We start from the raw sequence: 50000 nt of genomic DNA, 5'->3' as shown, positions 1-50000 counted from the left end.
CTTCCATCGTATCCTTAATACCTACATTATGTTCTTTTGCAAGTTTACGCGCTTCTTCTACACTCATTGGATTCCAGAAATCTGCTCCTGAATGTTCCTTGATTGCATCTACCATATGAAGACGTGTCCATTCTGGTTCTAGATTAATTTCATAATCACCATATTGGATTGTTGTTGTACCTAGTACTTGCTTCGCAATATGAGCAACCATATTTTCTGTTAGTTTCATAATATCTTTATAATCAGCATACGCTTCATATAATTCAATCATTGTAAACTCTGGATTATGACGAGTTGATACACCCTCATTACGGAATACACGACCGATTTCATAAACTTTTTCTAATCCACCCACAATAAGGCGTTTTAAATGAAGTTCAATTGCGATACGCATGTATAATTCCATATCTAACGCATTATGGTGCGTAATGAAAGGACGCGCAGAAGCTCCACCTGCAATTGCATGCATCATAGGTGTTTCCACTTCAAGATAACCATTGTCATCTAAGTATCTTCTCATTTCACGAATGATTTTACTGCGAGTAACGAATGTTTCACGGCTTTCCATACTTGTGATTAAGTCTAAGTAACGTTGACGGTAGCGTTGTTCAACATCTTTTAATCCATGATATTTATCCGGTAATGGACGAAGAGATTTCGTTAATAGTGTAAAGCCCGTTGCTTTCACCGAAAGTTCTCCAACGTTCGTTTTGAACACTTTACCTTCAATACCTACTAAATCACCTAAATCTGCTGTTTTAAATAATTCGTACTCTTCATCTCCAACAGCATCTTTACGAACATAAATTTGAACTTGTCCATGTAAATCTTGAATATGTGCAAATCCAGCTTTTCCTTTACCGCGTTTTGTCATAATACGACCAGCGATAGAAACAGAGATTTCTTTCTCTTCTAATTCTTCTTTAGAGAACTCTCCATATAAGCTTAATAAGTCATTTGTTGCATTTGTACGTTCAAATCGTTTACCGAACGGATCGATTCCTTGCTCACGTAAGTTATGTAACTTTTCACGACGAACAAGCAATTGGTCGTTTAATTCTTCGTGGTTCATGTTATCCATGGTATTGATATCACTCCAGCTCTATTAATTTTTACAATATATACAGTATAGCATTTTCTACTCAACTAGAAAAACTGCCAGCAACTAGCTGGCAGTTCTTCTTTCTTTCACGTAATTATAGGAAGTGTATAGAAGAATGTCAATCTTCCCTATCTATTATTAACCAACGTGAATTGTTTGTTGTTTCGCTTCTACTTCTTCTACAAATGCACCTAATACATCCGCAAGGTCCTCACGCGTATTACAAGCATTGATACCATTACGTACAGTTGCATTACCACGAACACCCTTTAAATACCAAGCTGCATGCTTTCTCATCTCTCTTACAGCGACAATTTCGTTCTTTAAATCGATAAGACGATCTAGATGCAACATACATACGTCAATTTTCTCACGCACTGTCGGTTCCGGCATTAATTCACCTGTTTCCAAATACTTTACCGTACGATAAATCATCCACGGGTCCCCAAGGGCAGCGCGACCAATCATAACACCGTCTACACCAATTTCATCAAGCATACGCTTTGCATCTTGTGGCGTTTCGACATCACCATTTCCGATAACCGGGATATTTACAGCTTGCTTTACTTGTTTAATAATATCCCAATCCGCTTTCCCTTCATACATTTGTACTCGTGTACGTCCATGAACTGCTACTGCTTGTCCGCCAGCACGCTCAACAGCTTTTGCATTCTCAATTGCAAAAATATGATCTGCATCCCAACCAATACGCATCTTAACTGTAACCGGCTTTTCAACAGCATCTACAACTGCCGCTACCATTTCATATATTTTATTTGGGTCTAAAAGCCACTTTGCTCCCGCATCACACTTAATGATTTTTGGTACTGGGCAACCCATATTAATATCAATAATGTCTGCTGTCGTATATTTATCTACGTATTTCGCAGCATCTACAAGAGTTTCTTTCTCTCCACCAAAAATTTGTAAACTTAATGGCTTTTCTCTTTCATCAATATATAACATATCTAATGTTCTTTTGTTATTAAGTAATATCGCTTTATCACTTACCATTTCAGCACAAACTAAACCTGCACCAAATTCTTTTACTGTCAAACGGAATGCAGAGTTACACACTCCCGCCATCGGTGCTAATACAACCGGGTTTTTCATCTCAATGTTTGCAATCTTTAACACTCGACTTACTCCTTCCTTCATAGTCACTTCGGCATTAATTCCTCCACTGAAACCTTTAATGCCTTAGCAACTTCCACTACAAAATCTTGGGAAGGCGATCGATTCCCTCTCTCAACTTCACCTAAAACAGATACAGATACCCCTAACTCTTTCGCAAAACCTTCTTGTGTATAACCTTTCAGCTTTCGAAAAGCACGAATACGTCTTCCCCATTTTTCTGCTTCCATACCGTTACTCCCTCTCGCCTTTTCATTTCTTCTACTTGTGAACGTGAAATGTTTTGTTTTATATCTTGATTAATCTCTAACAACGGAACGATAACAAAAGCTCTTTCGAACATCCGCGGATGCGGAACAATAAGATTCTCTGCTTCAATATTTTCTTGATTATATAGTAAAATGTCAAGGTCGATGGTCCTCGGACCCCATCTAATTTCCCTTTTTCTTCCTAAATCATTCTCTACTCTTTGTGTAATTTTCAATAATTCTTGCGGTGATAAATTGGTAGAAATTTTTATAACTAAATTTAAAAAGCAACTTTGGTCAGTATAGCCAACTGGCTCTGTTTCATATATAGATGAAATATCGTTAACTTGGATATACGGGTTTTTGTTTAAAAACTGAATCGCTTCAGTTAAATACGTATAACGTTCTCCGATATTTGAACCTAATGCAATGTAAGCTATATTATTCATGGACGTTCTCTCGTAATTTCCACTGCTACAGCACGATAATGTCCAGGTATCGGCGGATCTGGTTTAATTACTTTAATTGTACAACGGAAAATACTCTCATATCGTTTCAATATATCTGCAGCAATATTTTCAGCGATACTCTCTACAAGCTTATACGTTCTATCTTCAACAACTTTTCTACATAACTCGAAAAGCTCTCCATAATTGACAGAATGCTCTAAGTCATCACTTTCTCCTGCCTGTTTCAAATCCAACTCCACCGTTAAGTCCACTTTAAATCTCTGACCCAATTTATTTTCCTCTGGGAATACACCATGATAACCGTAAAACTCCATATCATGAACATAAATTTTATCCAATTACTTTACCCCCTTACCAATCATCGCATCCATCATCTTAGCCATACGTGTCATTTCCTTCACATCATGAACACGAACAAACTCACAGCCCTTTTCAATGCCGAGACAAACGGTAGCTCCCGTTCCCTCAAGACGTTCCTCTACCGGTAAATCTAACACATGTCCAATAAAGGACTTTCTTGAAGTACCTAAGAGAACCGGATAACCCAGTACGTTTAACTGTTCTAAATTACGCATCGCTTCTAAATTTTGTTCAGGTGTTTTAGCAAAACCGATGCCTGGGTCTAAAATGATATTCTCATCTCGCACACCAGCATCTTTAGCAATTTTAATACTGTCATATAAATCAGCAATCATATCAGCCATTAAATTGCGGTAATTCATGTTATCGCGATTGTGCATCAAGATAATAGGTACATCGTAATGAGCTGCAACTTCAGCGATTTTTGGTTCCGCCTTCGCTCCCCAAACGTCATTAATAATATGAGCGCCAGCTTCGATTGCTTGTTTTGCAACTTCAGCTTTATACGTGTCGATAGAAATAGGCAATTTCACTTCTTTTGCAACCGCCTGAATCATCGGAACAACTCGCTTGATTTCTTCTTCCACTGATACTTTAGCAAAACCCGGGCGAGTAGATTCACCGCCGATATCAATAATATGAGCACCTTCATCTCGCATTTCTTTCGCATGGCGCACCGCAGCCTCTACCTCGTTGTAACTCCCACCATCGGAAAACGAATCTGGTGTTACATTTAAAATCCCCATAATTAAAGTTTTTTCATTTAAGTTCAATGTATATTCGCCGCAGCGCAAATCATAATCCCACTTCAAACTACACATCTCCTCTTCACAATTCATTTCTGCTCCACAATTTCTCTCTCTGCATTTCGTAAAGATTCATAAACCTTTTTGTAACCACACCTACTTTACCCGGGAAATCTCGCCCCTCTATATGATAAAGTGGAACAATTTCTTGAATCGAGTTTGTTACGAAAACTTCATCAGCGGAAAGTAATTCATCTTTTGTAAAGAAACCTTCCTTTACTTCGATGCCCAACCCTTCAGCAACCTTTATAATAAACGCACGAGTGATACCATTTAAAATCCCCGTTTTTAACGAAGGTGTATACAAAATATCACCTTTCACGAAAAAGAGATTCGAAACAATACCCTCTGCAACATAACCTGTTTCAGTAAGAAAAATACCTTCCTTATTCACAACATTTCCAATTTCACGTTTCCCTAAAATGTTATTTAAATAATGATGAGACTTTAAGCGAGACGCACCCTCTGGTGTATTTCGCACTTGCTTTAAAACAACCCCTTCTTTTTCTACTACATCTTCAGGGGCTGCTAAAGGTTTTATAAAAACAATAACAGACGGCTCTTCATACATTTTCGTTTGCAATCCAATTTCATCTATACCCGCTGATACATTAAAACGTACATATGCATGCTCTAATTCATTCTTAACGAGTAAATTCTTCAAAATAAGCAGTACTTCATCTTTCGTCATTGTCCATTTAATTTGCAATGTATCCAGCGCATCTATTAAACGGTCATAATGATCATCCAATAAGAAAGGATGACCATTATAAATACGAAACGTCTCAAAAACTCCAAGACCATATAAATAACCATGATCATAAGGAGAAATTCTCGCTTCACTTGCTTCTACATACTCACCATTTAAGTAAATTAACATGATGTCACACTTGGACTGTATTTACGAATGAAATTCTGCAACAACTCTTTTCCGTGGGAAGTCATAATTGATTCCGGATGGAACTGTACACCTTCAATCGGTAATGTTGTATGACGGAGCGCCATAATTTCCCCTTCTTCTGTCCAAGATGTTACCTCTAAGCAATCAGGTAACGTCTCTTTCTTAACGATAAGGGAATGATAACGTGTCGCAGTAAACGGATTAGGGATATCCGAAAAAATCGTCTTTCCGTCATGATGCATAAGCGACGTTTTCCCATGCATTAAGCGCTCCGCACGTATAACCTCTCCACCAAACACTTGTGCAATAGATTGATGTCCAAGACAAACCCCAAAAATCGGAATCTTTCCAGCAAAGTATTGAATAACCTCCATACTAATACCCGCTTCATTAGGACTACACGGACCTGGCGAAATCATTAAAAAGTCTGGTTTCATATTCTCAACATCTGAAATAGTCACTTCATCGTTACGTTTAACAACAAGCTCTTGTCCAAGTTCTCCAAGAAACTGCACTAAATTAAATGTAAAAGAATCATAATTATCAATCATTAATATCATTTCTCTCACCTAACCGTTTCTTCGCTACGTTCTTTTGCACGCCATAAAGCAATCGCCTTTTTTAACGACTCTTTATATTCATTTTCCGGATTCGAATCAATTACAATTCCTGCTCCTGCTTGTACATGTGCTTTTCCATCTTTAGCAAGCAGTGTTCTAATTACAATATTCAATTCTGTATCTCCAGAATAACCGATCCACCCGATTGAACCTGTATAAATCCCTCGGCGAACAGGTTCTAATTCTTCAATAATTTCCATCGTACGTATTTTCGGGGCACCAGTAATTGTTCCCCCAGGGAATACAGCCTTCACTAAATCAAAAGCATCTTTATCTTCTTCCACCTCACCACGCACATTAGAAACAATATGCATAACATGTGAGTATTTCTCAATTACCATAAATTCATCTACTTCTACAGTGCCATATTTACAAACACGCCCTAAATCATTTCGTTCTAAATCCACAAGCATGACGTGCTCTGCTCTTTCTTTTTCGTTCTCAATTAATTCTTTTGCTAATTCTTCATCCTCTTGCTCATTCGCCCCTCTAGATCTCGTTCCAGCAATCGGTCTTGTACTTACTTCGGTTCCCTCTTTCTTAATTAGCAACTCTGGCGATCCACTAACAATTTGAAAATCCCCGAGCTCCAAGTAACCCATATATGGAGATGGATTAATTTCACGAAGACTTGTATAAATTTCGAGTGGGTGTGTTTGTAACGTTCTTTCTTGCCTTGTCGACAAGTTTACTTGGAACACATCACCAGCTCCAATATATTCTTGAATACATTCAACCGCCTTCATAAAGCTTTCTTCTGTAAAAGCAACTGTTTCACTTTTCTCTTCAGGGCACGCAAAAGGTATATTCACTTCTGGCGCTTCTGTCGCCCAAAGAATCTTCCATTCATTTAATCGCTCTTTTGCCTCTTCATGCTTATCTACATAATGTGTAATAATCCATAATACTTTTTCTTTTTGATCATAAACAAACACATCATCAAATAATAAAAAGAATATATCAGGTATATTAATGTCATCTTCCGCAAGGGAAGGGAGTTTTTCAATATAACGGATGCAATCATAACTAAAGTAACCAATTGCACCACCTTGAAATGGAGGGTATTCCGGATTATAGTCCGTTTTCCATCGCTCCATATATTCCTGCATTAAATCTAATGGGTTTCCTTGTTTTATTGTTTCCTTACCACTTTCGCTTATATGTAACGTTTCACCCTTCCCTCGGATTACCGCTACTGGGTTCAACCCCACAATGTTATAACGACCGCCACGTCCACTCTCTAACAAAATATGTTGCGGTTTATCCTTAGAAAGAAATTTATACTGCTTAAAGAAATCTAACTGATATGGAATAGAAAGCGCTAAAGATTTTCTTCGTTGCATATCAACACCCCGTCTTCTTTTATCCCACCCTCTTAGATTAACCACCTCAAACTACATTCGTTATGTATATAAAGTGGTTATACTCGAAGGCTAGTGAAAATAAATTAATTATACTACCTCTTATTTTACATGAAGTTTTCTAGTCATTCACTCTTTTCCTATTTCCAATCCAAAAAGAAAAAGCATCCTTTTCAAGGATGCTTTTTCAATCACATATAATTAAGACTCAAATTGATAAAGCGGTGTACTTAAATAACGTTCACCGTTACTTGGGATAATAACAAGTACCTTTTTCCCTTTACCTAACTTTTTCGCAATTTCTGTTGCTGCATAAATAACTGCTCCAGAAGAGATACCCACTAAAATACCTTCCTCTTTAGCCACTCTTCTTGCATATTCAAATGCTTGCTCTGCTTTTACTTGAACAATTTCATCATATACCTCTACATCCAATGTCTCTGGGATGAATCCCGCCCCAATTCCTTGGATTTTATGTGGACCCGGTTTCCCACCAGATAGTACTGGTGAATCCGCAGGTTCTACTGCATAAATTTTAATATCTTTATACGCTTCCTTCAGTACTTCACCAGCACCAGTAATCGTTCCACCTGTACCAATACCTGCAATAAACGCATCTAATTGTTCACCCATTTGTTCAACAATTTCTGGCCCTGTTGTTAAACGATGAATTTCTGGATTTGATTGATTTTTGAACTGTTGTGGTATAAAGTAGCCATGCTCTTTTGCTAATTCAGTCGCTTGACGAATCGCTCCACCCATTCCTTCAGGTCCTGGAGTCAATACTAATTCTGCACCGTAAGCACGTAATAAATTACGACGCTCAATACTCATTGTTTCTGGCATTACTAAAATTGCCTTATATCCTTTAGCGGCCGCTACCATCGCTAAACCAATTCCTGTGTTACCACTTGTTGGCTCAATGATTGTATCGCCTTCTTTTAATAATCCTTTTTTTTCAGCATCTTCAATCATAGCTAATGCAATACGATCTTTAACACTGCTCCCTGGATTCATAAATTCTAATTTTAAGTATATATCTGCGCTGTTTGATTCTACGATGCGGTTCAACTTAACGATCGGCGTTTTCCCGATTAATTCTGAAACTGATTGTGCCACTCGCATTCCTGTCACTCCTAACACCGAGTATTTTTATTGGTTTTATCTATATTTCGATTTTGTCAGAAAATTCCCTGTTTGTCAATCTATTTAGAGGATGGATTCCCTCACTTCCCTTATGACAAACTCTCAATTAAATTTGTAATATCTTCTTTAGAAAACTTGTATCGCTCATTACAGAAATGACAATGAACTTCTGTCTCTTCTTCTTCTTCGCGAATTTGCTCTAACTCTGTTTTACCCAAACTAATTAACACACTCTCAATACGTTCGCGTGAGCATGTGCAATTAAATTGAACATCCATCACTTCTAATACTTTTACTTTATCTTCTCCAAGAACTGCATACAGTAACTCTTCTGGAGAAAGCCCTTGTTCGATTAACGTTGATACAGGAGGAATTTTTTGCAAACGATCTTCGATGAATGAAATTGTTTCTTCCTGTGCACCTGGCATAATTTGAAGGATAAATCCACCTGCCGCTAATACGCTGTCATCTCCATTTACAAGAACACCAACTCCTACAGAAGAAGGTGTTTGCTCAGAAACTGCAAAATAATACGTGAAGTCTTCCCCTAATTCTCCTGAAACAATTGGAGATTGACCAATAAACGGCTCACGCATACCAATATCTTTAATTACTGTTACAAATCCCTCAGTACCTACCGCTTGATATACACGTAATTTTCCTTGTTCCGTTCCTTCAAAATCAACATGTGGATTCGTTACATAACCACGTACATCCCCATTTGCATGAGCATCTACTAAGATGGGACCAATCGGACCATTACCTTCTACCTTAATCGTTAACTTTTGGTCACCTTTTAACATCGCGCCCATCATTGTACCTGCAGTTAAAGAACGACCAAGTGCCGCTGAAGCTGTTCTCCATGTATCATGACGTCTTTGCGCCTCACTTACTGTGTTTGTAGTACGTACACTATATGCACGCACTTCCCCATCAAACGCTAACGCTTTTACTAAATAATCTTTCATACTCATTTATTCACCTTTCTCATGCTGTAAATTTGCATTACGCTCGTATAACATATACAAACCCTTTAATGTTAAAAATGGATCTACAACGTCAATTACATTCGATTCTTCTGAAATTAATTTCGCTAATCCACCTGTTGCAATAACTTTCGGTTCTTGTTTAGCTTCCTCTTTCATACGCTTAACAATACCTTCCACTTGTCCAACATAACCATAAAGAATACCAGATTGCATTGCACTTACCGTATTCTTTCCAACAACACTGCTTGGTTTTGTAATTTCAATACGAGGAAGTTTTGCCGCTCTACTATATAAAGCCTCTGCTGAAATCATAATTCCCGGCGTAATAACTCCACCCATATAATGCTTTTCTTCGTTAATATAACAATATGTAGTAGCCGTACCGAAATCGACAATAATAAGCGGACTTCCATACAAGTGGATTCCTGCTACCGCATTTACAATTCGGTCCGCGCCTACTTCACGTGGATTTTCATATTTAATATTTAGCCCTGTTTTTATTCCAGGACCTACTACAAGCGGTTTAATTTTAAAATACTTTTCACACATGCGCTCTAAAGCAAACATAATTGGTGGTACGACTGAAGACACGATAATACCTTTCACATCTTCAAACGAAAGACCTTCATGCTCAAGCAACTGCTTGACAAGCATTCCATATTCATCTTCTGTCTTATGACGATCTGTTTCCATGCGCCAGTGTTGACGAAGTTCCCCCTCTTCAAACACGCCTAGTACAGCATTTGTGTTCCCTACATCCAATACAAAAATCATATTCTCACCACTTATCTTATTTAATCTATATTTGTGCAGTATGTATAAAACTTATAAAAACATCATATCACACATACTTATATAATCAGCTTTTCTATCCTCATCATTTTACAAAAAGATTACGCTCTATTTCAATTTTTAATACCCAATTTATTTAAATTCTTTTTCTACTTCATTTCGTTCCACAAATAAAAAAAGGAGTGACCATCGTCACTCCTTCATCTCTTACTTATCTTCTGATTCTTCATCGTCCTTCTTCATATTGATGTTTACTTTCACATCATCTGAAGATGTTGGACGCTCTGGCAATCTGCCGTAATCATATAAATGATTGATTTGCTCTGCATCTAACGTTTCTACTTCAAGTAACGTTTTCGCAATAATATCTAGCTTATCACGTTTTTCAGTAAGAATTTGGTGCGCGCGAGCATAACATTCTTTTATAATAGTTTGCATTTCCACATCGATTTCATGTGCAATTGCATCACTGTAGTTTTGTTCTGAATGGAAGTCTCTTCCTAAGAACACTTGACCACCTTGTGAGCTACCGAATTGCATTGGTCCAAGCTTATCACTCATACCGAATTCCGTAACCATACGTCTTGCAATACCAGTCGCACGTTGGAAGTCGTTGTGAGCACCTGTGCTTGCTTCACCAAACACAATCTCTTCAGCTACTCGACCACCAAGTAAACCAGTGATTTTATCAAGTAACTCTGGTTTTGTCATGAAGTAACGATCTTCTTTCGGAAGCATCACTGCATATCCACCAGCTTGACCACGAGGGACAATTGTTACTTTATGAACGATATCTGCTTCATCAAGGACAACACCAATTACAGTATGGCCAGCTTCATGGAATGCAACGATATTACGTTCTTTTTCAGAGATAACACGACTTTTCTTAGCAGGACCTGCAATAACACGATCCGTTGCTTCATCAATGTCACTCATATCAATTTTCTTCTTATCTTGACGCGCAGCTACTAAAGCAGCTTCGTTTAATAAGTTTTCAAGATCAGCACCAGAGAACCCTGGTGTACGAGTTGCAATTGCTCTTAAGTTGATATGATCATCAAGCGGTTTATTACGAGCATGTACTTTCAGTACAGCTTCACGGCCATTTACATCTGGACGATCTACTGTAATTTGACGGTCAAAACGACCTGGACGTAATAACGCTGGATCAAGAATATCGGGACGGTTTGTTGCAGCAATGATAATAATACCTTCGTTTGCACCGAATCCATCCATTTCAACAAGTAATTGGTTCAACGTTTGCTCACGCTCATCATGGCCACCACCAAGACCTGCGCCACGTTGACGTCCTACTGCATCAATTTCATCAATGAAAATGATACAAGGAGCATTTTTCTTTGCATTTTCGAATAAATCACGTACACGTGATGCACCGACACCAACGAACATCTCTACGAAATCAGAACCACTGATAGAGAAGAATGGAACGCCAGCCTCACCTGCAACGGCACGTGCTAGTAAAGTTTTACCTGTACCTGGAGGTCCTACTAATAGAACACCCTTCGGAATACGAGCACCAACTTCAGCGAACTTACGAGGATCTTTCAAGAATTCAACTACCTCAACAAGCTCTTGTTTCTCTTCATCCGCTCCAGCAACATCTCTGAAACGAACTTTTTTCTTTTCGTCATTATATAACTTCGCCTTACTTTTCCCGAAGTTCATAACACGGCTACCGCCGCCCTGAGCCTGGTTTAATAAGAAGAAGAATAAAATGAAGATAATGACAAACGGAATGATAGAAGTAAAGAACGTTACCCAAGCACTTGTTTCTTCTGCTGGTTGATACTTAACTTCAGCACCTTGCGCTTTGTCATTAATTTTCTTTTGTAATTCCTCAGTATTTGGTGCATAAGTAACAAATTGTTCTCCTTGGCTAGAGTTGTTAAATTGTCCTTTTACCTCAAATACACCATTTTTCGGTTGAAGTTGCACATTACGCACTTCACCTTTTTCTAGTTTAGTAATGAATTTATCGTAGCTAACTGATGTCGTTTTTTGCGTCGAACCATTAAAATAGCTCACGATTCCAATTACTACTAGGAATATCAGTAAATAAAAGATGGTATTACGGAAGATACGATTCATTCCTAACCTCCTCTCACGGCATAAACACTATTGTAAATCGTAACATAGAAAAACTTTCCTATACAATTGTAACGCCTGTATTTAATTAATTTGAGTAAACGCTTGGTTTTAATACTCCTACATAAGGAAGATTACGGTACTGCTCTTTATAATCTAATCCATATCCTACAACAAATTCATGCGGAACAGTAAATCCAACATAATCCGCTTTCAAATCTACCTTGCGGCCTGTCGGCTTATCTAATAACGTAACAATTTTTACAGACTTCGCTTTACGATATTTAAATAGGTCTACTAAGTAACTTAGCGTAAGACCGCTATCAATAATATCTTCAACGATTAAAATATCGCGACCTTCTACAGAAGTATCAAGGTCTTTTAAAATTTTCACTTCGCCTGTTGAAACGGTAGAGTGACCATAACTAGATACAGCCATAAAGTCCATTTCAAGATATGTATCTGTTCTCTTTAATAAATCTGCCATGAATGGCATCGCGCCCTTTAATACGCCAATCGCAAGAGGTACTGTGTTTTTATAATCCTCTGCAATAATTGCGCCTAATTCGAGCACCTTTTCTTGTATTTGTTCTTCAGAAATTAATACTTTTTCGATATCTTGATTCATCATTTCATTATCCTCCCGGAAGACTCCTTGCTTTTGTAGTGAATAATCATATATTTATCCTTCTTTGCCGTCTCTTTCGAGATAGCAAATGCAGATCGCTTCAACAAGGGTACCCAAATAATATTCCCACTTGCATCACAAACGACCGGCCATTCTTCTCTTTTTTCTCTTGGTACTTTCGCTTCGATAAAGATAGCTTTTATCTTTTTTGTGCCATTCATACCTTGTATTGACATGCGATCTCCATTTTCTCTAGAACGAATACGAAGTGGATATGATATATCATTATACTTAGCAACAAATACTGTTTCATTCATGTTACTTGGTATGTCTTCGCTCACCTCTGTTACAAGCTTATCCCCGTTCGATAGCATAATTGTCCCGGGCACTGATAAATCTTGTAAAAAAGGAGAAACAATTCCTTGTTTAAATCCAAAGCTGCACTCTTCGTATGCGCGAACAATTTTTAAATCACCTGGAAAATCAAGTGAACCCGAAGGTTGTGTCCGCTTAAAAAACTCAATCACTTTGTCAATATGTATAGAGGAAAGAGAAGATGGAATCTTATATTCATAAAGATAGTTTAATATTAGTTGAATCCCTCTTCTTTGTAAAGACATAGACATGGATTCAAAGGCAGGAATTGATAAGCTAATTTGTTTATCACTTTTTTTTGTAATTACTTTATTCATTTTCTCAAAAGCTAATTCCTGCAAATACGCCTCATCCTCTTGCATTTGCATGCTAAATTTTTGGAATTTCTCATGCACTTGTGAATTTTCTTCTTTCAAATGAGGAAGAACATATTTACGTAATCGATTCCTTGTATATACTTCCTTTTTATTACTTGGATCTATACGGGGAATTATTTTTAGCTTATTACAGTAATCAACAATCTCTTCCTTCGTTACTCCAAGTAACGGCCTAATTAAATATCCATTATGAAAAGGACGCTTCACTGCAATTCCTGCATATCCTTTCGGAGTACTCCCTCGTACAAGGCGCATTAAAATCGTCTCTACTTGATCATCACCATGATGTCCAAGAGCTACATATCTCGCATCATATTTCTTCATTATTCTTTCCAAAAATGCATATCTGCATTCTCTAGCAGCAACCTGTGCATTCATTCCGTGTTGCTGTTGATATTGCGACACATTAATCCTTATCGTTTCGCAAATAACTCCCAGCCCTTTACAAAGGTCCTGCACAAACTGTAGGTCCTCATGAGATTCATCACCTCTAAACATATGATCCACATGTGCCACTACAATTTCAAACTGTTTTGCTGCTCTTTTTTCTAACAAATAATATAGAAGAGCCAAAGAGTCAGGACCACCAGAAACCCCTACAACAATTGTTGAACGTTCCTTTAATACATCATGCTGCTTTACAAAGTCATCTACCTTTTCAACAAATGTATCTTTCAACTTCGTAATCACCTTTCATTAAACAAGAACAGCAACGTTAGTTACCTTGTTTATAATGGTACAACTTTTACAAACATTGTGCAAAAAAAAGATATACAAAAATCACATTTTTATCTTACATCATCCGTACATATTCACAAAAATAATAACATTATCTTTTAAAGTAAAAAAACCTAGGCATCCACCTAGGTTTTTAGAAAGAAACAGTGATAAAGAAACATCACACTTAAAATTTATTGTGCCTGCATTCCTACAATTGGAATCGTAGCCCACTTCGGCATATTTTTCTTCACTTTCGCCACAACGATAGTCATATCGTCATTTATATAACCATCACAAGAGCGAATCACCTCTTCCATAATGATATCAGCAATTTCTTGCGGATCTTCGGTTTGTAATTCTTTAATTTTTCGTTTCATCCATAGCTCGTGATTCTCTACATGTTGCGCTCCTTCGAAAATCCCATCGCTCATCATAATAAGGATATCGCCCGTTTTTAATTGTTCACCTACTACATCAACTTCAACATCCTCAATAATCCCCATCGGTAAATTACTCGCCTCAATTTTCAAAATATTATTCGCGCGTTTAACAAAACTCGGCGTCGATCCAATCTTTAAAAATTTCGCACTCGCATCCCGTAAATCCACCATAGCTAAATCTAACGTCGTAAACATCTCTTCTGTTGTTCTTAAAGAAAGAATAGAATTGATAGATTTAATCGCTATTTCCTCATCAATGCCTGATTGAAGTATTTTTTGTAATAATTTCACCGTTTCTTTACTCTCCATATGAGCTCTTTGCCCATTTCCCATACCATCACTAATTGCAAGCGCATATTTACCAACACTCAAATCCATCATCGCATAAGAGTCACCAGAAACAAACCCACCGCCTTTTGCAGCTGTGGCCAACCCAGTATCAAGAGAATACGTTTTTGCTGAACCAAATGATATTAAGCTGTGGCCGTTCGGATAAGAAGATTTTTCTTCATGTTTAACAACAATATTTTCCTTTAGAATATCAGAAAGCATCGGCGCAACTAACTTTTCACATTCTCCATGTTCATTAGATGCAACCGGAATCAACATTTCAATATCAATACTTCCTCTATCTAAACAATATATATCAACATGCTCTACTTCTACGCCAAAATCACGAAACGCTTGCATAATCTGTTCTTCCTGCACTTGATGATTTTCTCGTTCTCTTTGGATCTCCTTAGCAAAATCCTCCATAACTTTTGATACACCTAATAGTTGCTCCGCTACTATTCTACGGTTTTCTTTCATTTGTTTTCGTAATTTTTGTCCTTCATAGAAGTGATCTAATTCACCCGCTACTAAATCCGTCACTTTCTTCCCTCTCACACAATGCTTGTCCCATTCACGAACTAACTTCCGATTATGCTGCAACGTCCCCTCTTCCGTTTCACTCATTATTTGTTTCATATAATCGTACGTTTTGTCGAAATTAACTACCCAGCATTGGTCCTTTTTAAAGCATGTTTGACATGTTTTTGCAGTAATTGTACTTAAGAACAAATCCGCTTCTGTCTCTTTATCTTCCTCCTCCACATATCCATATACAGAAAAGCTATTAGATAAAGCAGCAAATACATTGGCAAATTGATTAATTTTATTCGCTGTAACATCACGCATCCTTCTTAAATACTGTTGTTGATCTTGTGAATGTTCCTGTGTGCCTGGCATGAATTTAGCAATACGATCCATAACAAGTTTCGGTGTTAATAAGAAGAACACAATCGCCACACCAGATTCAATTAAAGTTGTCACAATGTTTGTTTGCTTGTCTACATATAGCGTAATCAAGCTCGTCCCAATTAATAAACCTAAACTAACACCTAAACGCTTCCCTTCTTTTAACAAACCACCAAGCAACCCAGAAAAAGCAAGTAGACTAAGTTGAGACAAACTGGAGACATTGGCTAAACTTAATATTAATCCAGTGACCACCCCCACTGTAGATCCTGTAGCAGCCCCCGCGATAAATGCAAACACGAGCACTAAATACCTAGTAAAAATATGTTGAATAGAAGCGTCATATACAAACCAATCTGTTGTACCTGTTAAAACAGATGCTAGTAATATAATTAAACAAACAATTTCTTCTGTCTCTAGCGCTTGTTGTTTACCTTTTCGTTCTACTAAAAGCGGAACACTTTGTAAAAATATCATAGTTAATACGAAGCTAAGCCCTGCCTCAATCGTACTAACGAGTAAATCGTACATGGTGACAGTTTGTTGCGCGAAATATACGACAACTAAATGTGCGGTTAATGCGGAGATAAATACTTGGAATGGAACAAGTCCAACAGTTTTACGTGTAAACCGACTAAAGAAGATATTATAAATGAAGAAAGTAAAAATAGATGCAAAGGTAAAGAATAAATTATCTATCGAAACTGAAAGTGCGCCCCCCATAAGAGCCAAGAACGCGAGCGGCATTTTATCCCGCTTCATAACATAAACAGCAGCAAAAAACGGCAGTGCAAACGGTAAAATGTTTGTTAATATATACGCTCGTCCCAAAAGAAAACCAATAACAACAATAATAAATCCCCATCTAAAGAAAACCTGCTCAAACTTCATTCGCAACTTACTCGTCCACTTTACTGCTCCAAGCTGACTCTCATTCATTGCCAATGCACTTGTATTCATAGTATTCCTTCCTGCTTTAGGCATATTTTTAACACCACCTGCATAGTTTAATTACTGTCATTATAAAAGATGATTATTGGGATTTTTGTCAAAACAACAGTTTTCACTTTTATAATCGTTCGACTTTTTATTCGAAATAACTCTACATATATACACGGTATGTAATTTATTCTCACTATTTTAATTGAACATTCAGAAAATATAGGGTGATTTTGTAGAAGTGTTGTATGTCTTAATTTATTTAACAAAAAAAGATCATGCAAATTTGCATGATCTTTTTAGGATGACCCGTACGGGATTCGAACCCGTGTTACCGCCGTGAAAGGGCGGTGTCTTAACCACTTGACCAACGGGCCGTTAAATTAAATATAGCGGCGGAGGGGATCGAACCCCCGACCTCACGGGTATGAACCGTACGCTCTAGCCAGCTGAGCTACACCGCCATGTCGTCTTATTTAACGGACAATTAGTATCTTACCTCAGATATATTTTAAAGTCAACACATCTTGAAAACTTTTTTAAAAATATATTTTCACATATAAAAAAGCACCCCGAGCAATCGCCCTGGGTACTTCTCTATATGCTAAGAATTAAACGTTCTTATTATCCGCGACGTGCGCCACGGCCACCACGTTTAGATTCTGTGTTACGCTTTAAAGAAGTTAAACGATCTTCACTGTCCTTTAAGAAACGTGCCATCTTTTGCTCGAATGTTTCTTTTGGAGCTCGTTCGTTACCGCCACCACGGTTATCTCTGTTGAAAGAACGATTACGTTGTGGACGTCCAGAACGTTGTTGATCGCCACCGCCACCGCGTTGGTATTCACCACGTGGACGATCTCCTTCTGTTTTTTCACGCTCTTTCGCTTTTTTAATAGATAGACCGATCTTGCCATCTTTTTCAACGTTAATAACTTTTACTTCTACTTGGTCGCCCACTTTTAAGTGATCGTTAATATCTTTCACATAATTATCAGCAACTTCACTAATATGAACAAGACCCGTTAAGCCTTCTGGCAGCTCCACAAAAGCCCCAAAATTTGTAATACCTGTTACTTTACCCTGTAACTTGCTGCCTACCTCGATTGACATAAAAAAAATGCTCCTCCTTAGTGGTTAAAAAGTCAAATTTTACTTTATTATATATAATCCTAAAATATAGTGTCAATAAGACATACTCTACTTAGAAACAGGAAAAATTATCTCCCCTTTTCCAGAGAAGAAATAATCCCTTCTAGCAATCTTTAATACGTACTCTTCATCATTTAACTTTTGAACTTCGTCTTTTAGACTCTTTTCTTTATTCGTTAATGAATCCAGTTCTTTTTTCATGTCCTTAACTTTTGCTTCTTTTGCTCTAATGGAACTGTTTTGTTGATAAAACGTTACACTAATACTCGCAATAATTGTAAAAGCAAAGACAAGAAAAACCGCTAAACGGCGATAAAGTCGCTTCCTGTTCTCATCCGTTTGTATTATATGCTCTTTAACAGGATTTGGACTCTGTTTTTCGATTGTTCTTTGTCTCAGTTCCCTCATTTCCGAGGTCCCCCTAACTTCTTTTTTATACGCTCCCATAATTGGAAGATGTGTCCCTTCAATTTTGCTATATATTGCAGGAACCCTACATGTTTCATTATAAAAAGTTTAACACGATTAGGGAGAAGTTTCCATATGAGCGAAGCAATAAATCGAACAGGCCAGAAAAAAACTTTCCATATGAAAAGTAATATCCAAATCACCATTTTCCATAACACATGTCCAATTGAAAGCAGTATACGAAATAAGAATAATATAAATGCAATAAATAGCTGCGCTATAATAATAACAGGTTTTATCATGAGTAGCTTTATAATTTGAACAAAAAAATGTGTTGTTTGCATAAAAATATAGATGAGAAAATTTAACAGTTTCATGTATAGTGCTTTCAATAAGCTTTGATACGCCGCAAAACCACATAATAATGCCAAAAATACATATATACGTAGTTCAGCTTCATTTACAAGAAGCAATACATAAAAAACGAATAATGCTTGGACAATCCAAAATAGTATATCATGTATAAATACAAGCCAACGTTTACGTTCTTGCCGCTTTAAAAATCGTTGGTATGTATCTAAAGACGCTCCAATCCAAGCACCCATTCCGATCATTGAGAGCATCGTATACAACTGAATTGTTAGGCTCATTTAAACAACTTACTAAAGAATCCTTTAGTTTTCTCCCCTTGATTCTCATCAATATACAGCATCTCATGAACTTTCCCTTTAATCGATACAACACCTTTTTCTACATCTAAATTTTTCATTTGCAAATTTTGACCACGAATTGTTAAAAAACCCATTACGGTCTCAAGTAAAAACTCCTCGCTATCAAAACTCTCTACCTGCTTTACACCGGTAATATCAATTACACGCCTGCCACGCATAATAATATCATGCTCTACCGAAACATTTTGTTGATTAGAAGACATAGGTGAGTAACCATTATTCACGTAAATCCCCCCATAGATTTATACTAGCTAATAGTAATGTATGAAGGGATAATTGATTTTAGAACAAGCCTTCTTCAGCCTTTACTTTTTCTTCGCGAACTAAACTATACATATTTGCTGCATCTTCTTTTTTAGTCGTTTCTTTCAATTCGTTTATTTTTACAGTTACTATTTTTTGACCAAAACGAATTGTTAATTCATCAGCTACTTTCACATCTGAACTCGCTTTTGCCACTTGACCATTAATTGATATTCTTCCTTGATCAGCTACTTCTTTCGCTAATGTTCTTCTTTTAATTAAACGTGATACTTTTAAAAACTTATCTAGACGCATATCAAATCCCCCTATTAACGCTCTGTTTGTTTTGCCTCTTCCCATAAAACATCTAACTGCTCTAATGATAAATCTTGCATCTCTTTATTCATTTCAGCTACCTTTGCTTCCATGTATAAGAAACGACCGACGAATTTCTCATTCGTTGAACGTAACGCCTCTTCGGGATCTATTTTATAATGACGAGCTATATTCACAAACGCAAATAGTAAATCGCCAAATTCACCTAACATTTTCGCCTCATCCATATTTGTAACTTCTTGTTGGAACTCTTGCCATTCTTCTAAGGCTTTCTCTATCATCGGTTGTACATCAACCCAATCGAAACCAACTTTGTCAGCTTTTTTCTGGATTTCATAGGCGCGTAGTAACTGGGGCAAACTTTTTGGAACCCCATTTAAAACAGATTCTTTCACGAATCCTTTTTCTTGTTTTTTAATTTCTTCCCAATTGGCAATTACTTCATCGGCATTATTTACATCCATATTCCCAAATACATGCGGGTGGCGGCGAACCATTTTCTCAGATAAAGTTCGAATAATATCATCTATAGAGAACCAACCTTCATCCTCCCCGATTTGAGCATGCAACATAACTTGTAATAATATATCACCCAGTTCTTCTACTAAGTGATCATCATCCTCTTCATCAATTGCTTCCAACACTTCATAAGCTTCCTCAATTAAATACTTCTTTAAAGATTGATGTGTTTGCTTTTTATCCCACGGACAACCATTCGGTCCACGAAGGTCTGCAATAATTTCTCTAAGCACATCAAACTGTTGATACAAGGACGCACGTTCTTTAACTGGTGGTACATATACACTCGTTAAATTATTCAACTCTGTTTCATGATCTAACATGTACAACGGTACCTTTTTAACTTGTTCAAACGAAGTCCCTGCAGCTGTTACGATATACACTTCATAATCATCTGATAGCATCTCCATTAATGTTAATTTCACATCAGACGCAACGAATGCATCATATACTTGGCAAAAGATTAAATGTTGACGTAATTCTAATTGTCCTCTTTCAAATGATGTGGCGTCAATTAATTGGAATCCTTCAATCGGATCAATCTTTAGACTCGCAAACATAGGATCAAGGAAACTTTGTCCACCTTCAATGCGCACTTCAACATTCGCTACTTCGCCTTTTTCCAACAGTAGCTGAACCGTTCTTTCCGCTACAAGCGGATGCCCTGGCACGGCATAGATGATTTCTGTGCCTTCAGCTTGTTCTAGCAATGTATTCGCGATTGTTTCATATACAATTTCAAATGTATCATGCGCTTCATATACACTGTCAAAGGCTGTATATTGTATACCTTCTTTCTCCAACTCTTCTATAACGGGATGTTCCTTCGTTCTAACAAACATGTGATCTGCTTCTTTTATTTTTCGATATACACCCATCGTTAACTGATCTAACTCACCAGCACCTAACCCTAAAATAGTAATGATTCCACTCACAACCTGCCACCTCTATCCACTCTTCTTCAATAAACCTTCTTTTTTCTCTTTTTTCATAACGGTTCCTATTTCCGCTTTTGTAAATACACGTAATTTTAAAATTAAAAACACATATGTTAATCCACCGATAGCTACACCTAACAATGCCTCAAGTGTTGCAATTCCTCTATGCGTTGTATCAATTACTAATCCAGACATTTGCATCACACGTATAAATATTATTAATACAAACCCCATACCGATACCACTAATAACTACACCTAACATATTACGCTTATCGATAAGCGATTCAGATACAGCTTGCATAAGTAATGCACTATTTAGCACAGAAATTACAATTAACGCAACTAGTGTTGCAATTGCAGCTCCCTTCACACCAAAATACGGCATTAATGTATAATTTAAAGCTAACTTTAAACAACCCCCAAATATAACGAATATTGCTGGTTTTAATGTTTGTCCTAACCCTTGCAAAATAGAAGCAGTTGTAATCGACAATGAACTAAATAAAATAGATAAAGATAAAATGGATAAAACATCTGACCCATCACTATTTTCAAACAACATAATATTCGTAGGCTGAATAATACAAGTTAATCCAATGGCAGCTGCAAATCCAATAACAAATGTTATTTTCATTGCTAACTTTACCTTTTCTCGAATAAAGGAAAGATCTCCTCTTTCCTTCGCCGCTGTAATAATTGGAATAAGTGACAATGAGAAAGAAGTTGTCACGACAGTACCTAATTGCATAAGCGGGATACTTCTGTCGTAAACACCTTTTAATACCTTTGCACTTTCAGCTTGTTCTCCTGCCCCAATAAGTAAGGAATAGAAGGAAATGGAATCAGCCATTTGTATAAAAATAAGTACTAAATTACTAACACAAATCGCCAATCCCTGCCAAAACAGAATTTTAATGATCCTCTTTTTCCCCTTAATTCTCTTTACACTCTTGAAAAATATAGAACGAAAGTCATGACGCATATAAAGTACAAGTACGATAATCCCAATCAGTCCGCCTGCGATTGAACCTAACATAGCACCTGCACCGACTGTATATAAATCAAATCCGTGAGCAATTAGGAATAGAGATAAAAATACAATAATAGAAACACGAATCGTTTGTTCTATCACTTGCGAAACAGCTGTTGGCATCATATTATTGAATCCCTGAAAATATCCTCTTGCTACAGATAAAAACGGCATCAATATGAATGAAAATGAAATAACACGTAATAACTTATCTAAGTGTATATCACCCATGGCTGCTGCAATTGTTTCGGCACCAAAAAACAATGTAAAAAAGCCTACGAAACCAATTCCCAATAAAGACCAAAAAGATACACAGATAATTTCTTCTGCTTCTTGTTGTTTCCCTCGCTCTAATCGTTCCGCAACCATTTTTGAAATTATAATGGGGAACCCATAAGTAGCTAAAATTAAACAAAATCCATAAAACGGATAAATTTGTTGGTAAATATAAAAACCAATATCACCCGCTATATTTTGATATGGAATACGGTAAAAAGCGCTTAATACCTTTGTAACAAAACTTGCGATTGTTAATATAATAGCCCCACGCCAAAAGGCTTGATACTTCTTTGATTCCATACAAGAAAACTCCTTTTTCTATTCTCACCCCTCGTATTATATCATAAAGAAAAGGACAAGCTTCCTTGCCTACACGAGTAATAATACGTTCGCGCAACGATAGAAATGTTCAACGAAAAAAGGTAGCAAAGCGCTACCTTCATTCAATATACATATATCTCCAAATATTTGATTTCTCAAGAAGAAATATCATAATTAGGAAAGATTGCTACTTCTAAAATTCCATATAGCCTTACTGCTCCATTTGTTTCGCTAAAAAGCTTGCAGCTGTATTTACTGACTTATGCTCTACTTCACTTATAATAGCCTCTTTAGAGAAGATAACAACAGCTCCAATTGGATCCCCATTCGCAACAATCGGGCCAATTGTATAGGAACTCACTTTTTCTGTTACTCCATCAATAATTGAAATTTCGCTTTCATCTGTCATAATTACAGACTTACGCTCTTCCATTGTCTTCTCAATTAAATCGCCAACACTTTTATTTAAGTATTCTTTTTTAGATACGCCTGCTACTGCGATAATAGAATCACGATCGCATACAAGCACATTATGTCCTAAGCTATCGTATAAAGCTTCCGTATATTCCTTTGCAAAATTACCTAGTTCACTAATTGGAGAATATTTTTTCAAAATCACTTCTCCATCGCGATCAACAAATATTTCTAGTGGGTCTCCTTCTCGAATACGTAAAGTTCTACGAATTTCCTTCGGAATTACTACCCTACCTAAATCATCAATTCGACGTACGATTCCAGTTGCTTTCATTCTAATGCTGCCTCACTTTCTACTGATGATCAAAGTGGTGAATTTACCTGTTCATGTAAAAATCACCAACTGTTAGACATAGTATTTTACACATTAGTTCTTCTATGCACGCCGAATTGTATTTTTTTATCTTATATTAGGCATTTATGACTTCTTTTTTTACATCTGGCAGGCCTTTTAATAAATTTTCAGCAATTGTTAACCACTTCGATGTCTCTAAACCATTTGTTTTCATAACGATTTTCAATTGCGATCCTTCCATTCCTAGACCAATCATACGTCCAAAACTATTTCCAAGCATGAATAATTTTCCGCCATCAATATTTTGACTTGCTTGTTCTGAGAACAGAATTGTCACTTCAAATTTATTTTGCTTAATTAACTCAATTTGTTCTTTCATTGCCAATACTTTAATATTTGCAATTTGCAATAAGTAACCAACTTCTTGCGGATAATCACCAAATCTATCTATCATCTCTTCCTGCAACTCTTCAATATCCTCAATTGCAGAAACACCTCTAAACTGTTTATACATCATAATCTTTTGTTTACTATCTGAAATATAAGCATCTGGTAAATATGCATCTACTTCTAAATCAATTTCAACATTAACTGTATTTTCAACCCCATCTGTTCCTCTACGCTGTTCAATTGCATCTTTTAACATTTGAGAATATAGATCAAATCCGACAGAATCAATAAATCCATGCTGTTCGGCTCCTAACAAGTTACCTGCACCACGAATGGATAAGTCTCTCATTGCAATTTTGAAACCTGACCCAAGCTCTGTGAACTCTTTAATGGCTTGCAGACGCCTCTCTGCAACTTCTGATAACACTTTATCTCGTTTGTATGCAAAGTATGCATATGCAACACGATTAGAACGTCCAACACGACCACGAAGCTGATACAGCTGCGATAGTCCCATACGATCTGCATCAAATACAATTAACGTATTTACATTCGGAATATCTACACCCGTCTCAATAATTGTTGTACTTACAAGAACATCATGCTGCCCTTCTAAAAACGATAGCATAACAGACTCTAATTCACCTTCGTTCATTTTCCCATGCGCATAAGTTACACGCGCGTCTGGAACTAACATCGAAATTTCATCCGCTTTTCTTTCGATATCCTCCACACGATTATATAGGAAGTAAATTTGCCCACCTCTTGCAAGCTCTCGTTCTATCGCTTCTCGCATTAACGCTGGGTTATACTCTACTACATACGTTTGGACTGGGAAACGATTTTCTGGTGGTGTCTCAATAACAGATAAGTCACGCACACCAAGCATAGACATATGGAGTGTACGCGGAATCGGAGTTGCCGTTAATGTTAACACGTCAACATTTGCTTTTAATTGTTTAATTTTTTCTTTATGCGTTACACCAAACCTTTGTTCTTCATCAATAATAAGAAGACCTAAATCTTTATAAGTAACATCTTTAGATAAAATACGATGCGTTCCGATTACGATATCTACCGTACCATCTTTTAAGCCTTTAATTGTTTCATTTTGCTGTTTTCTCGTACGGAATCTACTTAATAATCCTATATTGATTGGATAATCTTGAAAACGCTCTCGAATTGTTTCATAGTGTTGTTGTGCAAGGATCGTTGTCGGCACTAAAATTGCAACTTGTTTTTCATCCATAATTGCCTTAAATGCCGCACGGATAGCTACTTCCGTCTTTCCATATCCTACATCACCACAAAGAAGCCTATCCATCGGACGTCCACGTTCCATATCTTTCTTAATCTCTTCAATAGAACGTAATTGATCCTCTGTCTCTTGATATGGGAAAGAAGATTCAAATTCTTGTTGTTCTGCCGTATCTGGTGTATATGCATAACCCTTTGAAGCTTCGCGCTCAGCATATAGTTTAATTAGGTCATCCGCAATGTCTTGTACAGATTTTTCAACTTTCGTTTTGACCTTTTTCCAATCATTTCCGCCCAATTTATAAACTTTTGGATCCTTACCTTCAGATCCTACATATTTCTGCACTTGGTCAATTTGTTCAATTGGAACGTATAACTTATCATTACCTTGATATTTAATATTCAAGTAATCTTTATGAACACCATTAATCTCTAATGTCTCGATACCTAAGAATTTACCTATACCATGATTTACATGAACTACATAATCTCCAACTTTTAATTCCGAATAACTTTTAATACGTTCAGCATTAGATAACTTCTGCTTACGTTGTGATTTTTTAACTTTCTTATGAAAAAGCTCTTTTTCAGTAATAACAACAAGCTTTTGCATCGGCATTTCAAATCCTGCATGTAAATCACCTACAGCAATTTGTAACCTTCCAGGCAATAATATGTCTGTGCCCTCTACGATATCTGCCTCAATATCATAATCACTTAAAATATGTTGTAGTTTTTTTACACGTTCATCATCTGTGCCGAGCACAACAGTCGTAAAATGCCCTTCGTTCCATCTATCAATTTCAGTTTTCAACAACTGCATCTGCCCATGGAAATCTTGCATTGTTTTACATGTCACATTCACAATGTTTTGCGGATGTGTATGTGCTATATGACGTAAGAATAACGTTAAATATACAAAACTTCTTTTTTTATGATGAAGAAATTCCTCAAACGAGTGTGAGAAAGATAAATCTTGAATAATTATTCCCTCACCAAGAAGTGATATATACCATTCCGCCTCTTCTGTTTCAAGATGTGATGCTGTTTCTTGAATACGGGAAATCTCATCTAAAACCACAATACCATCTTCTGGTAAATAATCTATAAGACTAGCAGGTTCTTTATAGAAAATAGATAAATATTTAAACATCTGTTCTATACTTTGCCCGTTTTTTAACATCTCAATTTCATGACTTACCGTTTCAAGCACTGTAGTCTTCAATTTATCATCGGAAAGTTTTTGCATCGTCTTAGTCAAGCCTTCCTCAAGATGCTCAATTCCCGACTTCAATTCTTCCTGTGAAAATAAAAACTCTGTTGCTGGACCAAATCTAACACTTTCTTTTTTATCTTGAGAGCGCTGTTCATCCACATCAAATAATCGAATAGAATCAACTTCTGTATCGAAAAATTCAATACGAAATGGTAACTCTTCAGTTAATGGGTAAATATCTAATATTCCCCCACGCAAACTGAATTCCCCAGGAGCTTCTACCATCGACTTACGCTCATAACCAATATGATGTAAAGTATGCAAGAATGTATCTAAATCAATCTCTTGCCCTAGATTGATTTCGATTTGCCTTTGCTTCCACAACTCTTTCATTGGTAAAAATCTGCGTAGTCCTGCAACTGGCGCTACAATAATCCCGTTCTCTCCTGCCGCTAAACGATTCAATACTTCAATACGTTGCGCCTTCAATTCTGGGCTTGCAACACCAATTTCTGATGCTATCAATTCATTTACTGGGTATAACCACACATCTTTTTCACCAAGTAACGCCACTAAATCTTCATGCACTTTTTGTGCTTGATATAAATTATGCGTCACAATAAGTTGTGATTTTTTTGTTTTTTTATATAAGGCCGCCATTAATAACGAACGAGAAGAGGTTGCCATACCTGATACAAGTTGTTCTTTTAAACCATCTTCTAGTCCATTAATAACCGATTGGATCTCTTCATTTTTATAAAATTGCTCTAATAAACCTATCATTTTCAAAACCCCTCTCAACATAAAGAGCAAGCCACTATATTTTATGCAAATATTTTGGAAAAAGAAAACAGAAAAATGCTTTGGACATGCCAAAGCGACAACATTTTATTGCAGAAATTTTTCATATTCATAATACTCAGGATAAGATGCGAGCGTTTCTTGACACGATTCACAAATCGTTTTTATATATATATTTCCATTCTCATGAAAATGAATCATCTCTACTACTTCTTGCTCTGTTAGTTGAAATAAAACGTCGCTATACACTTTTTCTGCAGTAACGGAGCCTACATTACTCCCGCAATGTCTGCAATAATAATAACCTTCCATACTAGCCTCCTAAAAATCCAATTACTACTAGTATGGGTAAAAATAAGACAAAATATTCCCAATCATACCCTTAACTATTGAAGGTATTCATGATTTGAAGAAAAGGTTTATTTAACCATTCTTCACATGCATCCGCTGCTTTTTCAATAGAATGACTCACATCAGGAATTTCTTCCGATGTAAAACGTCCTAATACGTAATCTACTACCTTCATGCCATTTTTCGGACGATCAATTCCCATGCGGATACGTTGAAACTCTTGTGTTCCTAAATGTGAAATTGTTGATTTCACACCATTATGTCCACCAGCACTACCTTTCATACGAAGGCGTAATTTACCTACAGGGATGTCTAAATCATCGTACAGAACAACGAAGTCTTCAACATCAATTTTATAGTAATCCATGAGTGGTCGAATACTTTCCCCAGATAAATTCATATATGTAAGTGGCTTTAATAAGATTACTTTTTCTCCATTAACAAATCCTGCACCAAATATTCCTTTAAATTTTTGTTCATTCAAAGAAATATTCCAACGCTTTGCAAGTTCATCAATCGCCATAAATCCAATATTATGCCTTGTTAATTCATATTCTCTACCCGGGTTCCCAAGTCCTACTATCAATTTCATTCTTGTACCACTACTTTCTTTTTTCGATACGAAAAGACGTAACCAATCTTGGTTACGTCTCATTCTATCCAATTAATTGAATAATACACTTACAGATTCTTCTTCGTATACACGAATGATTGCTTCTCCGATTAGTGGAGCAACTGAAAGTTCATGTACTTTGTCGATTTTCTTCTCTTCTGGTAATACGATAGAGTTCGTTACAACTAACTCTTTAATATTTGAATTTTGGATACGCTCAATTGCTGGACCAGATAATACTGGGTGTGTACAGCAAGCATATACTTCAGAAGCACCGTTCTCAACAAGAGCGTTTGCTGCTAATGTAATTGTACCAGCTGTATCAATGATGTCATCAATTAAAATTGCTGTTTTACCTTCAATATTACCGATAATGTTCATTACCTCTGATACGTTCGGACGAGGGCGACGCTTATCAATAATAGCGATTGGTGCTTTTAGACGATCTGCCATTTTTCTAGCACGAGTTACCCCACCGTGGTCAGGTGACACGATTACGATATCTTTAAGACCTTTTGTTTCAAAGTAATCTGAAAGGATCGGTACACCCATTAGGTGGTCGATTGGGATATCAAAGAACCCTTGAATTTGTGGAGCATGTAAATCTAGAGTGATTACACGAGTTGCACCTGCTGTTTCAAGCAAGTTTGCTACAAGTTTCGATGTAATTGGTTCACGAGAACGCGCTTTACGGTCTTGACGCGCATAACCATAGTAAGGAATAACAATATTAATTGTTTTTGCAGATGCACGCTTTAATGCATCGATCATAATAAGTAATTCCATGATATGTTCGTTTACTGGGAAGCTTGTAGATTGAATAATGAATACATCGCAACCACGGATACTTTCTTCAATGTTAATTTGAACTTCTCCATCACTAAAACGATCAACAGAACATTTTCCTAGTCCTACTCCAATGTGCTTTGCAATTTGCTCAGCAAGTTCCTTATTAGAGTTTAAAGAGAATACTTTCAAATTAGAATTTAGATATTGAGTCGACATCTAGATTAACCCTCCACATTATGATTTTTTCTTATTCAGCAATTGATCAACATAGTCTTCTTTGTTAACTTGACGTGCACGTGCTACAGATAATGCTTTTGATGGAACATTCTCTGTAATTGTAGAGCCTGCTGCCACATAAGCACCATCTTCAACTGTTACAGGAGCAACAAGGTTTGAATTACATCCAATAAATACCCCGTTACCAATCACAGTTTTGAATTTATTCTTACCGTCATAGTTCACCGTAATTGAACCACAACCAAGATTCACGTCTTCTCCAACTTGTGCATCCCCGATATAACTTAAGTGTGAAGCTTTACTTCTATTACCAAAAACAGTTTTTTTGATTTCCACGAAGTTTCCAACGCGTACTTCATCTCCAATAACTGAATCTGGGCGAATATGTGCAAATGGACCAACCGATACTTCTGTACCAAGTTTACTATCATGTACAGTAGATTGACGAATTGTTGTACGATCTCCAATTTCACTATCGCGAATTACTGTATGCGGTCCAATTTCACAATCAGAACCAATTACAGTATTCCCCTCAATAATTGTTCCTGGATGAAGAACTGTATCACTACCGATAATCGCATCAGCAGAAATATACGTGTTACTTGGATCAATAATTGTAACACCATTTACCATGTTCTTTCGGTTGATACGGTTTTTCATAATAATTTCCGCTTGCGATAGAGCGACTCTGTCGTTAACACCTAACGTTTCATCGAAGTGCTCTGTTTGATAAGCTGATACGATATGACCTTCATTTTTTAAAATCTCAATAACATCTGGCAGGTAATATTCACCTTGTACGTTATCATTTGAAACTTTAGAAAGTGAGGCGAATAAAGCTTTATTATCAAAACAATACGTACCTGTATTGATTTCTTTAATAGCTAATTCTTTCTCATTTGCATCCTTATGCTCAACAATCTTTTCAACATGACCATTCTCATTACGAACGATACGACCATATCCAGCAGGTTCTTCTATGTAAGCTGTTAGCACCGTTGCCATTGCCCCTGCCTCTTTATGTTGCTGAAGCAATGATTCCATCGTTTCAGCAGTTATTAGCGGCGTATCACCACAAATAACTAAAGTTGTTCCTTCTTCGTTTGCAAGTACACTTGCAGCTTGATCTACAGCATGTGCTGTACCAAGTTGTTCTGCTTGTAATGCAAACTCACTTACGTTTCCTAGCTGTTCTTGTACCATTTCAGCACCATGTCCTACGACTGTTACAAGTTTCTGCAATCCTAATTGCGTTACTTGATCGACAACATGTTGTACCATAGGTTTTCCACATACAGGATGAAGCACTTTGTATAGCTTAGACTTCATACGTGTGCCTTTGCCTGCAGCTAGAATCACTGCAAATCTGTTTGACATATAGACCCTCCATCGCAACCTATTTATCCATTAACGATATTATCCTAAATCATCATATATTTCAAGAAACACATTTTAACTATTAAATTTTACCATAATTCTTATACGATGTTTTACTCTTTAGTATCTTTTTTAAGAAATAAGCTATACTATTTAAAATGATTTTGAAAAAATTAGAAGTTTTCCTCTTCACTTTGAAGAATTCAGAATTTTCCGTGCGAAAAATAGATAAAACCACAAAAAAAACAAACCCCTGTAAATGCTTACAGGAGTTTGTTGCAAAATTATAGGGATTTCTTTAAAAAGCCCTTTTCATTCGAATTTTACGAAGCACCCGCTTCTTCAAACTCAACCTCTTCTAACTCGCCTAAACGATGATACTCTGTTAAAACCGCATCTTGAATTTTAGAGCGTGTATTAGAATTAATTGGATGTGCAATGTCACGGAATTCTCCATCTGGAGTACGTTTACTTGGCATTGCTACAAATAATCCATTATTACCATCAATTACACGAATATCATGAACAACAAATTCATGGTCTAGAGTAATAGAGGCAATTGCTCTCATGCGGCCTTCTGTGTTTACGCGGCGTAATCTTACGTCAGTCACTTCCATCTTGTGTTCACCACCCTTTTCTAAATAAGCGATATATTTGTATAAATTCCACAAATTTTCTATTTTCCCTTTAATTTTTTAAAAATTTTTAAGATAAAAATTTTTAATGTAATTGAATATAGAGATTAGTGGAGGTTATCGCTTACAAAAGATTACTTAACTAGGGCAATTACTTCGATTTCAATCGAAACATCTTTCGGTAATTTTGCTACTTGCACACAAGAACGCGCTGGCTTATGAGTAGAGAAATAAGAGCCGTATACTTCATTAACAGCATTAAAATCATCCATATCTTTTAAGAATACTGTTGTTTTTACTACTGTATCAAATGAAGCACCTGCTTCTTCTAATACCGCTTGTAAATTTTGAAATACTTGCTCTGTTTGTACTGTCACGTCTCCTGCTACAAGCTCTCCACTTGCAGTTAACGGAATTTGTCCTGAACTGTAAAACATATTATTTACAATAATCCCTTGTGAATATGGTCCAATTGCTTGTGGTGCATTGCTTGTTTGAACAACTTTCATATTTTTTCACCCTTTTATTATTTATTTTTACTCTTTAAAAATAGTGCACGAAAAGCAGTTTGTCCATCTATTTTATAATTTATAAATAGAATAAAAAAAAGATAAAGCGATCTGCTTTACCTTTTTACTCAGCCTCTACAAGCCCTTCATCAAATGGTGCCAGTGAATAATTTCCCTTTTCCACTTGAATCGCTTTTTCTTTCACATCAACTTCTGATAGACGAATTAATGATACAAAATTATTAATTAGTCGTTCTTCAATATCCGTGGATTCTACTAATACACCAATACCAACAACATTAGCCTTAAACTCTTCTAACATACTCATCATACCTTGAATTGTCCCGCCAGCTTTCATGAAGTCATCAATAATTAAAACATTTGATCCCTCTGGAAGGCTACGCTTTGCTAACGTCATTGTTTGAATTCGCTTAGAAGAACCTGATACATAGTTAATACTAACAGTTGGACCTTCTGTTACCTTATTATCTTTCCTTGCAATTACTACCGGTACATCTAAGTAATTTGCCACCGCATAAGCAAGTGGAATCCCCTTCGTTGCCACCGTCATAACCGCATCAATTGGTTGCCTAGCAAAAACAGAAGCAAACAAACGACCTGCGCCATTAATATGGCGAGGATTACTTAAAAGATCTGTCATATATAAGTAACCACCAGGCAAAATACGACCTGGATTTTCAAATAAGCTACAAAGCTCACTAATAATTAGATCTGCCTCTTCCTCACTTATATATGGTATATATTTCACTCCTCCTGCTGCTCCTGGTACCGTTTGCAATGTGCCGACCCCTTGTTGTTCAAACGTTTGCTTAATAATAACTAAATCTTCACTAATGGAAGACTTAGCTGATTGATACCTTTCAGCAAAAAAAGTGAGAGAAACTAGCTGACGAGGGTTTTGTAACAAGTAATACGTCATATCGACTAATCTTGTACTTCGTCTAATTTTCATACTCTCACCTCAAATCACGAATATTCTAAACAAATCATAACGTATTATACGTCTTTATTCAAGCGTTTCTCGCTCTCCTAATAAACGTACTGCGTATACTTGTTCACAAAATCCTTTTAATCCATTATATATACGATGCATTCGCGAATCATGGTGCACAAGACCAAATACAGTTGGGCCACTTCCACTCATTAATACGGCATCCGCCCCAAATCGCTTCATCTGTGCCTTAATACGTGCAACTTCAGGATGCATCGCAAACGTTACATCTTCTAAAACATTACCAACAGTATCACAAATCCCTTTGTAGTCCCCAGCATTTATGACGTTAACCATTTTATCTACATTTGGATGTGTAACTCGATTTAACTTTAAATTTCCATACACATCAGCAGTAGATACACCAATATGGGGTTTCGCCAAAATAACCCAACAAGAAGGCGGAGTTTTTATGTGCTCAATTTGCTCTCCTCTTCCAGTGGCAATTGCTGTCCCACCATATACACAAAACGATACATCTGATCCAATTTTTGCGCCAAGCTCTGCTAACTGATCAATTGTAAGCCCTAAATTCCATAATTTATTAAGGCCACGTAATGTCGCTGCTGCATCACTACTTCCACCTGCTAATCCAGCTGCTACTGGAATCGTTTTTTCAATAGTAATAGATACGCCTTTTTTCACATTAAACTTCTCTTTTAATAATTTCGCTGCTTGATAAGCTAAATTTCTTTGGTCGTCTGGGACATACCGATTATGGGATAAAATTTCAATACGGTCTTCTGCTAATTCCATTAGTTCTAAACGATCCGCTAAATCAATTGTTGTCATAATCATTTTCACTTCATGATATCCGTCTTGTCTTTTTCCCAGTACATCTAACGACAGATTAATCTTTGCTGGTGCTTTCACTAGTAGCTTCAATCTATTCACCCACTCTATGTACTCAATCTTTTATCGTTTATTTTACCATAAATTTATAGTAAGACGATGACACTTCCCTAATTATAACGAAAAGCATTCAGAATGAAACTACTTATGTAAAATGATGGCACCTTTTCGAGTACAAAAAGCCGAGGAATCACTCCTCGGCTACCGTAGCATAGAAAGTATCTTACAACTACTGGTTTTGTTTCATTAATTGCTGTTCTGCAATTTCTATAGCACGTTTCACCATGTTACCAGCATCTTTCGCACGAATTCCGCCCCAGCCTTCTTTCTGAACAACATCATAAAAGCCTAGCTCTTTTGCAAGCTCTTCTTTAAATTGATTTGACATGACACCTCTTCGTCTACTCAATGCAGAGTCCCTCCTTATTTTGCTACGGTATAATTAGTATGCAAAATAATATAGCTTTTCATTTGTGGGAATATATGTAACGATACATGAATTATAAAATCACTTCATTATGAGGTTCACCATAAAACGTTAACTCTACTGTCTCTGTTAAAACATCCGCATAGCTATATGATACACGTTGCAACGCATCTTCTTGCTGATCCAATTGTACAACAAAAACAGAACGGTACGTTTCTGCAAGTACACCTGATTGTTCTACTGTTTTTCTTCTCCCACTATTTGCCTTTAACATCAGTCTCTGTCCAAGATGGTGATCTAATTCGCTTTTAATTTCATCTAAACGTTTTGACATATACTTCGTTACACCTCGCTGTAATTTAGATTGAACACTTAAAACACGATATATCTATCCCAATTATTAACCGCAACTCACAGACAATATCGTTATAAAAGCATCATGCGTTCAAATAGATAGAAGAAATACTATATTGTAAAAGTATCATTATGTAGTCTGCGCGTTCTTGTCTCTTTTTATCCAAGCTGATTTAAATCCTTTCCATACAAAAAAGCAAGATACATATGTACCTTGCTTATTCTTCATAATGTTGAAAGGGTAATCCAGTTCGTAAAATCCCCTTCGTCTCAATCCCGCCAAGTCCCTTTTCGCCGGTAATCGTATTACGTACAACATCCCATACATTTACTCTTTCCATAAACGACGTAAAACTAATTTTACCAACCACATATACAGGATCTAGTGCGTGAATATTAATTCTAGATGGTGAACTAGCAAAATTAGCACCCGCTCGAATTAATGCTTCAAAGTGTGATTGGCATGCCCCGGCAAAAATAACGAGTTGATCCAATGATGGATATTTTTTTCTCACTTCTCGAACAGCCTGTACAAAATGCCTTGAATGTCTATATGCTGCTAAATCTCCCTTTACCCCTTTTGATTTTGTATATGCATCGTGCCCCGTAATAACTAAAATGTCCGGACGAAAATGATCTATTAAATCTACTACCTTTTCATGCATCTCTGTTTCTTTACAATGAATACCTTGTACAGGAACACCAATTTTATTATATAAGTCTAAGCACTTGCGCAAATATAACGGGTCCCCATCTATATGCAATACACGTCCTGGCATTTGAAAATAATTCACCTCACTTGTATATCCACCCGTTGAAGTGTGTTCATGCCTTTGTTTCATTAATACATAATCTTGTTGAAACAAACGATACGTACGCTCCATAGTTTCTTTCTCACGCTTCGCTCTTTTTTTATGCTCTCGTTGATCTATACTAATTAAATCTTCAAGTGGTGCATCTGCCACCAGTCTAATTTCCTCTCCAAATAATATAGCTATCTCGCCTTTTATTTCTATAATACGAAAAAGGATATCCCTATTATGAGAATATCGTTCCACTAATTCTCCAACATGTAAAGCCATTCTCCTACCTCCAAACTCGTTAGGCCATCTTACCTGTTTTTAAAGTATGAATGTAGGAGCGGAAAGGTGACAAAAGGGACAGTTCAAGTTGAACTGTCCCTTTTCTATTCTTATGACAATTTATGAAGAACTAATGCATTACTTAATGTTGCAAACTCCTCGATAGATAGCGTTTCGCCTCTTCGTTTTGGATCAATTCCTACTTCTGTTAAAATTCGATCCAACAACTCTTTATCTTTCGGGAAACCGTTTAAATTATTTGATAAATTATTCATTAAAGTTTTACGACGCTGTGCAAAACTTGCTCGTACTACTTCAAAGAAGAATGTCTCATCTGTTACTTCTACAACTGGTTTCGGGCGCTTTAGGAGACGAATAATCGCAGAATCAACATTTGGTTGTGGCACAAACACTGTACGTGGTACAGTCATAACTGTTTCTACCTCTGTATAATACTGAATAGCAATGGATAAAGAACCATACTCTTTCGTTCCAGGTTTAGCAGCTAAACGATCTCCAACTTCTTTTTGCATCATAACAACAAATCCACGAACCGGTAATTTCTCTTCCAGCAATTTAAATAAAATTGGCGTTGTAATATAGTACGGTAAGTTCGCTACTACCATTACATCTTGCCCTTCCTCAAATTGCTCACTAAACACCTCATGTACATCTGCCTTTAGTACGTCTTTATTTATAACTGTAACGTTGTTATATGGAGCTAACGTCTCATCTAAAATCGGTAATAATCTCTGATCAATTTCAAAAGCCACTACTTTTTTAGCACGCTTCGCTAATTGTTCTGTTAACGCACCGATACCTGGTCCAATTTCAATTGCACCACTTTCTGAACCAATTTCAGCGTGATCGACAATACGATTTAATACGTTCGTATCAATTAAAAAATTTTGTCCTAAACTTTTTTTGAATGAAAATCCATACTTTTCAACAATGTCTTTCGTACGATTTGGCGTTGCGATATCCTTCATTTTCTTTCCTCCTGTATGACTTGCTTATAAGCTTCTGCAAACGATTCTTTTGAAACTTGAAACATTTGTAAACGTTTATGTAACTGTTTTGCGTTTGTATAACCAATCTTTAATAGCTTACCCATTCTTTCTCTGCGACTCTTTGCCATTTCTCCGCCCACTAAGCCTGCATCGACTAAATCGCTCCAACTAATTTCACTTGTGTAAGCTTCCATTTCTTCATGTATATTCTCTAAAGCACGGCGAATTGATTCATTAGAAGCATGTTCAATCCCGACACCCTTTTTCCTTTTGGCAAGTGCTTCTTCCTTCGGTAAAAAGGCATGTTTACATCCAGGCACCTTATCAGAAATAATTTTTCGAATACGCTCTCCAGGATAATCCGGATCTGTGAAAATAATAACGCCCCGTTTTTGCAGCGCTAATTTAACTTGCTCAATAACATGATCACCGATTGCTGAACCGTTCGTTTCAATTGTATCCGCATCAACAGCACGCTTAATCGCAACTGTATCATCTTTACCTTCTACAACGATAATCTCTTTAATTTTCATGCTTGCCTCCACACTCGTTTCGTCTCTACTTAGTAAAACAAAAAAATGACGACTTTTCCATTATTATTTTCCCCATTCTTACATTTTAAAAAATAGAATGTCCAAAACTTTGTTCTCTCTTCTTATTGTAACACTTCCTCATTCGCCCTTATTTTTTCACAAAAATAAAAAAGAATGGGTTCTCCCACTCCTTTTTATTCAACACCAAATAAAGCTTTTGCATTTTTTGTTGTTATTTCTGCTACTTCCTCATAAGAAATTCCTTTTAAATTCGCAATTTCTTCTGCTACGAGTTTTACATAACTTGGTTCATTTCGTTTTCCTCGAAATGGATGTGGTGTTAAATATGGACAATCCGTCTCTATTAACAATTTCTCTAATGGAATCTCCATAGCAACTTCTTTCGGTTTCTTAGCATTTTTAAATGTAACTGGTCCGCCTAACGAAATTAAAAAGTTCATATCAACACATCGCTCTGCTACTTCTACGCTGCCACTAAAACAATGCATAATGCCTCCCACTTCAGCTGCATTCTCTTCTTCTAGAATATCAACAATATCTTGAGTTGCATCGCGGTTATGTATAATAATCGGCAATTTCACCTTTTTGGCTAATGCAATTTGTTTACGGAATACTTCCTTCTGTATTTCTTTTGGAGACTTATCCCAATGATAATCTAATCCCATCTCTCCAAGTGCAACGACTTTAGGATGAGAAGCAAGTTCTTCTAACCAAGCTAGATGTTCTTCTGTCATGTCAATTGCATCAACTGGATGCCATCCTACCGCAGCGTAAATAAAATCATAAGTTTCAGCTAATTCAATCGCCTTTTTTATCGTTACTTCATCAAAACCAACAACAACTGTATAGGTAACTCCCACTTCTTTCATTCGTACAATAACCTCTTGCAAATCTTCTTCAAATTGCTCTGCATTCAAATGTGAATGTGTATCAAACAACATAATACATAACTCCTTTTATATTGAAATCCAGTTTATTCTAAAAAATAAGCTCTTTACTAACTTAACGATAACAATACTATAATTTTAATGCAAAAGTAGAGAATGTAAAAAGAAAAAAGACGCTTCACACATGTTACACGTGAAACATCTCTTTTCTTGTCTTAATTACTTGATTTTCGTACCGTTTGGTAGATTTTGGTCGATTGATGCTAATGACAACACGCCATTCTCTTCACCCGCTAAAATCATACCTTGTGATAATTCACCGCGTAATTTTACAGGTTTTAAGTTTGTTACACAAATAACCTTTTTACCTTTTAGGTCTTCCGGCGAATAGAATTTTGCAATTCCTGAAACAACTTGACGCTTTTCTGTACCTAAATCCAGCTGAATTTTTAACAACTTATCTGCTTTTTTCACAGGTTCAGCTGATAGTACTTCAGCTACGCGTAATTCTACTTTAAAGAAATCATCAATTGTAATTTCTTCTGCTTTCGGTTCTTCTTCTTTTTTCTCTTCTACTTTAGGAGCAGAGCTTTTCATTTGTTCTTTAATGTAGCCTACTTCTACTTCCATTTCTAAACGAGGGAAAATCGGGTTTCCTTTTTCTACTTTTGTTCCAGCTGGAATACAGCCAATTGTAGATAGGCTTCCCCAAGATTTATGTGCCTCTTCAGTAAGTCCAAGTTGAGCAAACATCTTACTTGGTGCTACCGTTAAGAACGGCATAAGCATAATACCTGTTTGACGAAGTACTTCTGCTAAGTGAGCCATTACAGAAGCTAATTTTTCACGATCATTCTCATCTTTCGCTAATACCCACGGTTGTGTTTCATCAATATATTTATTTGCACGGCTAACCAATTGCCAAATTGAGCTTAGCGCTACAGAGAATTCCATATTCTCCATTGCCTCTTCTACTTTTTTCAATGTATCTTTTGCAAACGTTACTAACGTTTCATCGAATTCCGTTACATCTGCTTTAAATGCAGGGATTTCTCCGTTAAAGTACTTATCAATCATAGCTACTGTACGATTTAATAAGTTACCTAAGTCATTTGCTAAATCGAAATTAATGCGCTCCACAAATCCTTCTGGTGTGAATACACCATCAGATCCGAATGGAACTTCACGAAGTAAGTAATAACGTAATGCATCTAATCCGTAACGATCGATTAAAGTAACTGGATCTACTACGTTTCCTTTTGACTTACTCATCTTTCCATCCTTCATTAAAATCCAACCATGAGCAAAGATTTTTTTCGGAAGAGGTAAATCTAATGCCATTAAAATGATTGGCCAATAAATTGTATGGAAACGAACGATTTCTTTTCCAACTAAATGCACATCAGCTGGCCAGAATTTCTTATACATCTCTTCATTTTCTGTTCCATAACCTAATGCTGTAATGTAGTTAGATAATGCGTCAACCCATACGTAAATAACGTGTTTCGGGTTACCTGGAACACGAACTCCCCAGTCAAATGAAGTACGAGAAACAGCTAAATCTTCTAAGCCCGGTTTAATGAAGTTATTAATCATCTCATTCTTACGAGACTCTGGCTGAATGAAATGTGGATTATCTTCATAGAATTTTAATAGTCTTTCGACATATTTACCCATTCTAAAGAAATACGATTCTTCACGAACAAGTTCTACATCATGACCACTATCTGGGCTTTTTCCTCCAACTACTTTTTCACCTTCCATAATTGGATCTACTAATTGATGTTCTGTATAGAATGTTTCATCTTGTACAGAATACCAACCTTCATATTCATCAAGATAAATATCACCTTGATCTACTAGTTGCTTGAAGATTTTTTCAACAACATCTTTATGACGATCTTCAGTTGTACGAATAAAATCATCATAAGAGATATCCATCTTCTCCCAAAGCTCTTTGATTCCTGCAACAATGTTATCCACATATGCTTGTGGTGTAACATTTAATTCTTCTGCTTTCTTTTGGATCTTCTGTCCATGCTCATCAGTTCCTGTTAAATAATGAACATTATATCCTTGCATACGCTTATATCGTGCCATCGCATCTCCTGCTACTGTTGTATAAGCATGTCCAATGTGTAATTTTCCACTTGGATAATAAATTGGGGTAGTAATATAAAAGGATTTGTTTTCCTCTGTCATTGTTTTGGACCTCCCGGATAACCTCATATGTATTTATAAATAGTATATCAAAAACTTATATATAAAGTGAAACTTTAATCTGTGGGGGTTTTGTTCACTCCCGCGGATTATTAACCCGCACCAATCCGACTCCAACTTAACTTCTTTGCTCCAGCCAAATTTTAAATTTAGAATCTTACTGCTTGCTAATGCTTGATAAAAACGAGTTAATACTTAGTATCTTTATCATCTATTGCTCATATTTCAAGAAAATATACAGTCCTTACTTACAATCTATAAATTTTTCTGAAAATAAAGTGAAATAATAGTAGAAATTACTCTCATTCTATTATATATAAGAAGTAAGAAATCTATAAATCTTTTTAAAAAATATAGAATTAAAGAATTGACGGAAATGTAAATGATTGGTATCATATGTCCATAGGGTATTTTGTCGAAAAATGACGAATCTAGAAAATAGACTCGAAACTTATAAACTATTTCTTTAGGAGGAAAAGAATTATGAAATCTACTGGTATCGTTCGTAAAGTTGATGAATTAGGTCGTGTAGTAATTCCAATCGAATTACGCCGTACTTTAGGTATTGCAGAAAAGGATGCTCTTGAAATCTACGTTGATGACGAGAAAATCATCTTAAAAAAATATAAGCCAAACATGACTTGCCAAGTAACTGGTGAAGTATCTGATGGTAACCTATCTTTAGCTGAAGGTAAAATTATCTTAAGCAAAGAAGGCGCTGAGCAAGTCTTAAACGAACTTCAAGATTATATCGAAACAGCAAAATAAGCTTCTCAATTATGAGAAGCTTATTTTTTATCGACATGATAGATTTGATATACATCGCGTTTCGACAAATCTCGATCTTTAGCGACTGTTTTTATTGCTTCTTTTGAATTCATACCTTTTTCGTTTATATAATGTTCAATATGATCATATATCGAAATAGATTCCCACCATTGTTCTTCTGGGGCAGGTTCTTCCGTTGAACCAGCTACTAAAATACAAAACTCGCCACGAACTTCATTTTGTTTCGTCCACTCAATTGCTTCCTCAACTGTTCCACGAATAAATTCCTCGAATTTTTTCGTTAACTCTCGACATAATACAATTTCTCTATTTCCCAACACTTCTTGCATCGAGATTAAAGTATCATCTAAACGATGGGGCGCTTCATAAAACATCATTGTAGTTTGTACATAACGAAGCTTCTCTAACTCCATTTTTCTTTCTTTTTTATTTCTTTGTAAAAATCCATAGAAATAAAATTGTTTTGTTTCAAGACCTGATGCAATTAATGCTGTAAGGGCTGCATTTGCCCCAGGAAGCGGGATAACATGATACTGTTCTGCTACAGCCTCTACAACAATATCGTAACCTGGATCGGAAATACACGGCATACCAGCATCACTAACAAGTGCTACAGTCTTTCCTTCGTCTAACTTCCCTAATATTTTCTTCCCACTTACTTCCTTATTGTGCTCATGGTAACTCATAACAGGGGTTTCAATTTCGAAATAATTACAAAGTTTTTTCGTTTGTCTCGTATCTTCAGCAGCAATTAAATCAGCTTCTTTTAAAATTCGGATTGCACGAAATGTCATATCTTCTAAATTTCCAATAGGAGTTGGTACTAAATATAAAACTCCCTTTTCATTTTGTTGAAAGCTTTTTTGTTGCCACATAGCGTTCTCCTTTTTGCATATATTCTTCTTTTTGTTTTCTATTTAACTGCTTAAAATAATACTCTGCTTGCATAGCTGTACGCTTATCTTCATGAAATTCTATGTATTTTAAAACAACAGGAAGTCTAGCACGCGTATACCTAGCCCCTTTTCCACTATTATGGGTCTGAATCCGCTTCTCTACATGATTTGTATATCCAGCATAATAACTTCCGTCAGAGCACTCTACTACATAAAAACAATGCTTATTCTTCTCCATATAAAATTGAACGAATCTCCTTTGTATATTCATTATTTTCTTCATATACAAAAAGAGGGGGCAATATTTTCAAATCTGCGTTTCCATCCTTAATTCCTTCAATTAACAATGTATTCGCTTCTTTCCCTGCCTTAGGATAAACAAATCGTACACGCTTTGGTTCAATTTTGTATTTACGCATTAATGTAACAATATCTAGTAAACGACCTGGACGATGTACAAATGCTACTTTCCCACCTTGCTTTACTAATTGACTACTTGCAGATACAACATCCTCTAATGTACACATAATTTCATGACGAGCTATCGCTAAATGTTCATTCATATTTTTCTCAGAAGTTGCAGGTGTTTGAAAATAAGGGGGATTACATGTGACTACATCATATTGATGACGTCCAAGTTTCTCCGGCATATCTTTCAAATCCCCATGTATTAAGTGAATTCTTTCTTCTAACTTATTGTATTGAACGCTTCTGATTCCCATATCATATAAACGTTCTTGAATTTCTACACCTGTAATGTTTCCCTTTGTTCTTGTACTTAATAAAAGGGGGACAACTGCGTTACCTGTACACAAATCAAGTACATTACCTTTTTGAATCGGTACCCAAGCAAAGTCTGCAAGTAAAACAGCATCTAACGAGAAATTGAATACTGATGGGCTTTGTACAATCTTCATATCTTGCGCTAATAAGTAATCTAAACGTTCATCTTCATATAAATTCATATGTTACTCCTTTTCTTACACTTAACCTACCCTATTTCATCTTCTACTAATAAAAAACATATTTCATTCTACTCTCATGTATAAAAAATTACCTTTCCAATTATCATTGGAAAGGTAATTTCACTTTTTATTTAAAAATGACAGGCAGAATAAACAATCTCCCTCTTTACGTACACTTCCATAATGCAGATTACAAATATGAAAACCTTCTTGATATAGCCTTGCTAAATTATCGTAGCCTTCGCCAATATCAGTTGTCTTCGGCTTCACTTCTTTACGTTTTTGAGTTTTTTGTTTTTCTTTAATCTGCACTTCTTCAAAGCGGTGTCGCAAATTTTCATTTTCCATTTTTATATGTTGGTTCTCTTCCAACAACTCTGCAAGATGTTGTTTTAATTCTCCCAACTGTTTGTATAAATGTCCAATTTGCTCTTCCATACTAGAAACCGATGCAAAAATATCTTTTTTCTCCACAAGCACCCACCTCATTAATCTGTGGTTTGACTCGAAACGACCCCTTTATTCACTAACTCATCTAACGTATATTCTACTATCCGTTCCTTGTCTACTAGTTCCACTTGAATTAATCTTTCTAAAATATTTAATCCGATAACACGGCCAGTACCATGCGGGGTTTGTATACGTTGATCTAAATCAGGAAGTTGTTCCTTTGCTGCCTCATATTCATCATTCTCATATTTTAAGCAACACATTAAGCGACCACATAAACCAGAGATTTTTGCAGGATTTAATGATAAATTTTGATCCTTTGCCATCTTAATGGATACAGGTTCAAAATCTCCTAAAAAAGTAGAACAACAAAGCATACGACCACATGGACCAATACCACCAAGCATCTTCGCTTCATCACGAACACCAATTTGTCTTAGTTCAATTCTTGTCCTAAAAATTGCCGCTAAGTCTTTCACTAGTTCGCGGAAATCAATCCGACCATCCGCAGTAAAGTAGAAAATAATCTTATTGCGATCGAACGTATACTCTACATCTACAAGTTTCATATCAAGATTATGCTCTACTACCTTTTGCTGACAAACTTGATATGCTTCTTTCGCAGCATGTTTGTTCTCTTCAACAATGGTACGATCATTTTCATTTGCAATACGAATAACCTTTTTTAGCGGTAATACAACGTCGTTTTCATCAACTTGCTTTTTGGTAATAACTACTTTTCCGTACTCAATACCTCTTACTGTTTCTACAATTACAAACTCATTTTCAGAGATATCGAACTGATTCGGATCGAAGTAATACACCTTTCCGGCCTTCTTAAAGCGAACACCTACTACATCATACAAAACGGTCATCCCTCCTGCAACCGCAACACTAACTGTTCGAACACAAGCTGCGCATTTACATTAGCGTTGATTCTATTTTTTGCCTCTAATATATTAAAGAGAGCTGATACAATGCGCTTCTGAGCATAGGAGAAAGATTCAAACAACTCTTTCTGCTCATGAAAAACAAGACGATCTTCTTCTCCAAGTTGAACATATAATAAATCCTTATAAATAAGGAGCAACATATCTAAACCTTGCTGTAATTGTTCTTTCTCTCCAAAGTGTTTTCCCCATTTTTCTTGTACAAAAAAAATAGAGGCTTTATCCTTTTCGAGCGCTTCACATAATTTTATCACTAAAGCTCGTGCTTGTGCAAACCATTCATCACTACATAAAGCTAAAGCTTCATCAAAACTATTCGTGAGTTGCGCAGCAAGTGTCGATAAAGATGCCGTAATACCTTCATCCTGTAATCTTCTAATTAAAGATTCCGTAGGTAACGGTCTAAATGTAACAACTTGACAGCGAGATAAAATCGTATTTAAAATTTGATGACTTTGTTCAGTAAGTAAAATAGCTGTTGTATCACTACTTGGTTCTTCTAAAAATTTTAAAAGTGTATTCGCTGCATTTGCTGTCATACGATCTGCGTGCTCAATAATATATACTTTTTTATTTGCTTCTAATCCTGTTTTTGAAAACTCTTCTTGTAAATCATGAATTTGCTGCTTCTTAATAGATAATCCGTCTGGTTTTACAATATGTAAGTTAGGGTGGTTACCTGAATCAATTCGCTTACAATTTGTACATACATGACAAGGCTCTACCCCATTCCGCCCAGAACATAGGAAACTCTTTGCCATTTGAATTGCCGTTGCAAACTTTCCAGTCCCTTTCCCTCCCTCTAACAAGTAAGCGTGGGATATACGCTCTTTTGCAATGCTATTCATCAACATTTTTACACCGATGGGTTGTATAGCAGAAAGCTGCTCCCACGTCTTCGTCATAATGCATACCTCACTTATTTCATTCTTTCCTTCTATTATAACAATTTATCTTCTATAATCTGAACAACTTCTTCTATAAGTTTTTCCATTGGTTGATCAGCATTTACCAATACAATACGATCTGAGAAACGTTCTACAACTTGTAAATACCCTTCACGGACACGTTTATGGAAAGAGATATCTTCCATATCTAATCGATTCACTTCACGTCCTGCATCTTTTTCAATGCGAGCTAAACCAATCTCTGGTTCAATGTCTAGGTAAATCGTTAAACTAGGCATACAGTCCTCTGTTGCGAAACGATTTATTTCAAATACTTTATCCATACCTAACCCTCTTGCATATCCTTGATACGCTAAAGAGCTGTCTATAAAACGATCACATAATACAAGGTAGTCCTCGTTAAGTGCCGGCATAACCTTTTCCACCAAATGTTGTCTACGTGCAGCAGCATACAGAAGCGCCTCTGTACGTGCTTCCATCATCGTATATTCTTGTTTATGTAAAATTGTTCTAATATCCTCTGAAATTGCAATACCACCTGGTTCTCTCGTCGCCATTACCTTTTGTTCTTTTTGTTCAAAGTACGGCAATAAACTTTTAATTAACGTTGTTTTACCCGAACCTTCTGGACCTTCAATTGTTACAAATAATCCCTTCATTCTAAAACCTACTTTCTATATCATACACTTTCATATATTTCGTGCTACCTTGAAAACGAGCGCCTGATTGCTCTAAATACATAATTTGCTCTTTATGTTCTGAAGTAATTCTTTCCCCATACATAATTAATGGAATTCCAGGTGGGTACGGAATTACCATTTCTGCCGCTATCATCCCAACTGCTTCTTCTACAGATACTACTTTTGTTTCATATCCTTCCAGTTGTTTATATGTATACGGTAAAGGAGAAAATTCTCCTTTATAAGTATAACGAATAGATTCCTTCTTGTCTTTCACCTCATAATATTGCAATGCCCCTCGGATCATCTCTATAGCCTTCATATATTCCTTATTTACTTGCAAGGGCAAAATAAATAGGACATTATATGGATCCGCCATTTCTGTATATATACCGACCTTTTCAAATACAGACTGTAATTCGTATCCTGATAACTGACAACGTGTCTGTACAGTAACCTTTAACTCATCTTGTAATGGATACTGTAAAATAGCTATTTGTGGAATAGAACACAATTCGTCTTTAAATCCCCGTAAAAACTCGACAATTTCATCATGTCCCTTTTCTTTTATACGTGCTATTGTAAAACGTGCAATATCAAGAGAGGTCATAATTGGATACGATGGACTACTAGATTGTAGCATACTTAAATAGGTAGAAACTTTTTCTTCTTTCACTACGCGACTATTTATATGTAAATAGGATCCCATTGTCATCGCAGGTAATGTTTTATGTGCAGAATGAACTACAATATCTGCACCATATGCTAATGCTGACTTTGGAAATGCCCCTCCTAAACAAAAATGGGCTCCATGTGCTTCATCTACTAAAACGGGGATTTTATGTGCATGTGCATAAGCGATGCTTGCCTCTAGATCCATCCCCATTCCATAATAATTAGGATGCGTTAAAATGAGTGCTTTAGCATTTGGATATTTTTCAATTGCTTCCTTAATAATTTCATCATGAATTCCCACTGGTACATTATAAGCTTCATCAATCCATGGATCTAAAAAAATTGGATTTGCGCCCGCTAATTTTAAACCATTAATAATTGATTTATGACAATTTCTTTGTACAAGAACAATATCATGTTCCCCACAACAAGACAAAATCATTGCTAGATTCCCTACTGTTGAACCATTAATTAAAAAATAACTTTTTTTCACTCCATATACATCAGCTAATAACTGTTGTGCCTCATCTATACATTCAAACGGACTATGTAAATCATCTAATCCTGACAACTCAGTTACATCGATAGATAGTATATCTTTAAACTCCCCTACAGCTTCCTGAGGGAAGTTTAAACCATTTTTATGACCTGGAACATGAAAGGATAACGGCCCTCTTTCTTTAAACTCTGTTAATGCCTCATATAAAGGTATGCGATTTTGATTCATCTATATCTCTTCCTTATTATTTCATTCTCCCTCTATTATACAGAACAAAAAAAATAATAGGCATATGCCTATTTAAAAATATGATACTTCTAATTTCCGAAGCTGCTTTAAATAATATATATACTTCGGATCATTTGTCTCCGTATTCACCATATCCTTTTCACATTCATAACATATTAAATTATTATAAACATATATCCCTTCTTTTCTTTCTGTCTCACAAACAATACAAACTTCATTTTGTACTTTCATAACCTTCCCTCCCTATTCAAATGGACATATTTTATACTTCTATTCCTTAACAATTTTCAGAAAAATATACATCCATCTCTTATATAATATGATTAACCCTTGGGCAACGTGTTTGTATTACCATTACTTCTTTTTTCGTACTGTTTGAAAACAGAAAAAAACACAAGTCAAAAGACTTGTGTTTTTAATTGCTTGGCGACGTCCTACTCTCACAGGGACAAGGTCCCAACTACCATCGGCGCTAGAGAGCTTAACTTCCGTGTTCGGTATGGGAACGGGTGTGACCTCTCTGCCATCATCACCAAACTATGAAGGCATATTCCTTCAAAACTAGATAACATTTGCTACATATTATATGGTTAAGTCCTCGATCTATTAGTATTCGTCAGCTCCACATGTCACCATGCTTCCACCTCGAACCTATCAACCTGATCATCTTTCAGGGATCTTACTAGCTTACGCTATGGGAAATCTCATCTTGAGGGGGGCTTCATGCTTAGATGCTTTCAGCACTTATCCCTTCCGCACATAGCTACCCAGCTATGCCCTTGGCAGAACAACTGGTACACCAGCGGTGCGTCCATCCCGGTCCTCTCGTACTAAGGACAGCTCCTCTCAAATTTCCTACGCCCACGACGGATAGGGACCGAACTGTCTCACGACGTTCTGAACCCAGCTCGCGTACCGCTTTAATGGGCGAACAGCCCAACCCTTGGGACCGACTACAGCCCCAGGATGCGATGAGCCGACATCGAGGTGCCAAACCTCCCCGTCGATGTGGACTCTTGGGGGAGATAAGCCTGTTATCCCCGGGGTAGCTTTTATCCGTTGAGCGATGGCCCTTCCATGCGGAACCACCGGATCACTAAGCCCGACTTTCGTCCCTGCTCGACTTGTAGGTCTCGCAGTCAAGCTCCCTTATGCCTTTGCACTCTACGAATGATTTCCAACCATTCTGAGGGAACCTTTGGGCGCCTCCGTTACACTTTAGGAGGCGACCGCCCCAGTCAAACTGCCCACCTGACACTGTCTCCCGGGTCGATAAGACCCGTAGGTTAGAATTTCAATACATTCAGGGCGGTATCCCACCAGCGCCTCCACCGAAGCTAGCGCTCCGGTTTCAATGGCTCCCGCCTATCCTGTACAAAATGTACCAAAATTCAATATCAGGCTACAGTAAAGCTCCACGGGGTCTTTCCGTCCTGTCGCGGGTAACCTGCATCTTCACAGGTACTATAATTTCACCGAGTCTCTGGTTGAGACAGTGCCCAAATCGTTACACCTTTCGTGCGGGTCGGAACTTACCCGACAAGGAATTTCGCTACCTTAGGACCGTTATAGTTACGGCCGCCGTTTACTGGGGCTTCAGTTCAGAGCTTCGCTTACGCTAACCCCTCTCCTTAACCTTCCAGCACCGGGCAGGTGTCAGCCCCTATACTTCGCCTTACGGCTTCGCAGAGACCTGTGTTTTTGCTAAACAGTCGCTTGGGCCTATTCACTGCGGCTTTCCGTTAAGAAAGCACCCCTTCTCCCGAAGTTACGGGGTCATTTTGCCGAGTTCCTTAACCAGAGTTCTCTCGCACACCTTAGGATTCTCTCCTCGCCTACCTGTGTCGGTTTGCGGTACAGGCACCTTTTATCTCGCTAGAAGCTTTTCTTGGCAGCGGGGAATCAAAGACTTCGCTCCATAAGGAGCTTCCCCATCACAGCTCAGCCTTCACGATAAGCGGATTTGCCTACTTATCAGCCTAACTGCTTGGACGTGCACAACCAATCGCACGCTTCTTCTATCCTTCTGCGTCCCTCCATTGCTCAAACGATAAAGAGGTGGTACAGGAATATCAACCTGTTGTCCATCGCCTACGCCTGTCGGCCTCGGCTTAGGTCCTGACTAACCCTGAGCGGACGAGCCTTCCTCAGGAAACCTTAGGCATTCGGTGGACGGGATTCTCACCCGTCTTTCGCTACTCATACCGGCATTCTCACTTCTAAGCGCTCCACCAGTCCTTCCGGTCTGACTTCACTGCACTTAGAACGCTCCCCTACCACTGATACCATTGGTATCAATTCGCAGCTTCGGTGGTGTATTTAGCCCCGGTACATTTTCGGCGCAGAGTCACTCGACTAGTGAGCTATTACGCACTCTTTAAATGGTGGCTGCTTCTAAGCCAACATCCTAGTTGTCTAAGCAACTCCACATCCTTTTCCACTTAATACACACTTTGGGACCTTAGCTGGCGATCTGGGCTGTTTCCCTCTTGACTACGGATCTTATCACTCGCAGTCTGACTCCTAAGGATAAGTCATTGGCATTCGGAGTTTGACTGAATTCGGTAATCCGATGAGGACCCCTAGTTCAATCAGTGCTCTACCTCCAAGACTCTTACACTTAAGGCTAGCCCTAAAGCTATTTCGGGGAGAACCAGCTATCTCCAGGTTCGATTGGAATTTCTCCGCTACCCACACCTCATCCCCGCACTTTTCAACGTGCGTGGGTTCGGGCCTCCATTCAGTGTTACCTGAACTTCACCCTGGACATGGGTAGATCACCTGGTTTCGGGTCTACGACCACGTACTAAACGCCCTATTCAGACTCGCTTTCGCTGCGGCTCCGCCTCTTCAGCTTAACCTCGCACGGGATCGTAACTCGCCGG

At 37.0% G+C, this 50000-nt stretch carries 50 protein-coding genes, 2 tRNA genes and 2 rRNA genes (2 of these 54 only partly in view); 1 reads left to right on the top strand and 53 read right to left on the bottom strand.

Annotated elements, in window-relative coordinates:
- The 42 genes from lysS to metG form a co-directional block, all read right to left on the bottom strand.
- Positions 1-1081, bottom strand: the 5' portion of a protein-coding gene (gene lysS, locus NHG49_RS00425; RefSeq protein ID WP_097864198.1) for a lysine--tRNA ligase. Its footprint begins 419 nt before the window's first position; only the first 1081 of its 1500 coding nucleotides appear in the window; it begins with the start codon at positions 1079-1081; its stop codon lies beyond the left edge, outside the window.
- Positions 1082-1240: 159 nt separating this feature from the next.
- The gene (dusB, locus tag NHG49_RS00420; RefSeq protein ID WP_240369115.1) at positions 1241-2239 is read right to left on the bottom strand and encodes a tRNA dihydrouridine synthase DusB; all 999 of its coding nucleotides are present in this window, start codon (positions 2237-2239) and stop codon (positions 1241-1243) included.
- A 23-nt stretch (positions 2240-2262) separates the two neighbouring features.
- Positions 2263-2466: a helix-turn-helix domain-containing protein gene (locus NHG49_RS00415; protein ID WP_000387029.1), complete on the bottom strand. Its 204-nt coding sequence runs from the start codon at positions 2464-2466 to the stop codon at positions 2263-2265.
- The gene (folK, locus tag NHG49_RS00410; RefSeq protein WP_240369114.1) at positions 2418-2933 is read right to left on the bottom strand and encodes a 2-amino-4-hydroxy-6-hydroxymethyldihydropteridine diphosphokinase; all 516 of its coding nucleotides are present in this window, start codon (positions 2931-2933) and stop codon (positions 2418-2420) included. Before folK ends, NHG49_RS00415 begins: the two co-directional genes overlap by 49 nt.
- Complete coding sequence (folB, locus tag NHG49_RS00405) at positions 2930-3292, bottom strand: dihydroneopterin aldolase (protein ID WP_064475166.1); 363 nt, start codon at positions 3290-3292, stop codon at positions 2930-2932. The genes folK and folB overlap by 4 nt, the downstream gene beginning before the upstream one ends.
- Positions 3293-4153, bottom strand: a complete 861-nt coding sequence (gene folP, locus NHG49_RS00400) for a dihydropteroate synthase (RefSeq protein ID WP_240369113.1) — start codon at positions 4151-4153, stop codon at positions 3293-3295. It abuts the gene before it with no gap.
- The gene (gene pabC, locus NHG49_RS00395; RefSeq protein ID WP_088047082.1) at positions 4143-5000 is read right to left on the bottom strand and encodes an aminodeoxychorismate lyase; all 858 of its coding nucleotides are present in this window, start codon (positions 4998-5000) and stop codon (positions 4143-4145) included. The genes folP and pabC overlap by 11 nt, the downstream gene beginning before the upstream one ends.
- Positions 4994-5581 (bottom strand): aminodeoxychorismate/anthranilate synthase component II, encoded by a 588-nt coding sequence (gene pabA, locus NHG49_RS00390; protein ID WP_064475163.1) that lies wholly within the window; start codon positions 5579-5581, stop codon positions 4994-4996. Before pabA ends, pabC begins: the two co-directional genes overlap by 7 nt.
- A gap of 5 nt (positions 5582-5586) precedes the next feature.
- On the bottom strand, positions 5587-6984 hold the full coding sequence (gene pabB, locus NHG49_RS00385; protein WP_087979110.1) for an aminodeoxychorismate synthase component I: 1398 nt from the start codon (positions 6982-6984) through the stop codon (positions 5587-5589).
- Positions 6985-7203: 219 nt separating this feature from the next.
- Entirely contained in the window at positions 7204-8127 is a 924-nt protein-coding gene (gene cysK, locus NHG49_RS00380) for a cysteine synthase A (RefSeq protein ID WP_064475161.1), read from the bottom strand.
- Positions 8128-8237: 110 nt separating this feature from the next.
- Entirely contained in the window at positions 8238-9116 is an 879-nt protein-coding gene (gene hslO, locus NHG49_RS00375; protein WP_088047084.1) for a redox-regulated molecular chaperone HslO, read from the bottom strand.
- Between the two features lie 6 nt (positions 9117-9122).
- Positions 9123-9911, bottom strand: a complete 789-nt coding sequence (locus tag NHG49_RS00370; protein ID WP_000578367.1) for a type III pantothenate kinase — start codon at positions 9909-9911, stop codon at positions 9123-9125.
- Positions 9912-10136: 225 nt separating this feature from the next.
- On the bottom strand, positions 10137-12038 hold the full coding sequence (gene ftsH / locus NHG49_RS00365) for an ATP-dependent zinc metalloprotease FtsH (protein ID WP_016085296.1): 1902 nt from the start codon (positions 12036-12038) through the stop codon (positions 10137-10139).
- Positions 12039-12123: 85 nt separating this feature from the next.
- Complete coding sequence (hpt, locus tag NHG49_RS00360) at positions 12124-12666, bottom strand: hypoxanthine phosphoribosyltransferase (RefSeq protein ID WP_000981838.1); 543 nt, start codon at positions 12664-12666, stop codon at positions 12124-12126.
- Complete coding sequence (tilS, locus tag NHG49_RS00355) at positions 12663-14093, bottom strand: tRNA lysidine(34) synthetase TilS (protein WP_240369112.1); 1431 nt, start codon at positions 14091-14093, stop codon at positions 12663-12665. Before tilS ends, hpt begins: the two co-directional genes overlap by 4 nt.
- A 233-nt stretch (positions 14094-14326) precedes the next feature.
- Positions 14327-16798: a stage II sporulation protein E gene (spoIIE, locus tag NHG49_RS00350; protein WP_064475159.1), complete on the bottom strand. Its 2472-nt coding sequence runs from the start codon at positions 16796-16798 to the stop codon at positions 14327-14329.
- Between the two features lie 260 nt (positions 16799-17058).
- A tRNA-Glu gene (locus NHG49_RS00345) sits at positions 17059-17130 on the bottom strand.
- A 13-nt stretch (positions 17131-17143) separates the two neighbouring features.
- Positions 17144-17217 (bottom strand) — tRNA-Met (locus tag NHG49_RS00340).
- Between the two features lie 160 nt (positions 17218-17377).
- On the bottom strand, positions 17378-17866 hold the full coding sequence (locus NHG49_RS00335) for a S1 domain-containing RNA-binding protein (RefSeq protein ID WP_000021454.1): 489 nt from the start codon (positions 17864-17866) through the stop codon (positions 17378-17380).
- 87 nt (positions 17867-17953) lie between these two features.
- On the bottom strand, positions 17954-18313 hold the full coding sequence (gene divIC / locus NHG49_RS00330; RefSeq protein WP_001208737.1) for a cell division protein DivIC: 360 nt from the start codon (positions 18311-18313) through the stop codon (positions 17954-17956).
- Positions 18310-18963 carry a spore cortex biosynthesis protein YabQ gene (yabQ, locus tag NHG49_RS00325; RefSeq protein WP_016085301.1) on the bottom strand — a complete coding sequence of 218 codons (654 nt, stop codon included), beginning with the start codon at positions 18961-18963 and terminating at the stop codon, positions 18310-18312. The genes divIC and yabQ overlap by 4 nt, the downstream gene beginning before the upstream one ends.
- Positions 18960-19268, bottom strand: a complete 309-nt coding sequence (yabP, locus tag NHG49_RS00320) for a sporulation protein YabP (protein ID WP_001059101.1) — start codon at positions 19266-19268, stop codon at positions 18960-18962. The genes yabQ and yabP overlap by 4 nt, the downstream gene beginning before the upstream one ends.
- 58 nt (positions 19269-19326) lie before the next feature.
- The gene (locus NHG49_RS00315) at positions 19327-19602 is read right to left on the bottom strand and encodes an RNA-binding S4 domain-containing protein (protein WP_001234876.1); all 276 of its coding nucleotides are present in this window, start codon (positions 19600-19602) and stop codon (positions 19327-19329) included.
- Between the two features lie 14 nt (positions 19603-19616).
- Positions 19617-21077 carry a bifunctional methyltransferase/pyrophosphohydrolase YabN gene (yabN, locus tag NHG49_RS00310; RefSeq protein ID WP_088047081.1) on the bottom strand — a complete coding sequence of 487 codons (1461 nt, stop codon included), beginning with the start codon at positions 21075-21077 and terminating at the stop codon, positions 19617-19619.
- A 12-nt stretch (positions 21078-21089) separates the two neighbouring features.
- On the bottom strand, positions 21090-22691 hold the full coding sequence (locus tag NHG49_RS00305; RefSeq protein ID WP_088047080.1) for a putative polysaccharide biosynthesis protein: 1602 nt from the start codon (positions 22689-22691) through the stop codon (positions 21090-21092).
- A gap of 232 nt (positions 22692-22923) precedes the next feature.
- Positions 22924-23460 carry a stage V sporulation protein T gene (gene spoVT, locus NHG49_RS00300; RefSeq protein WP_000648312.1) on the bottom strand — a complete coding sequence of 179 codons (537 nt, stop codon included), beginning with the start codon at positions 23458-23460 and terminating at the stop codon, positions 22924-22926.
- Between the two features lie 136 nt (positions 23461-23596).
- Entirely contained in the window at positions 23597-27127 is a 3531-nt protein-coding gene (mfd, locus tag NHG49_RS00295) for a transcription-repair coupling factor (protein ID WP_064475156.1), read from the bottom strand.
- 105 nt (positions 27128-27232) lie between these two features.
- Complete coding sequence (locus NHG49_RS00290) at positions 27233-27457, bottom strand: anti-sigma-F factor Fin family protein (protein WP_000399441.1); 225 nt, start codon at positions 27455-27457, stop codon at positions 27233-27235.
- Positions 27458-27527: 70 nt separating this feature from the next.
- Positions 27528-28088: an aminoacyl-tRNA hydrolase gene (gene pth / locus NHG49_RS00285; RefSeq protein WP_078183735.1), complete on the bottom strand. Its 561-nt coding sequence runs from the start codon at positions 28086-28088 to the stop codon at positions 27528-27530.
- Positions 28089-28160: 72 nt separating this feature from the next.
- Positions 28161-29114: a ribose-phosphate diphosphokinase gene (locus NHG49_RS00280; RefSeq protein WP_000107420.1), complete on the bottom strand. Its 954-nt coding sequence runs from the start codon at positions 29112-29114 to the stop codon at positions 28161-28163.
- A gap of 18 nt (positions 29115-29132) precedes the next feature.
- Positions 29133-30512: a bifunctional UDP-N-acetylglucosamine diphosphorylase/glucosamine-1-phosphate N-acetyltransferase GlmU gene (gene glmU, locus NHG49_RS00275; protein WP_064475154.1), complete on the bottom strand. Its 1380-nt coding sequence runs from the start codon at positions 30510-30512 to the stop codon at positions 29133-29135.
- Between the two features lie 323 nt (positions 30513-30835).
- Positions 30836-31129, bottom strand: a complete 294-nt coding sequence (spoVG, locus tag NHG49_RS00270; protein WP_000454042.1) for a septation regulator SpoVG — start codon at positions 31127-31129, stop codon at positions 30836-30838.
- A gap of 152 nt (positions 31130-31281) precedes the next feature.
- Positions 31282-31656, bottom strand: coding sequence for a RidA family protein (locus NHG49_RS00265; protein ID WP_000869826.1), 375 nt, complete (start codon positions 31654-31656; stop codon positions 31282-31284).
- 124 nt (positions 31657-31780) lie between these two features.
- The gene (gene purR / locus NHG49_RS00260) at positions 31781-32629 is read right to left on the bottom strand and encodes a pur operon repressor (RefSeq protein ID WP_064475153.1); all 849 of its coding nucleotides are present in this window, start codon (positions 32627-32629) and stop codon (positions 31781-31783) included.
- Between the two features lie 54 nt (positions 32630-32683).
- Positions 32684-33553 (bottom strand): 4-(cytidine 5'-diphospho)-2-C-methyl-D-erythritol kinase, encoded by an 870-nt coding sequence (ispE, locus tag NHG49_RS00255; protein WP_000772096.1) that lies wholly within the window; start codon positions 33551-33553, stop codon positions 32684-32686.
- A 196-nt stretch (positions 33554-33749) separates the two neighbouring features.
- A complete protein-coding gene (sspF, locus tag NHG49_RS00250; protein WP_001985066.1) occupies positions 33750-33929 on the bottom strand; it encodes an acid-soluble spore protein SspF in 180 nt (59 codons plus the stop codon).
- 91 nt (positions 33930-34020) lie between these two features.
- Complete coding sequence (gene veg, locus NHG49_RS00245; RefSeq protein WP_000044349.1) at positions 34021-34281, bottom strand: biofilm formation stimulator Veg; 261 nt, start codon at positions 34279-34281, stop codon at positions 34021-34023.
- Positions 34282-34519: 238 nt separating this feature from the next.
- Positions 34520-35383, bottom strand: coding sequence for a sporulation peptidase YabG (gene yabG / locus NHG49_RS00240; RefSeq protein WP_064475152.1), 864 nt, complete (start codon positions 35381-35383; stop codon positions 34520-34522).
- Positions 35384-35493: 110 nt separating this feature from the next.
- On the bottom strand, positions 35494-36372 hold the full coding sequence (gene rsmA / locus NHG49_RS00235) for a 16S rRNA (adenine(1518)-N(6)/adenine(1519)-N(6))-dimethyltransferase RsmA (protein WP_064475151.1): 879 nt from the start codon (positions 36370-36372) through the stop codon (positions 35494-35496).
- The gene (rnmV, locus tag NHG49_RS00230) at positions 36369-36926 is read right to left on the bottom strand and encodes a ribonuclease M5 (RefSeq protein ID WP_000692830.1); all 558 of its coding nucleotides are present in this window, start codon (positions 36924-36926) and stop codon (positions 36369-36371) included. Before rnmV ends, rsmA begins: the two co-directional genes overlap by 4 nt.
- A gap of 194 nt (positions 36927-37120) precedes the next feature.
- Positions 37121-37888 carry a TatD family hydrolase gene (locus NHG49_RS00225; RefSeq protein WP_064475150.1) on the bottom strand — a complete coding sequence of 256 codons (768 nt, stop codon included), beginning with the start codon at positions 37886-37888 and terminating at the stop codon, positions 37121-37123.
- A gap of 165 nt (positions 37889-38053) precedes the next feature.
- Positions 38054-40036, bottom strand: a complete 1983-nt coding sequence (gene metG / locus NHG49_RS00220; RefSeq protein ID WP_258125435.1) for a methionine--tRNA ligase — start codon at positions 40034-40036, stop codon at positions 38054-38056.
- A 501-nt stretch (positions 40037-40537) separates the two neighbouring features.
- Between metG and NHG49_RS00215 the strand changes: the two genes are divergently transcribed.
- On the top strand, positions 40538-40822 hold the full coding sequence (locus NHG49_RS00215) for a transition state genes transcriptional regulator AbrB (protein WP_000843037.1): 285 nt from the start codon (positions 40538-40540) through the stop codon (positions 40820-40822).
- Positions 40823-40842: 20 nt separating this feature from the next.
- On the opposite strand, the gene rsmI is transcribed toward NHG49_RS00215, so the two are convergent.
- The 11 genes from rsmI to NHG49_RS00160 all read right to left on the bottom strand — a co-directional run.
- Positions 40843-41718 carry a 16S rRNA (cytidine(1402)-2'-O)-methyltransferase gene (gene rsmI / locus NHG49_RS00210; protein ID WP_064475148.1) on the bottom strand — a complete coding sequence of 292 codons (876 nt, stop codon included), beginning with the start codon at positions 41716-41718 and terminating at the stop codon, positions 40843-40845.
- On the bottom strand, positions 41687-41977 hold the full coding sequence (locus NHG49_RS00205; RefSeq protein ID WP_064475147.1) for a GIY-YIG nuclease family protein: 291 nt from the start codon (positions 41975-41977) through the stop codon (positions 41687-41689). The genes rsmI and NHG49_RS00205 overlap by 32 nt, the downstream gene beginning before the upstream one ends.
- Complete coding sequence (locus NHG49_RS00200; protein ID WP_060486369.1) at positions 41964-42704, bottom strand: tRNA1(Val) (adenine(37)-N6)-methyltransferase; 741 nt, start codon at positions 42702-42704, stop codon at positions 41964-41966. Before NHG49_RS00200 ends, NHG49_RS00205 begins: the two co-directional genes overlap by 14 nt.
- Before the next feature lie 120 nt (positions 42705-42824).
- A complete protein-coding gene (gene yabA / locus NHG49_RS00195; RefSeq protein ID WP_000412057.1) occupies positions 42825-43178 on the bottom strand; it encodes a DNA replication initiation control protein YabA in 354 nt (117 codons plus the stop codon).
- A gap of 14 nt (positions 43179-43192) precedes the next feature.
- Positions 43193-44020 carry a PSP1 domain-containing protein gene (locus NHG49_RS00190; protein WP_000272429.1) on the bottom strand — a complete coding sequence of 276 codons (828 nt, stop codon included), beginning with the start codon at positions 44018-44020 and terminating at the stop codon, positions 43193-43195.
- A gap of 5 nt (positions 44021-44025) precedes the next feature.
- Positions 44026-45009 (bottom strand): DNA polymerase III subunit delta', encoded by a 984-nt coding sequence (gene holB / locus NHG49_RS00185; protein WP_064475146.1) that lies wholly within the window; start codon positions 45007-45009, stop codon positions 44026-44028.
- A 35-nt stretch (positions 45010-45044) separates the two neighbouring features.
- Positions 45045-45671, bottom strand: a complete 627-nt coding sequence (gene tmk / locus NHG49_RS00180) for a dTMP kinase (protein ID WP_000677225.1) — start codon at positions 45669-45671, stop codon at positions 45045-45047.
- 1 nt (position 45672) lies between these two features.
- A complete protein-coding gene (locus NHG49_RS00175) occupies positions 45673-47094 on the bottom strand; it encodes an aminotransferase class I/II-fold pyridoxal phosphate-dependent enzyme (RefSeq protein ID WP_064475145.1) in 1422 nt (473 codons plus the stop codon).
- A gap of 72 nt (positions 47095-47166) precedes the next feature.
- On the bottom strand, positions 47167-47346 hold the full coding sequence (locus tag NHG49_RS00170; RefSeq protein ID WP_064475144.1) for a sigma factor G inhibitor Gin: 180 nt from the start codon (positions 47344-47346) through the stop codon (positions 47167-47169).
- 190 nt (positions 47347-47536) lie between these two features.
- Positions 47537-47652: ribosomal RNA gene (gene rrf / locus NHG49_RS00165) — 5S ribosomal RNA — on the bottom strand.
- A gap of 49 nt (positions 47653-47701) precedes the next feature.
- Positions 47702-50000 (bottom strand): 23S ribosomal RNA (locus NHG49_RS00160) (it continues 623 nt past the right edge of the window).

This window comes from Bacillus sp. IBL03825 (assembly GCF_024712505.1).
GTDB lineage: Bacteria > Bacillota > Bacilli > Bacillales > Bacillaceae_G > Bacillus_A > Bacillus_A wiedmannii.
Note: the sequence above shows the minus strand (reverse complement) of the source record. Positions and strands in the feature narration are given on the sequence as shown.

What these genes read in the sequence shown, in the direction of transcription:
- NHG49_RS00415 (WP_000387029.1), bottom strand. Translation starts at nt 2,466, where the DNA reads ATGGAAGCAGAAAAATGGGGAAGACGTATTCGTGCTTTTCGAAAGCTG.
- folK (WP_240369114.1), bottom strand. Translation starts at nt 2,933, where the DNA reads ATGAATAATATAGCTTACATTGCATTAGGTTCAAATATCGGAGAACGT.
- folP (WP_240369113.1), bottom strand. Translation starts at nt 4,153, where the DNA reads ATGAATTGTGAAGAGGAGATGTGTAGTTTGAAGTGGGATTATGATTTG.
- pabC (WP_088047082.1), bottom strand. Translation starts at nt 5,000, where the DNA reads ATGTTAATTTACTTAAATGGTGAGTATGTAGAAGCAAGTGAAGCGAGA.
- pabA (WP_064475163.1), bottom strand. Translation starts at nt 5,581, where the DNA reads ATGATATTAATGATTGATAATTATGATTCTTTTACATTTAATTTAGTG.
- pabB (WP_087979110.1), bottom strand. Translation starts at nt 6,984, where the DNA reads ATGCAACGAAGAAAATCTTTAGCGCTTTCTATTCCATATCAGTTAGAT.
- cysK (WP_064475161.1), bottom strand. Translation starts at nt 8,127, where the DNA reads ATGCGAGTGGCACAATCAGTTTCAGAATTAATCGGGAAAACGCCGATC.
- hslO (WP_088047084.1), bottom strand. Translation starts at nt 9,116, where the DNA reads ATGAAAGATTATTTAGTAAAAGCGTTAGCGTTTGATGGGGAAGTGCGT.
- NHG49_RS00370 (WP_000578367.1), bottom strand. Translation starts at nt 9,911, where the DNA reads ATGATTTTTGTATTGGATGTAGGGAACACAAATGCTGTACTAGGCGTG.
- ftsH (WP_016085296.1), bottom strand. Translation starts at nt 12,038, where the DNA reads ATGAATCGTATCTTCCGTAATACCATCTTTTATTTACTGATATTCCTA.
- hpt (WP_000981838.1), bottom strand. Translation starts at nt 12,666, where the DNA reads ATGATGAATCAAGATATCGAAAAAGTATTAATTTCTGAAGAACAAATA.
- spoIIE (WP_064475159.1), bottom strand. Translation starts at nt 16,798, where the DNA reads ATGCCTAAAGCAGGAAGGAATACTATGAATACAAGTGCATTGGCAATG.
- NHG49_RS00335 (WP_000021454.1), bottom strand. Translation starts at nt 17,866, where the DNA reads ATGTCAATCGAGGTAGGCAGCAAGTTACAGGGTAAAGTAACAGGTATT.
- divIC (WP_001208737.1), bottom strand. Translation starts at nt 18,313, where the DNA reads ATGAGGGAACTGAGACAAAGAACAATCGAAAAACAGAGTCCAAATCCT.
- yabQ (WP_016085301.1), bottom strand. Translation starts at nt 18,963, where the DNA reads ATGAGCCTAACAATTCAGTTGTATACGATGCTCTCAATGATCGGAATG.
- NHG49_RS00315 (WP_001234876.1), bottom strand. Translation starts at nt 19,602, where the DNA reads ATGCGTCTAGATAAGTTTTTAAAAGTATCACGTTTAATTAAAAGAAGA.
- NHG49_RS00305 (WP_088047080.1), bottom strand. Translation starts at nt 22,691, where the DNA reads ATGGAATCAAAGAAGTATCAAGCCTTTTGGCGTGGGGCTATTATATTA.
- spoVT (WP_000648312.1), bottom strand. Translation starts at nt 23,460, where the DNA reads ATGAAAGCAACTGGAATCGTACGTCGAATTGATGATTTAGGTAGGGTA.
- mfd (WP_064475156.1), bottom strand. Translation starts at nt 27,127, where the DNA reads ATGATAGGTTTATTAGAGCAATTTTATAAAAATGAAGAGATCCAATCG.
- NHG49_RS00290 (WP_000399441.1), bottom strand. Translation starts at nt 27,457, where the DNA reads ATGGAAGGTTATTATTATTGCAGACATTGCGGGAGTAATGTAGGCTCC.
- pth (WP_078183735.1), bottom strand. Translation starts at nt 28,088, where the DNA reads ATGAAATTGATAGTAGGACTTGGGAACCCGGGTAGAGAATATGAATTA.
- NHG49_RS00280 (WP_000107420.1), bottom strand. Translation starts at nt 29,114, where the DNA reads ATGTCGACTCAATATCTAAATTCTAATTTGAAAGTATTCTCTTTAAAC.
- glmU (WP_064475154.1), bottom strand. Translation starts at nt 30,512, where the DNA reads ATGTCAAACAGATTTGCAGTGATTCTAGCTGCAGGCAAAGGCACACGT.
- spoVG (WP_000454042.1), bottom strand. Translation starts at nt 31,129, where the DNA reads ATGGAAGTGACTGACGTAAGATTACGCCGCGTAAACACAGAAGGCCGC.
- NHG49_RS00265 (WP_000869826.1), bottom strand. Translation starts at nt 31,656, where the DNA reads ATGAAAGTTGTTCAAACAAGCAATGCACCACAAGCAATTGGACCATAT.
- purR (WP_064475153.1), bottom strand. Translation starts at nt 32,629, where the DNA reads ATGAAAATTAGACGAAGTACAAGATTAGTCGATATGACGTATTACTTG.
- veg (WP_000044349.1), bottom strand. Translation starts at nt 34,281, where the DNA reads ATGTCAAAACGTTTAGATGAAATTAAAAGCGAATTAGATCACCATCTT.
- yabG (WP_064475152.1), bottom strand. Translation starts at nt 35,383, where the DNA reads ATGGCTTTACATGTTGGAGAATTAGTGGAACGATATTCTCATAATAGG.
- rsmA (WP_064475151.1), bottom strand. Translation starts at nt 36,372, where the DNA reads ATGAAGGATATCGCAACGCCAAATCGTACGAAAGACATTGTTGAAAAG.
- rnmV (WP_000692830.1), bottom strand. Translation starts at nt 36,926, where the DNA reads ATGAAAATTAAAGAGATTATCGTTGTAGAAGGTAAAGATGATACAGTT.
- NHG49_RS00225 (WP_064475150.1), bottom strand. Translation starts at nt 37,888, where the DNA reads ATGTTGTTTGATACACATTCACATTTGAATGCAGAGCAATTTGAAGAA.
- metG (WP_258125435.1), bottom strand. Translation starts at nt 40,036, where the DNA reads ATGACAGAGGAAAACAAATCCTTTTATATTACTACCCCAATTTATTAT.
- NHG49_RS00215 (WP_000843037.1), top strand. Translation starts at nt 40,538, where the DNA reads ATGAAATCTACTGGTATCGTTCGTAAAGTTGATGAATTAGGTCGTGTA.
- rsmI (WP_064475148.1), bottom strand. Translation starts at nt 41,718, where the DNA reads ATGTGGCAACAAAAAAGCTTTCAACAAAATGAAAAGGGAGTTTTATAT.
- NHG49_RS00205 (WP_064475147.1), bottom strand. Translation starts at nt 41,977, where the DNA reads ATGGAGAAGAATAAGCATTGTTTTTATGTAGTAGAGTGCTCTGACGGA.
- NHG49_RS00200 (WP_060486369.1), bottom strand. Translation starts at nt 42,704, where the DNA reads ATGAATTTATATGAAGATGAACGTTTAGATTACTTATTAGCGCAAGAT.
- holB (WP_064475146.1), bottom strand. Translation starts at nt 45,009, where the DNA reads ATGACGAAGACGTGGGAGCAGCTTTCTGCTATACAACCCATCGGTGTA.
- tmk (WP_000677225.1), bottom strand. Translation starts at nt 45,671, where the DNA reads ATGAAGGGATTATTTGTAACAATTGAAGGTCCAGAAGGTTCGGGTAAA.
- NHG49_RS00175 (WP_064475145.1), bottom strand. Translation starts at nt 47,094, where the DNA reads ATGAATCAAAATCGCATACCTTTATATGAGGCATTAACAGAGTTTAAA.
- NHG49_RS00170 (WP_064475144.1), bottom strand. Translation starts at nt 47,346, where the DNA reads ATGAAAGTACAAAATGAAGTTTGTATTGTTTGTGAGACAGAAAGAAAA.